This is a genomic window from Mycobacterium sp. OTB74, from assembly GCF_029892685.1.
GTDB lineage: Bacteria > Actinomycetota > Actinomycetes > Mycobacteriales > Mycobacteriaceae > Mycobacterium.
On record NZ_JARXVD010000001.1, the window covers coordinates 572086 to 629533 of the forward strand.

The following is a 57448-nucleotide window of genomic DNA, read 5'->3' on the forward strand; positions in this document are numbered from 1 at the left end:
CATCAGGTCAGCGCGGCGGCGTTGATCCCGCCGACTGCCAGCAGGACTACCGCAGTGGCCAGGGCTGCAGGATGGAATTCCTCGGCATTGATTTCGCCGCGAAAGTGCCCGGGCACCAACAACTCCAGTGTCATGAGGGCCAGGCCTTGCAGCGCGACGCCGATCAGCCCGTACACCAATGTGTCGATCAGGCCTTGGCCGAGATGGTCCGAGCTGGTGCGGATTGCGCAGATGATGATCGCGGCCAGCGAGATGTCCATAGCGGCGGTGACGGCCACTGCGTTGGGGCGCCGTTCGACGAACACCTGGCGCCGCAGCTTGCCTGGCGTCAGCACGTCCACCATGGCGAAGCCGGCGGTCAGTACCAGCACGCCGATCAGGAAGTACAGCACCGAACTGACCACGTTCTGGATGATCACGTCAACGTTGACAGTGCCGAAATCGATGGCGGCCAAGTACATGAATGTCTCCTAGGGTTCGATCTGGTTACTTCACGCCGCCCGGTCCACCCGAGCTGCCGCCGGAACTGTGTGATGGCGAACCCGGGCTGAAGCCCGGGCCCAGAAAGATGTAATGCCCATGGCTGTAGCCGGAATTCAGGCTCTCCAGCCGTACTGTGCAGGGGTGCCCGGACGACGGGCCGACGATGACGATGGCATCGCTGTAACGCAGGTAGTAGGTGCCCTGATAGTCCGCCTGGGCCTGCGGCGTCTGTGCGTCGGCGATGTCGTCGGCGACCGTGCTCGGTGAGCCGCTGCACAGAAACTCGTTGTGCCCCAAGCTCTGGTAATGGTGCTTGATGTATGAGTTGTATGTCTGGCCCATGATGATGCCGACAGTCAGGCAGATCGCGCCGGCCACACCGAGAATCGCGGCGATCAGTAGCAGTTTCTTCGGGGTCACGGGTGCCACCTGCTCGACGTACGCACCACCGTGCGGTCGTCGGGGTACAAATGCCAAGTGCGCCAATACCATCCGGCGCCGTTCGGTTCGGCTGCCAGCGCGGTGAGGGCAGCGTCATCTCCCGGGAAGGTGCCACCGAGCCAGCCGTCGTCGTGGGCGCAGCGCTGCCGCAGTGCGGTGGCAAGCGCGTGGAAACGAGCGTGCTCGTGCGTTTCGGTGTGCGATTCCAGGTGGTACCCCGCTGCATCAGCGGTACTCGGCAGCGCCGCGCCCTGCCCGCGTGCGGTACACGAAATCTCTTCGGAGAAAAGCGAATCCGGATGTGCGACGGTGATCACGTGGGACGCCCCGAGGACGCCCAGGACCAACCGGCCACCGTCCGGGTGAGCCAGCTCCAGCGTCGCCAGTGGACGCGGCGCCGGTGCGTTGAGCGCCAGGCGCAGACCCGCTCCGGACACGTCGGCGGGTGCTACCGATAGTCGATGCAGTGGCACTAGGACCCGGCCGGGGGCGCGGGGTATACGGTCAGCTCGCCCGGTGACATGACCCGCCCGGTTGACACTTCCCACGGCGTATTCGGCCCCCATTGCTCGAAACTGAGCAAAGCAGTACGTCCGGCACTCGCGTAGTCCACGAACTGCATCTGGCCGGCAGGCGCCAGGCCCGTGGTGCCCTCGCAGGTGTACGCCGCCTGGCCTCGCTCGACTTCGGTGAACGCAGTGCCGTCGACGGTGTGCGGACCGCCAGGCTGCAATACGAGGTCGGCACGTTTGGTCCAGAACGCGAGCTCGAGGCGTCCTTCGTCCTCCTCGACGCTGAACCAGATCGGTTCGCCCGAACCACCTTCCAGCAGATGTTCCCACCAGACGAAGGGGCCTTCGTGGTAGGTCACCGAACCGCGCACCACGTAGTCGACGCCGCCGTAGCTCACGATGGCTCCGGGGCCAAGTTGCTTGGGTCCGAACACCGGCATCTCGCCGAATTTCAGCGGATCCTGCCGTGCAGCGTCGTGGGTTTCGCGGCGTCGCCGCACCAGCGCATACACCAGGAGGAAGACCGCGGCGGCGAGCAGTAGCGCGCCGAGGATGGTCAGGAATGTGCTCAAGGAGCCTCCGAGCAGGACGGGGCACGGGATCAGGACGGAGCAACGCTAGCAGCAAATACGCCGTTGGGAGCTGTTAAGCGGGCTACCGAACGATGGTCGCTACGATCCCGGCCAGATACCCCAGCCGGGCAACCTCCGACGGCCGGAACGCAGGACCGCCCGGCCGGCCCAGCATCACAGCGGTATTCGGATCACCCAGTGGTGCTGCGGCCAGCGTGGTGTCGATGTCGCGCCAGAACTGAGGCACCCAGTCGCCGGTGGCGTCCAGCGCGGCAGCGTGGGTCAGCGGCAGCCAGGGCGCGGAATCAGCAAGGGTTTCAGGCGCTCCGGCGCTGCCGGCGATCCGATGCGGCCCGGCTCCGTCAACGCGAACCACCACGCACCAACCCACCCGCAGCACCCGCGGCGCTTCGTCGGCCAGCATCTGCAGCCGGGCGGTCTTACCGTCGGCGGCGGCCACATGGTCGATCAGTTCCAGCTCGCGGTGAGCTTCCAACAACCCGGTGTGGGGCCGGATGCTGTCGACGTAGACACCACTGAGGTTTTCGGCGGCGGTGATCAGCGAATCAGGCATGGATCCGGCGGGCAGTTCGACCACCAGATCGTCGATGGCGTAACCCGGTCCGCGCTCCACAACGTCCAGCGACAGGATGTCGGCGCCCACTGAACCCAGCGCAACTGCCAGCGAGCCAAGGCTGCCTGGGCGGTCTTCAAGCTGGACCCGCAACAGATAAGAAGGCACGTGCACACCTTTGCACAGTGACCTGTACCCGGCATGGCTTGCATGTGCCGTGCGCGGCTCGTACCCCGGCTGTATTCGGCGAGCCTGGCGGCTCGCACTAGGCTGTTTCGACGTGTCGCAGATTTCTCGGGACGATGTCGCCCACCTCGCGAATCTGGCCCGGCTCGCCTTGACCGATGGTGAGTTGGACAGCTTCGCCGGCCAACTCGATGCCATCTTGGAACACGTCGGCCAGATTCAGGCCGTCGATTGCACGGGGATCGAGGCCACCGGCAATCCACTCAAAGAGGTCAATATCACTCGGCCGGACGCCGTGGTGACCAGCTTGACGCAGGATCAGGCGCTGGCCGCCGCGCCGCGAGCCGAGGATGGTCGGTTCGCGGTTCCGCGCATATTGGGGGAGGCAGAATGAGCGACCTGATTCGTTTGGACGCGGCCACCCTCGGCGCCAAGATCGCGGCCAAGGAACTGTCCGCCACTGAGGTCACCCAGGCGCATCTGGATCAGATCGCCGCGACCGATGAGCGCTACGGCGCATTCCTGCACGTCGGTGCCGACGAGGCGCTGACCGCTGCGGCAGCCGTCGACAAGCAGGTCGCCGCCGGAGACGCGCTGCCGTCACCGCTTGCCGGAGTTCCGTTGGCGCTCAAGGACGTTTTCGCCACGACCGACGCGCCCACCACGTGTGGATCAAAGATTCTCGAAGGTTGGCGCTCGCCCTACGACGCCACGGTCACCGCCAAGCTGCGCGCCGCAGGCATCCCGATCCTGGGCAAGACCAACATGGACGAATTCGCCATGGGCAGCTCCACCGAGAACTCGGCTTATGGGCCAACCCGCAACCCCTGGGACGTCACCAAGGTGCCGGGTGGTTCCGGCGGCGGCAGCGCCGCCGCACTGGCCGCGTTCCAGGCGCCACTGGCGATCGGTACCGACACCGGCGGTTCGATCCGCCAGCCGGCCGCACTCACCTCGACCGTCGGCGTCAAACCCACCTACGGCACGGTCTCGCGCTACGGATTGATCGCATGCGCGTCGTCGCTCGATCAGGGTGGTCCCTGCGCCCGCACCGTGCTCGACACCGCGCTGCTGCACCAGGTCATCGCCGGCCACGACCCGTGCGACTCCACCTCGGTCGATGCCCCTGTGCCCGACGTGGTTGCCGCGGCTCGAGAGGGCGCCAGGGGCGACCTGAAGGGCGTCAAGATCGGTGTGGTCAAACAGCTGCACAGTGGAGAGGGCTACCAGCAGGGCGTGCTGGAGTCCTTTAACGCCGCGGTGGACCAGCTGACCGAACTCGGAGCCGAGATCACCGAGGTGGACTGCCCGAACTTCGACCACTCGTTGGCGGCCTACTACCTGATCCTGCCGTCGGAGGTGTCATCCAACCTCGCCCGGTTCGACGCCATGCGTTACGGCCTGCGGGTGGGCGACGACGGTACGCGCAGCGCCGAAGAAGTCATGGCCATGACGCGGGCTGCCGGATTCGGTCCAGAAGTCAAGCGCCGCATCATGATTGGTACGTATGCGCTGTCGTCCGGCTACTACGACGCCTACTACAACCAGGCCCAGAGGGTGCGCACGCTGATTGCCCGCGACCTGGACCGCGCTTATGAGAAGGTCGACGTCCTGGTGTCGCCGGCGACCCCGACCACCGCGTTCGGGCTGGGGGAGAAGGTCGACGACCCATTGGCCATGTACCTGTTCGACCTGTGCACGCTGCCGCTCAACCTGGCCGGCCACTGCGGCATGTCCGTGCCGTCCGGCCTGGCAGCGGACACCGGCCTGCCGGTCGGTCTGCAGATCATGGCGCCTGCGCTGGCCGATGATCGGCTGTACCGGGTCGGTGCAGCCTACGAAGCTGCGCGGGGTTCGCTGCCAACTGCGCTGTAAGCGGGTTAGATGGTTCAGCATGCGGATAGGTGTGCTGACCGGTGGTGGTGACTGTCCTGGGCTGAACGCGGTGATCCGCGCGATCGTACGCACCTGCGACGTCCGGTACGGCTCGTCGGTGGTGGGCTTTCAGGACGGCTGGCGGGGTCTGTTGGAGAACCGTCGGGTCCAGTTGTCCAACGACGACCGCAACGATCGGTTGTTGACCAAGGGCGGCACCATGTTGGGTACTGCACGGGTGAACCCGGATCGGCTACACGCCGGGCTGGAGCAGATCAAGCAGACGCTTGAGGACAACGGCATCGACGTGCTGATCCCGATCGGTGGCGAGGGCACGCTGACGGCCGCGCACTGGCTGTCCGAGGAGAACGTGCCCGTGGTCGGGGTGCCCAAGACCATCGACAACGACATCGATTGCACCGACGTGACATTCGGCCACGACACCGCGCTGCAGATCGCGACCGACGCGATCGACCGACTGCATTCCACCGCCGAGTCGCATCAGAGAGTGATGCTGGTCGAGGTGATGGGCAGGCACGCGGGCTGGATCGCGCTGAACGCCGGAATGGCTTCGGGTGCGCACATGACGCTGATCCCCGAGCAGCCGTTCGATGTCGCCGAGGTGTGCCGATTGGTCAAACAGCGCTTCGTGCGCGGTGATTCGCACTTCATCTGTGTGGTGGCCGAGGGTGCGACTCCGTCCGAGGGTTCAATGCAGTTGCGCGACGGCGGAATTGACGAGTTCGGACACGTCCGGTTCACAGGGGTGGCGCAGCAGCTCGGAATGGAGATCGAGAAGCGCATCAAAAAAGAGGTGCGCACCACGGTGCTCGGCCACGTCCAGCGCGGCGGCACCCCCACCGCATATGACCGGGTGCTGGCAACACGTTTCGGGGTCAACGCCGCCGACGCCGCACACAGCGGCGAGTTCGGGATGATGGTGTCGCTGCGGGGCCAACACATCGATCGGGTGCCACTGGCCGATGCGGTGCGCCAACTCAAGCTCGTCCCGCAGGGTCGATACGACGACGCCGCCGAGTTCTTCGGCTGAGCGGGCGGTCACTAGGATTGCGGGCATGGCTGCCGCTGACCTTCTCGACTACGACGATGTCATCGCGACGTACGACCCCGTCATGGGCATGGAAGTACACGTCGAACTGTCCACCGCGACCAAGATGTTCTGTGGCTGCGCCAACCAGTTCGGCGCCGAGCCCAACACGCTGGTGTGCCCGGTCTGCCTGGGGCTCCCGGGAGCGCTGCCGGTGCTCAACGAGGCCGCCGTCGAGTCGGCCATCCGGATCGGTTTGGCGCTGAACTGCGATATCGCGCCATGGGGACGGTTCGCCCGCAAGAACTACTTCTACCCCGACCAGCCCAAGAACTACCAGATCAGCCAGTACGACGAGCCCATCGCGGTGAACGGCTACCTGGATGTGCCGCTGGACGACGGCGCTACGTGGCGGGTGGAGATCGAGCGCGCCCACATGGAGGAGGACACCGGCAAGCTGACCCACCTGGGCAGCGACACCGGCCGTATCTCCGGCGCCACCGCGTCGCTCGCCGACTTCAACCGGGCCGGCGTTCCGCTGATCGAGATCGTCACCAAGCCGATCGAAGGGACCGGCGAGCGCGCTCCCGAGATCGCCCGGGCCTATGTCACTGCGCTGCGGGACCTCCTTCGTGCCTTGGACGTCTCCGATGTGCGGATGGATCAGGGCTCGATGCGCTGTGACTCCAATGTTTCGCTGAAACTGAAGGGCGCGGAAGAGTTCGGTACGCGAACCGAAACCAAGAACGTCAACTCGCTCAAGAGCGTCGAGGTGGCGGTGCGTTATGAGATGCGCCGGCAGGCTGCCGTCCTGCAGTCCGGGGGCACCATCACCCAGGAGACCCGGCACTTCCACGAGGACGGGCACACAACCTCGGGCCGGAGCAAGGAAACCGCCGAGGACTACCGGTACTTCCCGGAGCCGGACCTGGAGCCCATCGCCCCGCCGGCTGAGCTGGTGGAGCGACTGCGAGACACCATTCCGGAGCTGCCGTGGTTGGCGCGCAAGCGAATTCAGGAAGACTGGGGAATCTCCGACGAGGTGATGCGCGACCTGGTGAACGCCGGCGCCGTTGAGTTGGTGGCGGCCACCGTGCAGCACGGGGCTTCCAGCGAAGCCGCTCGCGCGTGGTGGGGCAACTTCCTGGTGCAGAAGGCCAACGAAGCCGAGGTGACGTTGGACGACTTGGCCATCACCCCGGCGCAGGTGGCCGCAGTGGTCAAGCTGGTCGACGATGGCAAGCTTTCCAACAAGCTGGCCCGCCAGGTTGTCGAGGGTGTGCTGGCCGGCGAGGGCGAGCCCGAGCAGGTGATGACCGACCGCGGACTTGTTGTGGTGCGCGACGATTCGCTGATCCAGGCCGCGATCGATGAGGCGCTGGCCGCTCAACCGGACATCGCCGAGAAAATCCGGGGTGGCAAGGTGCAGGCCGCCGGCGCCATCGTCGGTGCGGTGATGAAGGCCACCAAGGGTCAGGCCGACGCCGCACGGGTGCGCGAACTGGTGATTGCCGCCTGTAGCTGACCCTTAGAGGGGCGTTGCAGTATCCGGTGTGTGCAGCGCGGTCAGCGATGAGACGCCCGCGACGCAGTACCCCGCGATTACGAAACACAGTGCGGCCCAAGGGAGGCTGGCGGTAGGGGTGCCCGCGCCGGTGACACCGTCGATGGCACCCGCGAAATCCGGTAATACGGCAACCCACAACACGGTGAAGGTGAGCAGGTACAGCACACCGAACACCCGGACGTAGGGGCTTGGGTACTGGGTGCCGACGCGGCGAGTGATGCGCCATTGCTGAATCAGGGTGGGCATCGCCACCACGGCGAACATGACGATCTCGAGGGTGAGCACCACCGACTGCGCGACGATGTGCGGGGCCGCCAGCCACGCCGGCAGGCTCAGCACCCCGGTGAGAGTCGGCGCCAGCACGCAGATTGCCGGAATCCGCCAGATCATCGACCGTCGGCGTGCCCCGGCTTCGGCCGGGTGTGTGACCAGCACGTACACGAGCAGTCCGATGACCGCCGGTCCCAGCAGGGCTAGGCTGACCATGCTGCTGACCGGCACGCAGCCGAGCATCGGGTGATTCAGCGGATTGCCGGAATTCCAGACCCACCAACGCAATTGCGGCCCCAGATGGTCAAACACGCCGTAGATGCAGCCGTGGACGGATCCCACGCAGACCGAGGCGACCAGCGCACCCCTACGCTCGAAAACCCCGACCGCGCGAACCACGTCGAACGCCAAGGTGACTGTGGCCGGGTAGAGGGCCAGCACGTACAACGGCAATCGGTCGTCGAGGATGTCGACGGTGAAGACGTTGTGTACCAGCACGATGCCGAACCGTTGGGAGCTGAACATCTCGGGCGAATACCGCGGCAACTCGATCACCAGGGCATAGACCGCCGACGCCAGCCACAGCGCGACCCCGGTCAGGTCGCCCTCACGGCGCCAGCGACGCACGGCGAAGATCAGCGCGAGTACCGCGCCCGTCACCATTAACACCTCGACCACCGGCAGCGTCCAGTCGGTCAGCGTCAATGGGTTGCGCAGTCGCACCAACGAGCTGTCGTCGCAAGAGAAGCCGAGGTAGCCGGCCAGCCGAGCGAAGTCGGCTGGGCATGACCTCATCACACGAGTGCACCTGACATCGGACTACGTCTTGTCGTCGGTACTGCGCGGGAACCCGCCCTGCGGGAACAACGGGAACACCACGTCGTCGAATTTCTCGGCGTCGCCGGCCGTCTTGTTCACCGTGGCGCCCCATACGTTGCCGTCGGGGGAGAGCTTCAAGGCGAAGGCGTGGCCGTGGGTGTCCTGCCGCATCACCTCAGGATTACCCGTCACGGCACCGGTGTCCTTGGACATCCGGACAGCCACTGTCTGTTTGGTGTTGACCAGGTTGACCAGGACGGTGCCGTCGGTTGCCGCGCATCCGGCGACGCCCGGCCGGTTCGGCCAGGTCCACACCGTCGATACCTTCGAGTCCTTGGTGATGCGTTGCAGTCGATCGGCGGCCGGGGTGCGGTCGGTGACATAGAGCGAGCCGTTGGACGCATCGATGCACATCGCGCCGCCGGCGCCCATCCCGGACAGCGCGGTAGTCGGCGGTGCCTGGCCCACGGTGGTCGGCTGCTCGATGCGCAGCAGTTTGCCCGCCAGCGAAGTCGGATCGGCCGCAGCCGCAGGGTTGCCTGCGTCGCCCGTGAGCACCATCAGGGTGGTCGGGCTGGTGAAGATGAGCGCCCCGGTGTTACCCACGGCGCCCTTCGGGATGCCGGTCAGGATCGGCTTGGGCACATCGCCGTCGGCGATCCGGACCACGCGGTTGTCGGCCGGCGTGCTGACGTAGGCGTACATCAGCCGGTCCTGCTGGTAGGTGGGCGACAGCACGATGTCCATCAGGCCGCCATCACCCGAGCCATCGACGGGGATCACGACCTTGACCTTCGGTTCTGCGGTCGTGGAGATGTTCTTGACCGCACCGGTCACCCGCTCGGCCACCAGTGCCGAATGACTGTCGCCGCCCATGATCAGGCCGCTTGTGGACTCCAGGCAGCCCTGCAGCACGGCAGGTGCCGGGCATGCCTTGGGGAACGGGTTGGGTGGCAGCGGCGGTGGCGGCGGAGGTGGGGAGCTGGGCGGTGCGCCCATCTGAGGCTCAAGGGTGAACGGAGCTGACTCAGCTGAGTCGAAGCGGGCGCACCCGGGAACCACCAGCAAAACCGCGCCGAGCACCACGGCGACCCGGGACAGGTGACCTGCCAGCACACCCCGTGTGGACCGGCCTGGTCTCATGGTCGCCGTCATGCCCGCCAGGTTACGGACCGGTTGATGGTGCGCGCCACGCCGGGCGGTGCGCAGGGCGCCGCTAATCCCGTGAACAAGCGGGTCAAAGTTCCGCGCCAATGCACGACCAGCGCGGCGATTGCACTTACCCTGGCAATCATGACCAGTCCCCCCAACGACCCGCGCGCATGGCGACGGCCGGAACAGTCGGCCGCCAAGCCCGCGTCGGCGCGCCTGGTCGAGTCCGAAGACGACCTGCCCATCACGACCTACATCGCCGGCACCACTGACGGCGGCGAGATGGCCACCACAGCAATCCCGCGGTATGACACTCCGGCCGATGACGATGCATCATCATCGGCCGGATCTGCGAAGGGGTTCAGTCTGCTGAACGAACCCGAACCACTGCCTTACGTACAACCCAGCGGCCGTTCATCCGCGCAGGGCGCCGAGCCCGCCGAGATCGAACCTGATCCCGAGGTCGAAGCGCGGGTACGCGCTGCCAGCCGACGCGGCACCCAGGACCTGGGTCTGCTGCTGTTGCGGGCAGGCCTGGGTGCCTGGTTGGTGGCGCACGGCCTGCAGAAGGCGTTCGGCTGGTGGGGTGGTCCGGGCCTGAATGGGTTCCAGCATTCGCTGGCCACCGCGGGCTACCAGCACGCGGGCGTGCTGTCCTACCTGGGCACGGGCGTTCAGATCGGGGCCGGAGTGCTGCTGGTGCTGGGTCTGTTCACCCCGTTGGCCGCGGCGGTCGCGCTCGCCTACCTGCTCAACGCCCTGGCGGTGGCCGTGGGCGGACAGTTGATCCACGGCTATTTCCCGTATTTCCTGCCGGACGGGCATGAATACCAGGTGACCATGGTCGTGATCGCCGCGGCGCTCACCCTGACCGGACCCGGCCGCTACGGATTCGACGCGGGCCGCGGGTGGGCACGCCGGCCATTCATCGGTTCGGCCCTGTCGCTGGTGCTCGGTATCGGGCTGGGCGTCGGCGTGTGGGTGTTGCTGAACGGCTCCAACCCGCTGAGTTAGCGGTTATTCGTTGTAGGGATTGGGCACCACGCCGCCGCTGGCCGCAGTCAGCACCGGTAGCGATCCGAACGTCACCGCGGGCAGTCGCAACAATGACCCGTCGGTCAGTTCGGCCTTGGCCCAGGACGACCTGTCGAACCGCAGTCCCTTGACCTCCGGCCAGCGCACCGTGCGGCTGGTCAGCAGTGACCGCGCGGTGACGCCCTGCCGGTCCGCGACAGTTCGGTATCGAATCACCATGGCCGACAACGCGATTGGGATGATGAGCAGGACAGCGCACCAGGACGGCCCGGAGAACACCAGCGCCAGCAGCCCGAGGGCGAAGAAGGCCACCGCAATGTGGGCGACCGCCGGAATTCTGATGACGACGGGCTTGGTTGCGGCCGAAGCGCTTCGGGGACTCACAAGAGACATCTTCCCAGGCGCCGGGAGCGGCGAGTATGCGGCCTGGAGCCAATTTGACCTGTGGACGCTGCGGGGACTACCGTCAGATGTTATGCGAACCCCGGCAATGCTCGTAGTAATCGGTTGGCGCGTTGATGCGTAGCCAGGCTTAGCAGCCGACACCGACGAGCATCGACGCGCAACCCTCGTACAGCAGCAGACGCTGGCGGGGGTTTTTTGTTGCCCGAGAACATAACCGCTGAGAACACTGACAAGAGGACATAGTGAGCGCACCTACTACGCGACCGCCCGAGTCGGCGCAGAAGACCAACGGGGTTGCCAGCCCGCAACCGAGAACCGTTGCCCCGCAACAGATGACCGGTGCCCAGGCGGTCGTGCGCTCGCTCGAGGAACTGGATGTCGACACCATCTTCGGCATTCCTGGCGGCGCGGTGCTGCCCGTCTATGACCCGCTGTACGACTCCAAGAAGGTCCGCCACGTCCTGGTCCGGCACGAGCAGGGCGCAGGCCACGCGGCGTCGGGCTACGCGCACGCCACCGGCAAGGTCGGCGTGATGATGGCCACGTCGGGTCCCGGCGCCACCAACCTGGTGACCCCGCTGGCCGACGCCCAGATGGACTCCATCCCGGTGGTCGCCATCACAGGCCAGGTCGGCCGTGGCCTGATCGGCACCGACGCCTTCCAGGAAGCCGACATCACCGGCATGACCATGCCGATTACCAAGCACAACTTCCTGGTGCGCAATGGTGACGACATCGCCAAGGTCATCGCCGAGGCATTCCACATCGCGTCCTCTGGCCGCCCCGGCGCGGTTCTGGTGGACATCCCCAAGGACATCCTGCAGGGCCAGTGCACCTTCAGTTGGCCACCGGAGATCGACCTGCCGGGCTACAAGCCCAACACCAAGCCGCACAGCCGCCAGGTGCGCGAGGCGGCCAAGCTGATCGCCGCCGCCCACAAGCCCGTGCTGTACGTCGGTGGCGGTGTCATCCGCGGTGATGCCAGCGCCGAACTGCTGGAACTGGCCGAACTGACCGGCATCCCGGTCGTCACCACCCTGATGGCGCGCGGCGCATTCCCGGACAGCCATGCCCAGCACATGGGCATGCCGGGCATGCACGGCACCGTTTCAGCGGTCGCGGCGCTGCAGAAGAGCGACCTGCTGATCGCACTGGGCACGCGCTTCGATGACCGCGTCACCGGCCAGCTGTCAACATTCGCGCCCGAGGCGAAGGTGATCCACGCCGACATCGACCCGGCCGAGATCGGCAAGAACCGGCACGCCGATGTGCCCATCGTCGGTGACATAAAGAACGTCATCGTCGACCTGCTGGCGGCGCTTCGCCGGGACGGGGTCTCCGCCGATACGCTGGACCTTGCCGACTGGTGGGAGTACCTGAACGGCATCAAGGCCACCTACCCGCTGAGCTACGGCCCGCAGAGCGACGGCAGCCTCTCGCCCGAGTACGTCATCGAGAAGCTGGGTCAGATGGCCGGCCCGGACGCGCTGTATGTGGCTGGCGTCGGCCAGCACCAGATGTGGGCCGCGCAATTCATCAAGTACGAGAACCCCAAGACCTGGCTGAACTCCGGGGGCCTGGGCACCATGGGTTACTCGATCCCGGCCGCCATGGGCGCCAAGTTCGCCCGCCCGGAGGCCGAGGTGTGGGCCATCGATGGTGACGGCTGCTTCCAGATGACCAACCAGGAGCTGGCCACCTGTGCAGTGGAGGGCGCCCCGATCAAGGTCGCGCTGATCAACAACGGCAACTTGGGCATGGTGCGGCAGTGGCAGACGCTCTTCTACGAGGAGCGCTACAGCCAGACCGATCTTTCCACCCACTCGCGCCGGATTCCGGACTTCGTGAAGCTGGCCGAGGCGCTGGGCTGCGTCGGCCTGCGTTGCGAGCGTGAGGAGGACGTCGAGGACGTAATCCGGCAGGCCCGCGAGATCAATGACCGCCCCGTGGTCATCGACTTCATCGTGGGTGCCGACGCCCAGGTGTGGCCGATGGTCGCCGCGGGCACCAGCAACGACGAGATCATGGCGGCGCGCGATATCCGTCCGCTGTTCGACAACGAGGATCAGGTGCAAGCCCGATGACGACTACTCACACTCTGTCGGTCCTGGTCGAGGACACTCCCGGTGTGCTGGCTCGGGTGGCGGCGCTGTTCTCGCGGCGCGGCTTCAACATCCAGTCGCTGGCGGTCGGTGGCACCGACCAGAAGAACATGTCCCGGATGACCATCGTGGTCGCCGTCGAGGACCTGCCGTTGGAGCAGATGACCAAGCAGCTCAACAAGCTGATCAACGTCATCAAGATCGTCGAGCAGGAACCGGACAACTCGGTGTCTCGCGAGCTGGCGCTGATCAAAGTGCGTGCTGACGCAAGCGTCCGTGGGCAGGTCATTGAGGCCGTCAACCTGTTCCGGGCCAAGGTGGTCGACGTGTCCAACGAGTCGCTGACCATCGAGGCCACCGGCACCCAGGAGAAGCTCGAAGCATTGCTTCGAGTGCTGGAGCCGTACGGTATCCGTGAGCTGGTGCAGTCCGGTGTGGTGTCCCTGGCCCGCGGTCCGCGCGCTATCGGCGCGGCCAAATAACCCGGGTCCGCGTGGTATCAGCGCGGCGGAATAGTCTTCGACAACACAATCAAGGTAAGGAATAAGTAAGTGGCAGTTGAGATGTTCTACGACGACGACGCCGACCTGTCGATCATTCAGGGTCGCAAGGTTGGTGTCATCGGCTACGGCAGCCAGGGGCACGCGCATTCGCTTTCGCTCCGTGACTCGGGCGTGCAGGTCAAGGTCGGCCTGAAGGAGGGCTCGAAGTCCCGCGAGAAGGTCACCGAGCAGGGTCTCGAGGTCGACACCCCGGCCGAGGTCGCCAAGTGGGCCGACGTGATCATGCTGCTGGCGCCCGACACCGCGCAGGCCGAGATCTTCAAGAACGACATCGAGCCCAACCTCAAGGATGGCGACGCGCTGTTTTTCGGCCACGGCCTGAACATCCACTTCGGCCTGATCAAGCCCCCGGCCAATGTCACCATCGGCATGGTTGCCCCCAAGGGTCCGGGCCACCTGGTGCGTCGTCAGTTCGTTGACGGTAAGGGCGTCCCGGCTCTGATCGCCATCGACCAGGACCCCAAGGGTGAGGGCCAGGCGCTGGCGCTGTCCTACGCCAAGGGCATCGGCGGCACCCGCGCCGGCGTCATCAAAACCACCTTCAAGGAAGAGACCGAGACCGACCTGTTCGGCGAGCAGGCCGTGCTGTGCGGTGGCACCGAGGAACTGGTCAAGACCGGTTTCGAGGTCATGGTCGAGGCCGGCTACGCCCCGGAGATGGCCTACTTCGAGGTGCTGCACGAGCTCAAGCTGATCGTCGACCTGATGTACGAGGGTGGCATCGCCCGCATGAACTACTCGGTGTCCGACACCGCTGAGTTCGGTGGCTACCTGTCCGGTCCGCGTGTCATCGACGCCGACACCAAGGAGCGCATGCGCGCCATCCTGAAGGACATCCAGGACGGCACCTTCGTCAAGCGTCTGGTCGCCAACGTCGAGGGCGGCAACAAGGAGCTCGAGGGTCTGCGCAAGGAGAACGCCGAGCACCCCATCGAGGTCACCGGCAAGAAGCTGCGCGACCTGATGAGCTGGGTCGACCGGCCGATCACCGAGACTGCCTAGCTCCCAACGCGATTTGTGCACGTTTACCGGCCGAGATCGCCGGTAAACGTGCACAAGTCGTTACTCGGCGACGGCGATGTCGTCGCGGAGCTGCCGCTCGATGAGCAGGTCGCCGACGTACGGTAGCGACAGCAGGCGGCTCAGCTTGTTGCGGGCCCACACGCCCGGCCATGTCCGTGGGGCAAAAGTCGCGGCGAACCGCCGGGCTGAGCGTTGCTTGCCGGCGATCAGCGGCTGCAGCAGCCGCTGGTATTCATGAAAAGCCTTGCGGTATTCGCCCTTTGCGCGATGCAGTTCATCGGCGAGCACATAGGCCTCCACCATGGCCAGGCCGGTACCCTCGCCAGCCAGCAGCGATACCGCGGCCGCCGCATCACCGATGAGCATGACCCGATCCTTGAACCAGGTGTCCATCGCGATCTGACTTACCCGATCGAAATAGATGTCGTCGCAGCCCTGCATCGTGTCCAAGATGTGCCGGCATTCCCAACCCATCCCACCGAACACCGCACCGAGGGATTCTTTGATCTCATCAGGCCCGTGCGGATCTGCGCTGCGAAATCGGTCGCTGGTGCCGATCAGCAGAAACATGGTGCGGTCATCGCGCATCGCGAACCGGCTCACCATGCGCCCCGGAGCCCCGTACGACACATAGACCAACTCATCGCGGGGGCGATAGCCCCGCGCCTCGAATGCGGCGACGCGGTAGCCGAGGTCCCGCTCGAAATCCGCGTCGGGCCCAAATACCAACCGCCGCACCGGTGAATGCAGGCCTCCGGCCCCGATCAGGAGATCGAACTCACGGGCACCCCCGTTGTGGAAGCCGACTTGAACACCTGCCTCGTCCTGTTCGACAGTGGCGATACTGTCACCGAAGATGCTCTCGACATCCTCTGAGAGGGTGCCGTAGATCATGGCTGCCATGTCGCCGCGTGCCAGACTGGTAAACCGTCCCCCGGCCATCCGCTGGAACCCGTCCGTGCGGAATCCGCCCGCCCTGTGACCGCGCCGGTCGACGAGCCGCACCTCGCCCACCGTATACCCGGCCGTGCCTAACTGCGGTCCGAGCCCCATCCGCTCGGCGATCCGATAGCCCGCTCCCCAGAAGTCGACGACATAGCCGCCGGTCCGGAGGGCCGGAGCCTGCTCGACCAGGGTGATCTGATGGCCGTCGCGGTGCAGCCAGTACGCCAGGGTCGGCCCCGCGATCCCGGTCCCGCTGATGGCGATTCTCATCACGCCCAGCCAACCCGAATACTTACCTCGTCAGCCGGTCAGCGACCTGCACGACCCGGCGGGCCAGGTGTTCCAACGCATTCTCGGTGGCTTCGTCGAACTCGGAGATGTTGTCGTGGTTGGCCAGCAGGCTTACGCCGTACGGGTTGCCGTCGACGTACTTGAGCGGGTCGGTGTAGCCCGGTGCCACGATGATCCCGCCCCAATGCATCAGCGTGATGTACAGCGACAGCAGTGTGGTTTCCTGCCCGCCGTGTGCCGTGTTGGTCGAGGTGAATCCCGCGTATACCTTGTCGGCCAACGCGCCCTGCGACCACAGCCCACCGAGCGAATCCAGAAAACCCCGCAACTGCGAAGCCACCGACCCGAACCGGGTCGGGGAGCCGAAGATCACGGCATCGGCCCACTCGATGTCATCGCCGGTGGCGGTCGGAAGATCTTTTGTGGCTTCGTAATTCGCAGTCCACGCCGGATTGTGCGCGAACGACGCAGGATCCGCGGTCTCAGCGACGGGCCGCACCCGGACCTCGGCGCCTGCTGCTTCTGCAGCGGCGGCGACGCGATGCGCCATCGTGGTGCCGTGACCGGTTGCGGAGTAGTAGATGACAGAGAGCTTGGCCATGAGCCAAGCCAACACTATGGCGCCAGCGACGGCAGAGTCTTTATCCCGAATTCACGCTTCAACACCGTCCGTGCGGCGTAGAAGCCGCACATCCCGTGCACGCCGGTGCCCGGCGGGGCGGCCGACGAACACAAGTAGGCGCCGGGGATGGGCGTGGTGAATGGGTTGGCCCGCACGGTCGGCCCGACCATCGCGGCTTTCAGTGTCGCGCCGCCGACGATGATGTCGCCACCCACATAGTTGGCGTTGTGCTGCGACATCTCGGCGGCCGGCACAACTCGCGCTGCCAGCACCAAATCGCGGAATCCCGGCGCGGCCTGCTCGAACAATCGCGTCACCGTCTCGGTCAGGTCAGCGGTCGAACCCGCCGGCACATGGACGTAGGTCCATAGCGGTCGTCGGCCTTGAGAATCGATCCGGGACGGATCGGCCAGGTGTGGCAGAGCGGCCAGGGTCATCGGATGTTCGGCATGTCGACCGTGCGCGATTTCGCGCTCGGACGCGGCCATCTGAGCCCGGGTGCCACCGAGATGAATGGTCGGGGACGCTGCCATCCGCGGGTCGCGCCACGGGATTTCGCCGCTGAGTACGAAATCGACCTTGCACACACCCGGCCCAAACTTATAACGGCGCAACGCTTTTGCGTATCGATCAGGCACGGCAGCGCCGTAGATGTCCAGAAGTGCGGTGGGTGCGGTGTCGTAGATGGCTACGCCTTCCGGCGGGCTGGTCACTGGCGATCCGGTGATCAGCTCACCGCCATGGGCGCGAAGATCGGCGATCAGTGCATCGGTGATCACCTGGGTGCCGCCGACCGGAACAGGCCAGCCTTCGGTATGTGCGACAGTGCCCAGCATCAACCCGGCGCCACTGTTGATGGGCGACGGCACGGGGTGGATGGCATGGGTGCCGACACCCGTGAACAGGGCTCGGGCGTCCTCACCGCGCAGCACACTCCAGGCCGGGCTGCCCTGTCCCAGCACCCGCAACCCGGTGCGCACGGTGGTCAGCAGGTCCGGCGGCAGCGAGCGTTTGTCACCGAGGAAGAACCCGATGACGCCGTCGGCATGGTCGACCAGCGGACCGAACAGGCGCCGCCACGACGAGCCGTGCTCCAGCTCGGCGCAGGTGCGCTCCAGCGAGCGGTACCCGATGGCCGCGCGGCCGGACGGCAGCGGATTGGCATACGAAATCTCCGGAGCCACCAGTTCGACCCCGCGGACCGCCAGATCGAACTCGGCGAAGAACTGTGAGGCGATGCCCAGCGGGTGCACCGCCGAGCAGACGTCGTGCAGGACGTCGGGGTATTCGGGGTCCGGGGCGCTGCGCGCGCCGCCGCCCGGGGTGGGTTGGGCCTCGATGACCCGGACCGAGAGGCCGGCGCGGGCGCAGATGACGGCGGCGGCCAATCCGTTGGGCCCGCTACCGACGACGGTGACATCCACCACTAGATGGTACGAAGGGCTTTGATCAAACGAGCTCAAGCGGGGAAGCGGTTGGGAGGTCAGTACCTCGGACCACTATCCTTGCCGCGTGAGCCTTCCTGTCGTACTCATTGCTGACAAACTCGCCGAATCGACCGTCGCCGCGCTGGGCGACCAGGTAGAGGTCCGTTGGGTCGACGGACCCGACCGCGAAAAGCTGCTGGCCGCCGTGCCCGATGCCGACGCCCTGCTGGTGCGCTCGGCCACCACGGTCGACGCCGAGGTGCTGGCCGCAGCCCCCAAGCTCAAGATCGTCGCCCGCGCCGGCGTCGGCCTGGACAACGTGGACGTCGACGCCGCCACCGCCCGTGGCGTGCTGGTGGTCAACGCTCCGACCTCCAACATCCATAGCGCCGCCGAGCATGCGCTGGCGCTGCTGTTGTCCGCGGCCCGGCAGATTCCGGCCGCCGACGCAACCCTGCGTGAGCGCACCTGGAAGCGTTCGAAGTTCTCCGGCACCGAAATCTTCGACAAGACCGTCGGCGTGGTCGGCCTGGGCCGCATCGGCCAGCTGGTGGCCCAGCGTCTGGCCGCCTTCGGCGCGCACATCGTCGCGTACGACCCCTACGTCTCGCACGCTCGCGCCGCGCAACTGGGCATCGAGCTGCTGCCCCTAGATCAGCTTTTGGGTCGTGCTGATTTCATCTCGGTGCACCTACCCAAGACCAAGGAAACCGCCGGCCTGATCGGCAAGGAGAACCTGGCCAAGACCAAACCGGGCGTCATCATCGTCAACGCCGCCCGCGGTGGCCTGATCGATGAGCAGGCCCTGGCCGACGCCATCAACAGCGGCCACGTCCGTGCCGCCGGCCTTGACGTGTTCTCCACCGAGCCGTGCACCGACAGCCCGCTGTTCGAGCTGCCGCAGGTCGTCGTCACCCCGCACTTGGGCGCGTCTACCGAAGAGGCTCAGGACCGGGCCGGCACCGATGTCGCGGCCAGTGTGAAGCTGGCGCTGGCCGGCGAGTTCGTGCCGGACGCGGTGAACGTCGGTGGCGGCGTCGTGGGCGAGGAGGTCGCCCCGTGGCTCGACCTGGTCCGCAAGCTGGGCCTGCTGGTCGGTGCCCTGACGCCACAGTTGCCAGCCTCGCTGGATGTGCAGGTACTCGGCGAGCTCGCCGCGGAAGACGTTGAGATTCTCAAACTTTCGGCGATGCGTGGCCTGTTCTCGGCGGTCATCGAAGACCAGGTCACCTTCGTCAACGCACCGGCTCTGGCCGCTGAGCGTGGTGTGCAGGCCACTATCGCCACCGAATCGGAAAGCCCCAATCACCGCAGCGTCGTCGACGTGCGCGCGGTGCTGGCCGACGGTTCGGTCGTCAACGTGGCCGGCACCTTGACCGGTCCGCAGCTGGTCGAGAAGGTCGTCCAGATCAACGGACGCAACCTGGAATTGCGTGCCGAGGGTGTGAACCTGATCCTCAACTACGCCGACCAGCCCGGTGCCCTGGGCAAGATCGGCACCCTGCTGGGCGGCGCCAACGTCAACATCCTGGCGGCGCAGATGTCGCAGGACGCCGACGGTGGTGGTGCGACGGTGATGCTGCGGCTGGACCAGCAGGTGCCTGCCGATGTGCTCAGTGCCATCGAATCGGCTGTTGGCGCAACGACTCTGGAATTGGTGGACCTGTCGTGAAGCTTGCAGTCATCGCCGGTGACGGCATCGGACCCGAGGTCATCGCCGAGGGTCTGAAGGTGCTCGACGTGGTGGTGCCCGGGGTTGACCGCACCGAATACGACCTGGGTGCCCGGCGCTATCACGCTACGGGTGAGACGTTGCCCGAGGGCTTCGTCGACGAGCTCAAGGGTTACGACGCAATCCTGTTGGGCGCCATCGGCGATCCGTCGGTGCCCAGCGGTGTGCTGGAGCGTGGCCTGCTGCTGAACATGCGCTTCGCTCTGGACCATCACGTGAACCTGCGGCCGTCGAAGTTGTTCGCAGGCGTCGACAGCCCGCTGGCCGGCAACCCGGATATCGACTTCGTCGTGGTGCGTGAAGGCACCGAGGGGCCGTACACCGGCACCGGCGGCGCGATCCGCGTCGACACCCCGCACGAGGTGGCCACCGAGGTGTCCACCAACACCCGCTTCGGCGTCGAGCGCGTGGTGCGCTACGCCTTTGATAAGGCGAGGGAAAGGCGTCATCACCTGACCTTGGTGCACAAGAACAACGTGCTGGCCTTCGCCGGGTCGCTGTGGAAGCGCACCGTCGACGAGGTTGGTGTGGAGTACCCGGACGTCGAGACCGCTTACCAGCACATCGACGCCGCGACCATCCACATGGTCACCGACCCGGGCCGCTTCGACGTGATCGTCACCGACAACCTGTTCGGCGACATCATCACCGACCTGGCGGCGGCGGTGTCCGGCGGTATCGGCCTGGCCGCGTCGGGCAACATAGACGCCACCGGCACCAACCCCTCGATGTTCGAGCCCGTGCACGGCAGCGCGCCCGACATCGCGGGCCAGGGTCTGGCCGACCCGACCGCGGCGGTCATGAGCGTGGCTCTGCTGCTGACGCACCTCGGTGAGACCGAGGCTGCCGAGCGGGTGGACAAGGCTGTGGCACAGCACCTTTCGACGCGGGGCTCGGCGAAGTTGTCGACATCGGAGACCGGCGACCGGATTGTCGGTCTGCTCTAGCGGGTTTCTCGCCCAAACGGACGAACGGACGGCAAAGTCTGAGTAGATCCGGCCATTTCGTCGATCTGGGCGTAGCAGCGAGTCGTGGTTCTTGACCACGGCCGGATGGGTGCGGCATGTAATGGTGCTGCGCTGTCTCCAATGGTCTTCGGCCGCAATCCAATTCTTGGGCGCCATCCTGTTCGACGTGAGCACGCGCGTCCGCGGTGTCGGCGTATGCCGTGCTCATCGAGCGTCGTTACGCCTGTGACGTATGTGCTGAAAGCAACTGGGCTCCAGTGCTTCCTGTGCGTGGCTATGTAGGAGCTATGGGTTGATGAGAATCGCGCTTGGATACTGGCGGGCGCGGCAGGTCTGCGTAGCCTTTAGTTGTGCTTATTAGTCGTGCAGGCATGGAATCTGGCCAGCACCAGTAGGCGCCTAAACACCCGTAATTTGCGCGGTCGGGAGCGACTCGACCTGCGGTCACGGGGCGTGAGGAGGTCGATATGACGACTGTCAGTCCGCCACCCGTCCACTACGACATTGTGCCGCGCCTGAAACCAGAGTCGCGCTGGCGCAGGCTCATGCAGGGGACTCGCCGGCACAAGGCGGCCACGGCTGCTGGGGTGGCCGTGCTGCTCGTGGCGGGCCTGCTGGGTGGTTCCTATGAGTCTTCACCCGGGGGCGCGCTGTGGGGTATCGACAAGACGCTATTTCCCGGGCATGCGCAAGACGTCGCCCTGACGGCCGTCGTCAGCGAACTGAAGACCGCGCAGGACATCCTGGGCAGCGGACAGCAGCCGTCGTCCGATCAGCTGACTGACGCCCGCACCGCGCTCAATCACGCCAAGCAGGACCTGGACTACTTGTCGCCGTCACCTCAGCGGACCAGTCTGCAGAACCTCTATATGCAACTGACACAACAACTTCTGCAGTACACGCCCGATTCGGCGCAGCAACTGCCGGCGCTGCCCGCACCTCCGCAGGCCGCCGCCCCGGGCGACCCGGCGCAGCTGCCCGACGTGGCGCTGATGAATGCGACTGCGCCAACCTGGGGGTACGCATCCCCCGGTGACGACGGGAACGTGGCCACCGTCGACCAGATGTCCGGTGACTTCGTCCCACCGCCGCCTGACGTGCCGGCCGACCCCGAGGCTTACTGGCCGCAGCCCGTTGACCCGCCATTGACGCCGGACCTGCAAGACCTGGGCTACTACGACCCGTCCTGGGGACAGCTCTACGGCTACAACCCCACCGACTGGTACAACTACGACCTCAGCGGCTACAACCAATACGGCTACGACTTCCTCGGCTTCGACCGGTGGGGCTATGACCGCTGGGGATACGACCGGTGGGGCTACGACCACTGGGGCTACAACTGGGCCGGCTACAACTGGGCGGGCTACGACCGCGGCGGCTGGGACCGCGATGGCCGCAACGAATGGGGCCAACACCGCGGCCGCCCGGGTGACCCGCGCGATCAGGACTGGTACAACAGCCACCACCCGTACCAGCAGTACTACCAATGGAAGTTCCAGAACTGCGATCCGGTGTACCACCGCGCGCAGTGGGACCACGCCCACGGATTCGACCCGGATCTTTACCAAAACTGGAACATGAACCGGGATTGGCATAATCCGCGCAACCGCGACTGGGCACCACCGGCCGCTGCGGTGAGCACCGCCCGGTCAGTCACGAACGTCATCACACACACCTCGGCTCCGGTGGTGAACCTGAATGTCTCACTGGCACAGTTCATCTCCAACGACAAGGCGGCCAGCACCACTGGGCCGCTGATGAAGGACCTCTCGGGCGAATCAGCCCGCGACTTCGCCAAGCACCTCGCCACGGGGGCCGCCGCGCCAGTCGGTACGCCCTCGGCTTCGACGTCGAGACAGCGGCCTGGCGCGCCGATCGCAAACGACCAGATCTCTTTGGCACCACCGGCATTGACGGCGCCTGCACCGACTACCCCGCCGTCGAAGGTGTCGCCCGGGTTTACCGTACCCAAGCTTGCGCCGGTGCCTGCCTCCACACCGGCTAAGCCGCAAGGAAAGTCGGCTCCGGCCAATATCGCGCCGGGAGCGGATCCACATTCTGCTCCGGGGTTGCCGGCAATCGTTCCGAAGGCTGGCTCAGAGAACCCTGTGGCGGCCCCACCTGTCGACCAGAAACCGGCGACCCCGCGGGGCCCCGAGTCCGCGCCTCCGGGCGGGCCTTCGGCGCCAGACGGGAGCAATTTCCTTTCACGGGCGCCGGAATCGAATCCGCCGGCGCGGCAGGCACAACCGGACCGACAGGATCCACCGCAGCAGCGGATCGAAACAGAGCGGCCGCCACAACACGCCCCGGCGCCTGAAGCTCCAGCCCGAGAGGCACCAGCTCCTGCTCAGCAGGTCCCGGTTCGACAAGAGCCTCCTCGACAGGCTCCGGCACCTGAGGCCCCGGTCCGCCAGGCGCCCGCCCGGCAGGCACCGCCCGTACACGAGGCGCCGCGTCCGGCCCCGGCACCGCGTCCTGCTCCGGCACCGGCACCGCATAACGCTCCCCAGTGTTCAGCTCCGAAATGTCAGTTCTGACCATCCGGGGTTATCGGCACCTAGCTGTTCAACTGCTTGGTGGCAGCCGGGATGCCGAGGAGCTTCAACCGCTCGGCTGTCGGGAGTGCGTGCCACGTGGTCGAGCACCTGCTGACCCAGCCGAATTCTGTTGGTGGCCGGGGCCGCTGATGTGTCGGATGCAGTGCGTCAGCAGGATCTGAATCCTGCCCCTCTTTGAGCGCAGAGTGCTAAATTCCCGGCATTGACAGCTACTTTTCAGCTTCAGAGGTGCGCCGTGGGATTCCTCAGTCCTGATTTGCCTCAGGTCGACATCGCCGAATGGCGCCGAGGCGACCGTGCCGAACGACTACGACCGATGGCGCGGCACATCGCCGAGCGGGGCATGGGGTATCCGGATGTTTTCTACGTCCTTTACGCCATCAAGATTGCATTGTTCGTCTTGGCGGCCATCGGGTTCGCGCTGGCGACCCGGGGTGTCGACGGTTGGGCCAACATCGGCACCTGGTGGCGCGAGCCGATCGTGTTCCAGAAGGCCGTGGTGTGGTCACTGCTGTACGAGGTGCTGGGGCTGGGATGTGGTTTCGGTCCGCTGACCGGAAAGGTCATGCCTCCGTTGGGCTCTCCGCTGTACTGGATGCGGACCGGGACCATCCGTTTGCCACCGTGGCCGCGGCGGGTTCCGTTCACCGCTGGTAATCGTCGCTCGATTGTCGACGTGTTGTTGTACGCCGCACTGATTGTCGCGGCGCTGTGGATCCTATTCTCGGATGGAACAGGCCCCATACCCGCGCTGGATACGACAGTCGGGGTGCTTGCCGTCTGGAAACCGTTGCTGGTGGTCGCGATTCTGGTGCTGATCGGATTGCGCGACAAGACAATATTTCTCGCCGCGCGTGGCGAGGTATACGGCACTCTCACGCTGACGTTCGTGTTCGTCGGCCCGACGATGATTGTGGCGGCCAAGTTGGTGATGCTGGCGATTTGGCTCGGCGCCGCGGTGTCCAAGCTCAATCGGCACTTCCCATACGTCGTGGCGACAATGATGGCCAACAATCCATTGTTGCGGTCGAAGTGGTTGCGGCGCAAAATGTTCCGTCGATTCCCTGACGACCTTCAACCCAGCTGGATACCTGGTCTGCTGGCTCACGGTGGCACCGTCATCGAGTTCGGGGTGCCGCTGGTGCTGTTCTTCTCCCGCGGTGGCGTGGTCAGCTATGCCGCTGCAGGGTTGATGGTGTTGTTCCACTTGGTGATCCTGACCTCAATTCCGCTGGGGGTGCCGCTGGAGTGGAACGTCTACATGATCTTCGCTATCGCAACGCTTTTCGTAGACAAGGCGCGATTCGGCCTGCAGGACTTACAATTTCCTCAGGCGTGGGGCGTCATCGCATTGATGGCGGTCGTGGGGACCACGATCGTGATCGGCAATCTGTATCCGCGTCGGGTGTCGTTTCTGCCCGGGATGCGCTACTACGCGGGCAATTGGGATGTGTCGGTGTGGTGCTTGACCGAATCGGCGTGTCGGAAGATCGAGGCACAGCGAATCGGGCTGGGCATGTTGCCGCACAAGCAGATCGAGAAGTTCTACGGTGCCGACGACGCGGAAGTACCCAAGGAGTTGGCACTGGCATTCCGGGTGATGTTCGCCAATGGCCGCGCTCTTCTGACACTGTTGAACCGCGTCGTTCCACCCGGAATCGAATACGCGATTCTTGAAGGCGAGCAGTTCTGCGCGTACGCGGTGGGGTGGAATTTTGGTGACGGTCATCTGCACAACGAGCAGCTCATTGCCGCCCTGCAGGCCCGCTGCCACTTTGATCCGGGTGAAGTGCGCGTGATTGTGGTTGATGGACAACCGATTCAGCGGCAATCACAGGACTACCGGTTGGTCGATGCCGCTACCGGAGAGTTCGAGCGGGGGCGTTTCAGGGTGGCGGATACGTGCGCGCGCCAGCCCTGGCAAGACGATGTGCTGGTGCAGGTGTTGGAGCATGAGCGCTAGGCGCATGGCGCCCTGAATTCCGGCCGCGCCCCTCGGCAACCCGTGAGCCGGCGGAGCCGGAACGCCGGCGAGGCTAATCGTGCGTGGATCGGGCAGCCGCCCCTCTATCGCGCAGCACCTCGACAAACCGCTGTGGGTCTACCGGCGTCACGCAGGGCTTCACCGAACCGGCGGTGTGAATCACCACGACGACCGATTTCTGCGGACGTCTGCAATCCAGCGGGAACCAGTGGCTCAGGCTCGCGGTGCCCCAAATCCGGCCTCGGCCGGTCAACAGCCCGAGCCGCCGGACCTCGACACCTCGGATTGCCTTGTACGGCAGTCTTTTTGCGGTGGCGAGCGGAAAGTAGTAGTGGCGGATGGTCAGTCCGTCCTCGTCGAGCATCATCAGGCCGTCGTCGTAGAGCGCATTGCCCATGGCAATCAGTTTGCCACTTTGTGGCTGGCAATGTGAGTCGGGAACTCGACGACTAATGCCGAGATCGACGAAACGGCCGCCGCTACTCGACTTTTGCGGCCCGTTCGTCCGTTCGGGAGCGAAGGGGGTCAGCGGCCACTGGGACCAACGGGGCCGCCACGATCGGGAACAGTGCGCACATGGCAAAGGCGAAGGGGAATCCGAAGACACCGATCAGGGCACCGAACACCGGCGGCACGATGCCGGTCGTCAACAACTGGGACGTGTTCTGGGTACCCAGGGCCCGGCCGCTCCAGAACGGGCCTGCGATTTCGGCAATTGCGGTGAACGACAAGCCGTTATCGGTCACTGTGACCACCGAGGCCACCACCATGACAAACACCGCGACAGGCCAGTGCAGGTAATCGGTCAGGGCCAGCAATCCCATGGTGAACGCCGCCGCCCAGGCAATCGTCCGCACCGGACGCAGCCGCGAGCCCGCCATGTCCGACCACCGTCCCGCCGCAATTCGCCCTGCGGCACCGCACAATTGGGCCACCAGCACCATGGTTCCGGCTGCACCAGCGGACCAACCGTGCGACGTCATCAACCACGTCAGCGCGAACGTCCACACCAGACATTGCGGCACGACCAGCAGCACCGACACCGCATGAATGCGCCACAGCACCGACGATCCGCGGTACGGGTTGGCCAAATGTGAAGCAGGAGCTTCGGATCGGGGTGGCCGAGGCGGATCCAGCACACCGAGAGCAGTCACCACCGCGGCAACCAAACACGCCAGAGCCGGGAACAACAGGGCAGTGGACACTCCGGAGGACTCAGCCAATCTTGGAATCACCAAGGCGCCCAAGCCAACCCCCAGGGGCTGTGCGGTCTGCCGGATACCCATCACCAGCCCGCGCTGTTCCGGCGGGAACCAGCCCACGACCAATCGCCCACTCGCCGAGTTGGAACTCGCGGCCGCCATGCCACCCAGCAACAGGAACGCGCCGACCACCACCAACGAATGCGCCCACGCAGCGGCGAAGGCCGCCAACGCCGTCAACAGCGAGCCGACGGCCAGCACGAATCGCTCGCCCACCCGGTCCACGACGTAACCCCACGCGATCAAAGTCAGCACCATGCCGAAGCTCGGCATGGCCGAGACCAGTCCGGCCTGCGACAGATCCAGGCCGCGTTCGCGATGCAGGGTGGGGATAAGGAACGCCGCACCGTTGATGAACACATTGGCGCACATGGTCGACCCGAGTGCGATAACCAGCATCAACCAGCGTCGGGCGGCGGAGATGGTGGTTGTCATGACTCGATGGTGGCACCGGAATCTCAAAATATCGAACTGATATCTCAAAATATGAGATTCAGTACCTATCGCGTCAGGTGCGGAGCGTGGTCGCGAAAAGATGTGACGCGAACTAGCCGGCGACGTTGGTCCGCAGGTCGAAGATGAAATGCTGGCCGTCATCGAGGGTTCCGTCAGGGCGTTGTCTGCGGTACAGCAGATCGACTTTCGAGAACCGCAGACTCACAGTCTCGGTGTATGGCGCAACTGCTTCGCCGTTCTGGGTGACGGCGGCGATAGTTACCTCACCGAGCTTGATTGTCAGATAGTCCTGCTGGTTGTCGCCCGCTCTGCGATGGCTGATGGTCGCCTCGTTGAGGTGCCGCCCGGTAGCGCATGCCAGCATTAGCACGGGTGTGGCTCTGTCGACCGTATGAACGATCACCAGTTCCTGAAACGCTGCCTTGCCCACGCCGGCACCACCCCCGCCTGCCGGCCCGGACGCAGCGTGCGCGACGCCCCACGAGAACGACACCACGTCGATCTCGTCCACATGCCCGGCGTGGACCGATTCACCTTTGATGTCACCGATTTTCGCGAAGATCTGTGTGGACATGGGCCTACTTTCTGGGAGGACGGCGATTCTCATCGCCATTTCAATCAGATCGACACCGGGACAAATAGAGTAGTGACCTACTCTATTCAGCTGATTCACAGACATCGCACACTTCCAGCGTCCTATAAGTCCAGCCCAGCAGGGGTGTGCCATGGCGAAGCTCGGCGATCACGCGTTGGTCCTCGGCGGGAGTATCGGCGGTCTATTGGCGGCCAGAGTGCTCTCCGACTTCTACGGCTCGGTCACGGTCGTTGAACGCGACCAGCTGTCGGACGATTCCGCCAATCGCCGAGGTGTCCCACAGGGCCGGCATCCCCACGCCCTGCTGGCTCGCGGTGCGCAGACCATCAAGGCACTGTTTCCTGGGCTTCTCGATGACCTGGTCGCCGATGGCGTTCCGATGGGCGACGACGGCGACCTGTCGCGGTTCTACCTCGGTTACAGCGGACACGTGATGGTGCACTCGGGTACGGCGACTGGCGATCTCAATGAGATTGCGGTGTACCAGCCGAGCCGGCCGTTGCTGGAGTGTCACATCCGGCGACGGCTGCGGGCTCTGGAGAACGTGACGATCATCGACGGTCATGACGTCACCGACCTGACCGCGACGCCGGATCGGAGTCGTGTCACGGGTGCGTGGATTGTCGGACATGGCGGCGGCGTTGAGCGGGAATTGACGGCGGACCTCGTAGTGGATGCCATGGGCCGAGCGGCACATACCCCGGCAACCCTGGAGAAACTCGGCTACGGACGGCCGACCGAGGATCGAATCGTCATGCAGACCACGTATGTGAGCCAAGCACTGCGGATTCCAGCGGGCACGGTCAAGTCGATGATGACCCTGATCACTCCGGCCCCCGGCCGGCCGACCGGGCTGGCTCTGTTCCGTTGCGAAAATGACGAATGGATTTTCACCGCGTACGGAATGGCAGGTCATGAACCGCCTCGCGACCTGCCCGGCATGCTGGCGTTCGTCCAGAAGTTCGCACCACCGGACGTGCTACCAGCCGTTCAGGCCGGTGAGCCGATAGGGCCAGTGATGCAACACCGGATGCCGTGCAGCCAGTGGCGAAGGTACGACAAGATGCGCCGATTCCCGGCGGGACTACTTGTCTGCGGCGACGCAATGTGCAGCTTCAACCCGATCTACGGGCAGGGCATGTCCGTGGCTGCGATGGATGCGATGGCGCTGCAGCACGCGTTGCGCAGCGGCACCACAAATCTGTCTCGACGTTACTTCCGGGCTGCCGCCAAAGCGATCGGTGTGGCGTGGGGCATGGGCGCGGGGTCTGACCTGGTGTTCCCGGAGGTCGAAGGACGCCGGACGCCGGCGATGCAACTCACGAACCGATTTATGCACCAGGTGTTGACGGCGGCCGAAACTGATCCCGCGGTGTTTACCCAGTTCGCCAGGGTCACCGGCCTCCTGGACGCGCCTACCAGGTTATTTCACCCGGCGTTCCTCTACCGGGTTGCTGCCACGAATCGCCATCGCCGCCAACATGATTCGAGGTTGAAGCAAGCTGCTTTGACACCTTCGGTCGGATAACCCGTGACAGGACATCGACCATGACAGTTGTTCTGGTGCATGGCAATCCGGAGAGTGCGGCAATCTGGGGGCCACTTATCGGCGAGCTCGGACGCGACGATGTCATAACGCTGTCGCCACCGGGATTCGGTGCGCCACTACCCGACGATTTCCCGGCGACTTTCCATGCCTACCGAGACTGGCTTGAAGCGCAATTGGAAGCGCTCGGCGAGCCGGTCGATCTGGTCGGGCACGACTGGGGCGGCGGCCATGTGTTGAACCTGGTGATGCATCGCCCGGAGCTCGTCCGCAGCTGGGTCAGCGACATCGTCGGCGTACTCGACCAGGATTACGTCTGGCACGACCTCGCGCAGGTGTGGCAGACACCCGGCGAGGGTGAGCAGATGGTGGAGGACTTCCTGGGCGGCACACCCGAAGAGCGCGCCGCCTTGTATGCCACGGCCGGAATGCCGACGGATGTTGGACTGTTGATCGCCGAGGCTCAGGGACCGGATATGGGCCGCGCCATCTTGGCTCTGTACCGCTCGGCGCGTCAGCCCGCGATGGCCGAAGCCGGCCAGGCACTGGAGAACGCCCGGGCAAGGCCGGGCCTGTCTATCCTTGCCACTGACGATCCATATGTAGGTTCCGAAGAGATTCGGCGCCGCGCTGCCGAGCGTGCCGGTGCCCGCACCGAAGTGCTCGACGGGCTCGGGCATTGGTGGATGGTTCAAGACCCGGCTCGCGGTGCTGAGGTCCTGACCCGATTCTGGGGCAGCCTGCACTAGGTCCAGAGCTGACGCGAGCCCGTACTAGGGCCGCCACTAGGCTTTATCTATGCGTCTAGGTCGAATTGCCAGTCCAGACGGTGTCGCTTTCGTGGTGATCGAGGGCGACCCGAACTCCGATGCGGTCTGCAAAGAGATCGCCGAGCAGTACTTGTCCCGCAACCCCACCTTCACCGGCCGGTCCTGGCCGCTGGCCGGCGTCCGGCTACTGGCACCGGTCCTGGCCAGCAAGGTCATCTGCATGGGTAAGAACTACGCGGCGCATGCACGCGAGATGGGCAGCGAACCGCCGGAGGACCCGGTGATCTTCCTCAAGCCGAACACGGCAATCATCGGGCCGAACGTGCCGATCCAGCTCCCGGCCAATGCCAACCCGGTGCACCACGAGGGCGAACTGGCGGTCGTCATCGAGCGTCCGGGCAAGGACATCCCCGCCGCCAAGGCCAAGGACTACATCCTCGGCTACACCATCGCCAACGATGTGTCGGCGCGCGATCAGCAGAAGAAGGACGGCCAGTGGATGCGGGCCAAGGGGCACGACACCTTCTGCCCGGTCGGCCCCTGGATCGAGACTGCTGTCGATCCTTCGGATTTGGATATCCGCACCGAGGTCAATGGGCAGAAGCGGCAGGACAGCAACACCGCGCTGCTGCTGCATGACGTCGGCGCAATCATCGAGTGGGCCTCGGCCGTCATGACGCTGCTGCCGGGCGACCTCATTCTCACCGGAACCCCCGAGGGGGTCGGCCCGATCGAAGACGGCGACACTGTCGCCATCACCGTTGAGGGCATCGGCACTCTCTCCAATCCTGTTGTACGCAAAGGGAAATAACGTGACTACACCTGTCCGGGTTCGCTTCTGCCCGTCGCCGACCGGCACCCCGCACGTCGGCCTGGTCCGCACCGCGCTGTTCAACTGGGCCTACGCCCGCCACACCGGCGGCGACTTCGTCTTCCGCATCGAGGACACCGACGCGGCCCGCGACAGCGAAGAGAGCTACAACGCCATTCTGGACGCGCTGCGCTGGCTCGGCCTGAATTGGGATGAGGGCCCTGAGGTCGGCGGTCCTTACGAGCCGTACCGGCAGTCGCAGCGTAGTGACCTGTACCGCGACGTCATCGCCAAACTGCTTGCTGCGGGCGAGGTTTACCCGGCCTACTCCACTCCTGAAGAGGTTGAGGCGCGGCACATCGCGGCGGGCCGCAATCCCAAACTCGGCTACGACAACTACGACCGCGACCTCACCGACGAGCAGCAGGCGGCATTCGAGGCCGGGGGCCGAAAGCCGGTGCTGCGCGTGCGGATGCCTGACGAAGACATCAGCTGGACCGACCTGGTACGGGGCGAGACCACCTTCGCCGCCGGGGTGGTCCCGGACTTCGCGATCACCCGCGCCAGCGGAGATCCGTTGTACACCTTGGTCAATCCGGTCGATGATGCGTTGATGAAGATCACGCATGTGCTGCGCGGCGAGGACCTGCTGCCCTCGACGCCTCGGCAGATTGCGTTGTACCAGGCCCTGATTCGCATCGGCGTGGCAGATGCGGTGCCCCAATTCGCCCATCTGCCCAGTGTTCTGGGCGACGGCAACAAGAAGCTGTCCAAGCGCGATCCACAGTCCAACCTGTTCCTGCACCGCGACCGCGGCTTCATCCCAGAGGGTCTACTGAACTACCTGGCACTGCTGGGCTGGGGTATCGCCGAAGACAACGACATCTTCAGCCTCGACGAGATGGTGGCTACCTTCGATGTAGCCAACGTCAACTCGAATCCGGCGCGCTTTGACCAGAAGAAGGCCGATGCCATCAACGCCGAGCACATCCGACGGCTGGCCTCTGAGGATTTCGCCGCCCGGCTGCGGGCGTACCTGGATCAGCATGGCCACGACACCACATTGGACGACAAGGGGTTCGCGGAGGCGGCCGCGCTGATCCAGACCCGCATTGTGGTGCTCGGCGACGCCTGGGACTTGCTGAAGTTCTTCAACGACGACGCCTACGTCATCGACGAGAAGTCCGCGGCCAAGGAACTCAAGGAGGACGCGGCGCCGGTGCTGGACGCCGCGCTGAGCGCCCTGGAAGCAGTCGGGGAGTGGAACACCGCCAACATCGAAGCTGCGCTCAAGGCGTCGCTGCTGGACGGTTTGGAGCTCAAGCCCCGCAAGGCCTTCGGACCCATCCGTGTCGCGGTCACCGGCGCGGCCATCAGTCCGCCACTGTTCGAGTCGATGGAACTGCTCGGCGCACAGCGCAGTCTGGACCGGCTGCGCGCTGCGCGGGCGGTGCTGTGACGGGGCGGTTGGTAAAAGCACCCCGAAATGTTTGGTAGTCTTCTCGTCGGCCCGAAAAGCGAAGCGCGGTTCTTCCCCGCCGAGCGGATCAGGTCAAAGAATGCCCCTGACCTGCGGTGATCGGCATTCAATGGGGTATGGTGTAATTGGCAACACTAGGGATTCTGATTCCCTCATTCTAGGTTCGAGTCCTGGTACCCCAGCTGCCGGAGCGATTAGGTCGGCAAAGCTCACCTGAGCTATGCTGACGCTCCGGAAGTTCTAGCCCCCGTCGTCTAGCGGCCTAGGACGCCGCCCTCTCACGGCGGTAGCGTGGGTTCGAATCCCATCGGGGGTACAGAAATTGGTAACGGGGTCCCAGTACGGGGTCCCGTTATTTATTCTTTTCAGGTGAAATTCTCCAAGCATTCGATGGTGCGCGGTGCGTTGCTGGGGGTTGTCGGTTTTGCGGCCGGGATGGCTATTTCGTGGCCGGCAGATGCCGATACCTATGCTGTGGGGGATTTCGCATCCCCGTCAGGCAACATCGCCTGCGCAATTTCCAACAACTGGCCCACTCCGTCGGTCCGGTGCGATGTGAAAGACATCACCTTCGCCCCGCCGCCGCGGCCCGCCGACTGCAACGGAGCCTGGGCCCATAGCGCAGACTTGAGCCTCGGGGGTATGCCCCATTTCCGGTGCATCTCCGATTCGGAGGATTACACCGCCTTCACGCTGCCGTATGGCAGTCACACCGCCGTCGGGCCGTTCGACTGTGCCAGTGGCCAAGACGGGGTCCGGTGCGTTGACACCACGACCAATCGCGGGTTCCGGCTGTCCCGCGATTCGTACGACTTCTTCTGAGAGTTACAACCGCTTCGTCAGAGCCTCGGCGGCAGCGAGTAGGTCGCTGGCCCACCGTACGCCGGGACGTCGGCCCATGCGGTCGATGGGCCCGGATACCGACACCGCTGCGACCACCGCGCCACGGCTGTCGCGCACCGGCGCCGAGACGCTGGCGACCCCGGGCTCGCGTTCGGCGGCGCTCTGCGCCCAGCCGCGTCGGCGCACCTCGGCCAGCGTTCGGTCGGTGAACTTCGCGTTGGGCAGCGCGGCCTCCTGGGTTGCGTTGTCGCTGAACGCCAGCAGCACCTTGGCCCCTGAACCCGCGGTCATCGGCAGCCGCGTCCCGACCGGCACGGTGTCCCGCAGTCCGGCGGGCGGCTCAAGCGCCATCACGCACACCCGCGACATGCCTTCGCGACGATAGAGCTGCACGCTTTCTCCGGTGATCTCACGCAACCGGGGCAGCACTGCTGCAGCTGCGATCAGCAGTGGATCGTTGACCTGGCCGGCTAGTTCGGTCAGCGCGGGTCCCAGTCGCCACCGGCCTTCGTTGTCGCGGGCCAATAGCCGGTGCACCTCCAGGCCTGCGGCCAGTCGGTGTGCGGTGGCCCGCGGGAGCCCGGTGCGTTCACAGAGTTCGGCCAGCCCGCACGGTGACTCAGCCACTGAATGCAGCACACCCACCGCTTTGTCGAGGACGCCGATGCCGCTATCCTGTCTCACAAGGAGATACTAACGTCTCGAATAGTGAGATGCGAAAAGAAACCCCGCGGACAGCCCCGGCGCGGAGAATCGGTGATATCTCCCAGCGAAACGTGCGAAAGCTCGTGGAAGGAAAACCTGAGCGTCATGACAAACAAGCCACGCACTGCGCCCGATGGTGCGGCCCGCACGATGGCCGAAAAGGTCTGGGCCGACCACGTTGTGGTCCAAGGCGCCGGTGAGGGCGCGGCCCGCGAACCCGACTTGATCTACATCGACCTGCATCTGGTGCACGAGGTCACCAGCCCGCAGGCGTTCGACGGTCTGCGGATGGCCGGGCGGCCGGTTCGCCGCCCAGACCTGACCATCGCCACTGAGGACCACAACGTCCCGACAATCGACATCGACAAACCGATCGCAGATCCGGTGTCGCGCACTCAGGTTGAGACGCTCCGGCGCAACTGCGAGGAATTCGGGGTACGACTGTTCCCGATGGGCGACTCCCAGCAGGGCATCGTGCACATCATCGGCCCGCAGCTGGGCCTGACCCAGCCCGGCATGACGGTGGTGTGCGGCGACAGCCACACGTCCACCCACGGCGCGTTCGGCGCCATTGCGATGGGTATCGGCACCTCGGAGGTCGAGCACGTGCTGGCCACCCAGACGCTGCCGCTCAAGCCGTTCAAGACCATGGCGGTCAACGTCGACGGTGTGCTGCCCGCAGGCGTCAGCGCCAAGGACATCATCTTGGCCGTCATCGCCAAGATCGGCACCGGCGGCGGACAGGGTCACGTCATCGAATACCGCGGCAGTGTCATCGAATCGCTGTCGATGGAAGGCCGGATGACCATCTGCAACATGAGCATCGAAGCCGGCGCCCGGGCCGGCATGGTGGCTCCCGACCAGACCACGTTCGACTACCTGAAGGGCCGTCCGCACGCCCCGCAGGGCGCGGAATGGGATGCGGCCGTGGCGGCCTGGAGCGCGCTGCGCACCGACGAGGGCGCCGAATTCGACACCGAGGTGTTCCTCGATGCGGCCGATTTGAGCCCGTTCGTCACGTGGGGCACCAACCCCGGCCAGGGTGTGCCGCTGGGCGGCAACGTGCCTGACCCCGAACTGATCTTCGATGAGGGCGAGCGCCAGGCGGCCGAAAAGGCGTTGGCCTACATGGACCTTCGGGCCGGAACACCGATGCGTGAGATCGCCGTCGACACCGTCTTCGTGGGCTCGTGCACCAACGGCCGCATCGAAGATCTGCGTGTGGTGGCCGACGTGCTGCGCGGCCGCAAGGTCGCGGAGGGCCTCCGGATGCTGATCGTGCCCGGCTCCATGGCGGTGCGTGCCCAGGCCGAATCAGAAGGGCTGGGCGAGGTTTTCACCGCTGCCGGCGCGGAGTGGCGTCAGGCCGGTTGCTCGATGTGTCTGGGGATGAACCCCGATCAACTGGCGCCGGGCGAACGCAGCGCCTCGACGTCCAACCGTAATTTCGAGGGCCGCCAAGGCAAGGGCAGTCGTACCCACCTGGTCTCGCCCGCCGTCGCCGCCGCCACCGCGGTGCGCGGAACCCTGTCCTCACCCTCCGACTTGAGCCCTGTTCTGAGCTAGGAGCGCATCATCATGGATTCTTTCCACACCCACACCGGGATCGGCGTTCCGCTGCGTCGGTCCAATGTCGACACCGACCAGATCATCCCGGCGGTGTACCTGAAGCGCGTCACCCGAACGGGTTTCGAGGACGGTCTGTTCGCGTCCTGGCGAACCGATCCGTCGTTCATTCTCAATCTGCCGCCGTTCGACAAAGGCTCGGTATTGGTCGCCGGACCCGATTTCGGCACCGGCTCATCTCGCGAGCACGCGGTCTGGGCATTGATGGATTACGGCTTCCGGGTCGTGATCTCGTCGCGTTTCGCCGATATTTTTCGCGGCAATGCGGGCAAGGCGGGACTTCTCGCCGCAGAAGTTTCTCAGGACGATGTCGAACTGCTTTGGAAGCTGATCGAGCAGCATCCGGGACTGGAAATCACTGTGAATCTTCAAGATCGGAATTTGACCGCGGGAACCACGGTGTTGCCGTTCAGGATTGACGATTACACCGCGTGGCGGTTGCTCGAGGGACTCGACGATATAGGCCTTACGCTGCGGAAACTCTCGGAAATTGAAGCATTCGAGGCGACCCGTCCGGCCTTCAAACCGCGGACGCTGCCAGCCTGACAAAGCTGTTCTGCAGCTCATTTGAGCCCAGTTGGGGCCCGAATCCCTACCCCCGCAACCGGGTTCTAGAACCTACGAACCAGCTCCCAAGTGGGCCAACCGGATTGCCGCGGCAGGGCCTAGCTATGCCCGAAATTGGGCGTGGTTCTTGGAAATTGCGGGGTGGTGGGATTACCGTGTGCATTAGTCGGTCCACCCAGGGCCACTGAATTCGGAGGTTTTGGATGAACAAAGCAGAACTCATCGACGCCCTCACGGACAAGTTGGGCACCGATCGTCGACAGGCCACCGCCGCCGTCGAGCACATCGTGGACACCATCGTTCGTGCCGTGCACAAGGGCGAGAGCGTCACCATCACAGGCTTCGGCGTCTTCGAACAGCGCCGCCGTGCCGCCCGCGTGGCGCGCAACCCGCGTACCGGGGAGACCGTCAAGGTGAAGCCGACGTCGGTTCCGGCGTTCCGCCCGGGTGCTCAGTTCAAGGCCGTTGTCTCTGGTGCGCAGCGCCTTTCGGCTGATGGGCCCGCGGTGAAGCGTGGCGCGACCGCCGCCCCGGTCAAGCGCGCCGCCGTCAAGAAGGCTGTGGTCAAGAAGGCCGCCACCAAGGCTGTGGTCAAGAAGGCCGCCACCAAGGCTGCGGTCAAGAAGGCCGTGGTCAAGAAGGCCGCCACCAAGGCTGTGGTCAAGAAGGCCGCCACCAAGGCTGCGGTCAAGAAGGCCGTGGTCAAGAAGGCCGCCACCAAGGCTGTGGTCAAGAAGGCTGCTGTGAAGGCTGCGGTCAAGAAGGCTGCGGTCAAGAAGGCAGCTCCCGCAAAGAAGGCTCCGGCCAAGAAGGCTCCCGCCCAGCGGGGCCGCAAGTAAGCCGTAACCAATAGGTCCGACTCGGGCACGCCGTGGATCAGTGATCCACGGCGTGCCTGCGTGTGGACCGCCTGCGGTCTAGTGCTTGACCGGCAGCGGGCTGCCGATGTGATCGGCAGCCACCAGGGTCCCGCCGGCCAGTGACAGAACCCACATGCTGCCCTTGCGATTACGCGACTTGTCGGGGCGGACCCGGTCACGTTCGCACCACCACGCGATCAGATCGGGGATCACCTTCCCCTGAGTGCAGATCACCGGTGACACCGCGTCTGATGTCGTGGCAATCTCCAGCACCCGCTGCCGGGCGGCATCTCGATCGAGGGCGTGGGCTTCCTCGGTCAGCGTCGGCTCGTCATGGATCAGCACTCCGAGTTCCTCGGCGAGTGGCTCGATGGTCTGATGGCAGCGCACCCGCGGGGCGGCGTACACCGCGTCGGCGCCGAAGGCCAGTAACGGGCCGACGAGCGACTCCGCCTGGGCCCGACCGCGTTTGTCGAGCGGCCGGAGCCGGTCGTCACCCTTGTAACGGGCCTTACGGCCGGCCGAGGCGTGCCGGACCACCAACACGGTGTGGGTTGCGGCGGGGCGACGGGTGAAGCGCCGCAGAACTTTCCGGTCGTGCGGGTACTGCAGTCGTTTCATGGCCTTGGCCACCGGTAGCCACTGCAGCTCGTCGACCTCGGAATTCGGCGTGAATTCGCCACCGGTGCTGCGGGCCGCCCAGTAGCGGACCTGCTTGGTCGCTTGTTCCAGCGGATAGCTGACCGTGGCCAGGCGCCGACCCAGCACCGCGGTTTGGCCCGTCTCCTCGAGAAGTTCGCGCACGGCCGTAACCGGTTCGGTCTCACCGGGATCCACCTTGCCCTTGGGTAGCGACCAGTCGTCGTACCGAGGCCGGTGCACCACCGCTATCAGCGGCTCGTCGGCATTCGATTGGTCGGTGCACCACAGCACCGCACCGGCGGCCAGCACCGGAGTCGCGCGTGCGTTGCCGGACGTCTTCTTCGACACCTGTGCTCCTGGATGTGGTTGTGCCCGTGAATGTTGCGGCCGGGTGTCAGGGCGTGCGGTGCCGTTCCATCATCGACACCTGGTGATCTCGCACGGTTTCGCCTGCTCGCGGTCGGGCGGCCCAGTGCCCATCGGGGCGGAGCTCCCAGCACCGAGTCGCCGGATCCAGCGCTGACTCGAAGACGTCGTTGAGTTGGTCGGTCAGCCTGGGATCCTTCACCTGTGCCATCACCTCGACTCGACGGTCGAGATTACGATGCATCATGTCGGCGCTGCCGATCCAGAATTCATTGATGGCGTTGAAGTGAATGATCCGTGAATGCTCAAGGAAGCGGCCGAGAATCGAGCGCACCACGATGTTCTCGGAGAAGCCTTCGACGCCGGGTTTCAGCGCGCAGATGCCGCGCACCACAACCTCTACGCGCACGCCGGCTTGCGATGCGCGGTACAAGGCGTCGATGACCTGCTCGTCTACCAGCGCGTTCATCTTCATGCGGATGCGGGCATCGGCACCACTGCGCTTGGCCTCGATCTCGCGCTCGATGCGCTCGATGATGCCGCGTCGCACGCTGTGCGGGGCCACCAGCAGATTGCGGTAGGCCACCTTGCGCGAGTAACCGGTGAGTGAGTTGAACAGGTCAGTCAGGTCTGCACCGATGTCGGGTGACGCGGTCAGCAGGCCCACATCCTCGTAGAGCCGTGCGGTTTTCGGGTTGTAGTTGCCGGTCCCGATGTGGCAGTAGCGACGGATGGCGGAGCCTTCGCGGCGAACCACCAGCGCGGTCTTGCAGTGCGTCTTGAGACCAATCAGTCCGTACACCACGTGCACGCCGGCCTGCTCCAGCTTGCGGGCCCACTTGATGTTGGCCTGCTCGTCGAAGCGGGCCTTGATCTCCACCAGCGCCACCACCTGCTTGCCGGCCTCGGCGGCGTCGATCAGCGCGTTGACGATCGGCGAATCACCCGAGGTGCGGTACAGGGTCTGCTTGATGGCCAACACATTCGGATCGGCGGCAGCCTGTTCGATGAAGCGCTGCACTGTCGTCGAGAACGCGTCGTAAGGGTGGTGCACCAGGACGTCGCCGTCGTGCAGCGTCGAGAAGATGCTCTTGGGAGTCTCGCGCTCACCGAACGCCGGGGGAGTGGCCGGTACGAACGGACGGTCCTTCAGGTCCGGTCGGTCCACGCCGTAGATCTGCCACAGTGACGAAAGGTCGAGCAGTCCTGGCACCTGGATCACGTCACCGGGATTGACGTCCAACTCGCGCAACAACAACTCGAGCATGTTCTCGGTCATGTCGGTGGCGACTTCCAGGCGCACCGGTGAACCGAATCTGCGGCGCGCCAACTCGCGTTCGAGGGCCTGCAGCAGATCCTCGTCGCGGTCCTCCTCGACCTCGAAATCGGCGTTGCGGGTGATCCGGAACGCGTGATGCTCGACGATCTCCAGACCCGGGAACAGCACCGGCAGGAACGCCGCGATCAGTTCCTCCATGGGCAGGAACCGGACCCGGCGCTTGGCGCCGTCGACGCCGGAGTCGGGTTCGTCCAGTTCGACGTAGCGGTCGACGTTGTCGGGCACCTTGATTCGGGCGAAGTGCCGGGTGCCGTCCTCGGGGTTGCGGACTGTGATGGCGAGGTTGAGGCTCAGTCCGCTGACGAACGGGAACGGGTGCGCCGGGTCGACCGCCAGCGGCGTCAGTACCGGGAACACCTGATCATGGAAGTAGATGGACAGTCTGGCCTGTTCGGCTTCACCCAGCTCGTGCCAGTTCACGATGGTGATGCCTTCTTCGGCCAGCGCCGGGCGCACCACGTCGTCGAACAGCGTCGCCTGTCGGGTGGCGATCTGCTGGGTGAGCTCTCCAATGCGACGCAGCTGCTCGCGCGGCGACAGGCCGTCGGCCGACCGCACAGACAGACCGGTCTCGTCACGCCGCTTCAGCCCGGCCACGCGAACCATGTAGAACTCATCGAGATTCGATGCGAAGATCGCCAGGAACTTTGCCTGCTCGAGCAGCGGCAGCGACCGGTCGGCCGCGAGCGCGAGCACCCGGGCATTGAAGTCCAGCCAGCTCAGTTCGCGATTGAGGTAGCGGTCCTCGGGCAGTGCGCCATCTGTCGGATCCGCGGTCGCTGCGGGTAGAGCTTCCGGCTCGGTGTCACCGGTAGTCCGTTCGTTGTCTGCGAGGCGGGTGTCGGATTCGGTCACCGGAACGATCTTTCCTTATCGACAGGGTGCAATCCAGCGCCGCGGCAATCCGGTCACGGCGTCCGGCCGATGATCTGGGTAGTCGCGGCGCCCATTCCCAACCGGCGCGCGGTCGCCAGGTCATCGGGTGTGTCGATGTCGCACCGAAGTCCCGGCCAATCCCCGGTGAGCTCGACCGCTCCTGAATCGGCGTGGCGGCGTGCGGAACCGGAACCGAACAGTGGGCCCAAGGCGGTTCCGAACGCCAACAGTGCCGCGGTGCCGGTGCGATGCCGGTCGGCGATGAAGCTGCGCGGGTATTGGCGGGCTGCTCCGATCGCCGCCGTCAGCTCTTCGGTTCGTAATGCGGGCAAATCGCCTTGCAGCACAGCGATATTCGACACCCGATCGGCGATCGCGCGCTCGGCACTGCCGATCGCGTGGTTCAGCGGGTCGGGGTGCCCCGCGGGCGTCGGGTCGAACAACACATCCGCGCCTAGCGCTCGCACGGCTTCGGCAGCTCCCTCGTCGGGGGTCACCACTGTGACCGAACGCACTGCCGTAACCGACAGTGCGGCGGTGATGGTGTCGATCAGCATGGCCAGTACCACCTGTTCCCGGACTCCGTCTGCGAACTCCGGCGCCAGTCGCGTCTTGGCCGCTGCCAACCGCTTTACCGCGATGATCAACCCGACATCCGAGGTGTCGGCCGGCACGGGACCCGGGCCGGGATAGCGGCTCATGACCGCCATACTGCCAAAAGCCACGTCGGGCGAGCCCAAATGGCCTGCGCTCCACTCCGCTTGATCGTCGCCCCGGCTAGGGTGATGTGCGTGGTGGACGCAGCGGTGATGGGGGCTGGCGCCTGGGGTACGGCGCTGGCGAAAGTACTGGCAGATGCGGGCAATAACGTGACTTTGTGGGCCCGCAGTTCTGATGTGGCGAAGGAGATCAACCACACCCACCGCAATTCGCGGTACCTGGGGGCCCGGTCATTGCCTGCTTCGATCCGCGCCACCTCGGACCCGACAGAGGCGCTGGCTGGTGCATGCACCGTGCTGCTGGCCGTGCCGTCGCAGACGCTGCGCACCAACCTTTCGCAATGGACCGGTCTGCTCGGTTCGGACACCACGCTGGTCAGCGTCGCCAAAGGCATCGAACTCGACACGCTGCTGCGCATGAGCCAGGTGATCATCCAGGTGACCGGCGCCGATCCGTCCCGCGTCGCGGTGCTCAGCGGGCCCAACCTGGCCAGTGAAGTGGTCGATGAACAGCCGGCGGCCACCGTTGTGGCGTGCAGCGATTCGGGCCGTGCGGTGGCGTTGCAGCGGGCGTTGGCCACCGGCTACTTCCGGCCGTACACCAACTCTGACGTCATAGGCGCCGAAATCGGCGGTGCCTGCAAGAACGTCATCGCGCTGGCCTGTGGCATGGCCAGCGGGGTGGGCTTCGGTGAGAACACCGCCGCGGCGATCATCACGCGCGGCCTGGCCGAGATCATGCGCCTCGGCATCGCCCTGGGCGCCAAAGGGGTGACGCTGTCCGGGCTGGCCGGCGTCGGTGACCTGGTCGCCACCTGCACCTCGGGACATTCGCGCAACCGGACGTTCGGCGAGCGCCTGGCGCGCGGCGGCACCATGGAATCGGCGTTGGCCGCGGCCGGTGGCCACGTCGCCGAGGGCGTAACCTCGTGCCAGTCGGTGCTGGCACTGGCCGAGAGCTACGACGTCGAGATGCCGTTGACCGATGCGGTGTATCAGGTGTGCCACAAGGGATTATCGGTCGACCAGGCCTTCGCCCTGCTGTTCGGTCGCAGCACCAAGCCGGAATAGCCGGGACGGCACATCATGGACGGAACCTTCGGAGATTCCACTCGCAGTGTCAAAGCCACTGCAACACAAAACATCCCGGGCGAACCCGTGGCGCCGCCGCCGGTTCCGGTGGCGGCCTACCACCTGTCCGAGGACCACTCCGAGCCACTGGATTTCTACGGCCGAAACTCCAATCCCACGTGGCGCCAACTGGAGTCGGCGCTGGCCGAGTTGGAGGGTGCGACGTCTGCGTTGACCTTCTCCTCGGGGATGGCGGCGATCTCCTCGGTGCTGCGCATCCTGGCCAGACCCGGCACCACCCTGGTGATTCCGGCTGACGGCTACTACCAGGTGCGTCGGTATGCAGCGGAATACCTTGCCGTTCAAGGTGTCACGGTGATAGAGGCACCCGCCGCCGAAATCTGTGCCACCGCCGCCCACGCCGACGTCGTGCTCGCGGAATCCCCGGTGAACCCCACCCTGGATGTGGTCGATCTGCACCACTTGTCCACCGGGTGCCGGGCCCGCGGCGCCACGCTGGTAGTGGATAACACCGCTGCCACCCCGCTCGGACAGCGTCCGCTGTCTCTGGGCGCGGACCTGGTCGTCGCCAGCGCGACCAAGGCACTGTCCGGTCACAGTGACCTGCTGGCCGGTTACGTCGCCGGCTGTAATCCCGAACTGATGGCCGCAATCGAACGGGACCGACTGCTGGCCGGCGCGGTACTCGGACATTTCGAGGCCTGGCTGTCCCTGCGCAGCCTCGGCACCGCCGGTCTGCGTTTCGAACGGCAATGCCAGAACGCCATGGCGGTGGCTCTGATGCTCGCCGGGCATCCCGCTGTCCGGTCTGTCCGCTACCCGGGTTTGCCCACGGACCCGGCACACGACGTCGCTCGCGACCAGATGAAGCGGTTCGGCGGCCTGGTGTCGATCGAGCTGGCCGACGCTGCCGCGGTGCACAGCCTGGTTCGGGGCAGCCAACTGATGGTTGCTGCCACCAGTTTCGGCGGGATCCACACCTCGGTTGACCGCCGGGCCCGATGGGGCGATCCCGTTCCAGAAGGGTTCGCCCGCATCTCGCTGGGCATCGAGGACACCGACGATCTGCTGGCCGATATCGAAACCGCGCTCGGTTAGGACACACCGTCACCCGTGGCGCACTGGCCGGTAGCCTCTCTAGGTTGTGACAGCCCCTCATGCCCCTGCCGCCGCCGGCCGGACCCGCGTTGCCGTGGTCTACGGCGGACGCAGCTCGGAGCACGCCATCTCCTGCGTCTCGGCTGGAAGCATCCTGCGCAACCTGGATCCGGACCGCTACGAGGTCGTCGCCGTCGGCATCACACCTGAGGGTTCGTGGGTGCTCGGTGACGGCCGCCCCGATCAGCTGGCCATCACCGACGGGCAGCTGCCGCAGGTCACCGCCGATTCCGGGACCGTGCTGGCCCTGGCCGCCGACCCGAACCGCCGCGGCGAGTTGCTGTCGCTGCAGCAGGACGCCGCGCAGGTATTGACTGCCGTCGACGTGGTGTTCCCGGTGCTGCACGGACCGTACGGCGAGGACGGCACCATCCAGGGCCTGCTGGAGCTGGCCGGGGTGCCCTACGTCGGAGCCGGGGTGTTGGCCAGTGCGGCGGGCATGGACAAGGAGTTCACCAAGAAGCTGCTGGCTGCCGAGGGGCTGCCGATCGGCGATCAGGTGGTGCTGCGGCCGCGCGAGGCCACGCTGAGCCTTGACGGCCGGGAGCGCCTGGGCCTGCCGGTGTTCGTCAAACCTGCGCGCGGCGGCTCGTCCATCGGCGTCAGCCGCGTCGTCTCATGGGACGACCTGGACCAGGCCATCGCCTACGCCCGGCGCCACGACCCCAAAGTCATCGTGGAAGCCGCCATGCCTGGCCGTGAATTGGAGTGCGGCGTACTGGAATACCCGGACGGGCGGGTGGAGGCGAGCACGCTCGGCGAAATCCGGGTGGCCGGTGTCGGTGGTCGCGAAGACGGGTTCTACGACTTCGCCACCAAGTACTTGGAGGACGCCGCCGAGCTTGACGTGCCCGCCAAGGTCGACGACGAAACCGCCGACGAAATACGGCAATTGGCGATCCGGGCATTCAAGGCGCTGGACTGCCAGGGCTTGGCGCGGGTCGACTTCTTCCTGACCGACAACGGTCCGGTGATCAACGAGATCAACACCATGCCGGGGTTCACCACCATTTCGATGTACCCGCAGATGTGGGCAGCCAGCGGGATCGATTACTCGACGCTGCTCAGCGTCATGGTGGACACCGCGGTGGCCCGGGGGACCGGCCTGCGCTGAGTGCTCAGCGCGCGGGCGCCGGGTCCAGCGGGCGGGCCGGCATGAGCTTGGCGATCAGCTCGGACACCGTCTGGATCGGCGTTGGGCCGGAACCCTGCGGCAGGGTCAGTGCCACATAATTACCTGCAGCGCCATGATCGACCGCGTACCAGGTGCTGGCGCCGTCGCCGCGGGCTTCGAACCATGACACTTCGTCGACTACCTGAAGTGGCGTGCCCACCACGAAATCCGCCGGACGCTCGACGCCGCAGCGCAGGATCACCGGATCGGTGCCGGAGGCGCCGGTCCAGGCTGCGGTACCGGCCGGGGCTGGGGCGACCGGCGTGGCCCGGCGAAAATCGCCCATGCTGTCAGGCAGCGCGTTCACCAGGGTGTGGCACTGCTGGCTGTCGGCCAGCGGCGCAGGGGCCGCGGCGATCGCAACCTGCGCGACGGGTGGCTCGGCCTGCCGCATGGCCACGAAGATCAGCACTCCGACGATCACCACGACCGTCAACACCACGGCCGCGATGATCGCGGCGCGAGGCGGGCCGTCGGGTTCGGACATGGCAGAAACTTTAGACTTGCAGACTATGACGGACGCCGGGGAGACGTTGGCCGGGGTCGGTGAGTTCGCGGTGATCGAGCGGTTGGTGGCCGGGCGCAGCCGGCCCGCCGCTGTGATGCTCGGCCCCGGCGACGACGCGGCAGTAGTCGCCGCACCCGACGGTCGCGTCGTGGTGTCCACCGACATGCTGGTCGAACGTCGGCATTTCCGGCTCGACTGGTCGACACCAGATGACGTGGGTCGCAAGGCAATTGCACAGAACGCCGCCGATATCGAGGCGATGGGCGCCCGCCCGACCGCGTTCGTGGTGGGTTTCGGGGCTCCGGCCGGCACCTCAGCGGTCGCGGCGAGCGAGTTGTTCGACGGGATGTGGGCCGAGGCGTCGCGGTTCGGTGCCGGGATCGCCGGCGGCGACCTGGTGGCCGCCCCGCAGTGGGTGGTTTCGGTGACGGTGCTCGGCGATCTGTCCGGCCGTCCGCCGGTCCGGCTGTCCGGAGCCCGGCCGGGTGACACCGTCGCGGTCATCGGTTACCTGGGTCGGTCGGCAGCGGGATACAGCTTGTGGCACAAGGGTATTGGTGAGTTCGACGAGTTGCGTCGCCAGCATCTGGTACCTGAAGTGCCCTACGGTCAAGGGCTGGCCGCCGCGGTTGCGGGTGCCACCGCGATGACCGATGTTTCCGACGGCCTGCTCGCCGATCTTGGGCACCTGGCCCGGGCGTCCGAGGTGACCATCGACCTGTCGAGCGCGCTGCTCGCCGACGATGTGGCCGCGCTGTCTGCTGCCGCTGAGCGGGTGGGCGGTGACCCTCGCGGCTGGGTGCTGGGCGGTGGCGAAGACCATGCGTTGGTCGCGACGTTCGGCGGTGCCTTGCCGCCCGGTTGGCGAGCCATCGGAACGGTGGCTGAAGGAGAGTCCACGGTGACGGTCGACGGTGCGTCGTGGCATGGAGTCCGCGGCTGGGAATCATTCGGTCAGTAAGGTACTTGCGTGACTGCCCGACCCCTGCACGAATTGGTCGACCCCGACTGGGCGCGGGTGCTCGAGCCCGTCGCCGCCCAGGTGACCGCTATGGGCGAGTTCCTGCGAGCCGAGAACGCGGCCGGCCGCGGCTACCTGCCGGCCGGTGAGAATGTGTTGCGGGCCTTCACCTTCCCGTTCGATCAGGTGCGGGTGCTCATCGTCGGCCAGGATCCGTACCCGACGCCGGGGCACGCGGTGGGGCTGAGTTTCTCGGTGGCTCCCGATGTGCGCCCTCTGCCACGCAGCCTCGACAACATCTTCACCGAACTGTCTGCCGACCTGGGCTACGACAAGCCTGGTTGCGGGGACCTGAGCCCGTGGTCGAAGCAGGGCGTGATGATGCTCAACAGGGTGCTGACGGTTCGGCCGGGCAACCCGGCATCGCACCGGGGCAAGGGCTGGGAGGCCGTCACGGAATGTGCGATCCGGGCGCTCGTGGTGCGGCCGCAGCCACTTGTGGCGGTGTTGTGGGGTCGCGATGCGCAGACCCTCAAACCGATGCTGACCGGCGATCGGTGCCGGACCATCGAATCGGTGCATCCGTCTCCGTTGTCGGCATCCCGGGGCTTCTTCGGGTCGCGGCCGTTCAGTCGGGCCAACGAACTACTGGCCGAGTTGGGCGGCGACCCAGTCGACTGGCGCCTGCCCTGACATTCCCTGTCATCTCGTGACGCGCTGAGTCCCTGGTCGGCGGACCCGATCCTTGCGCGTAAACATGAATGACTTCTAGGCACAACGGCGTCGATACATCCACGCGTTATCGTGCCGCCAAGAATTCGTAAAAGTTGGGTCTGAGGTCGCCAACGAACCGTCTGGGAACCGTTGGAATGGCAGTAATGGTCTGCGAACGATTTCGACCAGACTCCCTCCGAGAAGGGCCATCTCTGCGCGTGAAGGTATGGCGGGCTCGAGCAGTGACCCAATGTGGCCTCGGTTGCTTTGCAGGGCGAAGCGACGAGCAGATCGTATGCGAATCAATCGCTGCACCAACTAGATTGCTGTTCACGCGAGCGTTCTCGTGGGTGCGGTCGGTCCGCGTCACAGTTGCCTACGCGCTGACGCTGGTAACTGTCGCGCTGACATTGAAAGCACTCGGCCCGCATGCGCAGGACGGGGCCGTAAATCTGCTGAGCACCAACCTGCACAACCTTGCGCGGGGTCGTCTGGACACGCTGGTTGACAGCGCCTTCGTCATCGACCTCGGCGACATCTACATGTGGTTGCCGGGGGTGGTGTGCCTATTGGGTTTGGGCGAACTGGCGTGGCGAGGCGCAAGACTGGTCGCCGCGTTCGCGTTGGGCCACATCGGTGCCACGTTGATCGTCGCGGTCTGGCTTGTCGTTTCGATCGATAAGGGATGGCTGCCCCATTCATTGGCGCAGGCAAGCGACGTCGGGATCAGTTACGGCGTCGCGGGCGTGCTCGGCTCGCTGACCGCATTGATGCCGGATCGCCGGCGCGCCGTGTGGGTGGGCTGGTGGTTCGGCATCGCGGCGTGGGAGGCGTCGAGCCTGGACTTCAGCGCTGTCGGGCATTTACTGGCTCTGATGTTGGGCGTCGCGGTATCCGCGCGGTGGCGTTCCGATACGCGCTGGACACCGGCTCGCGCGATAGTGCTCACTGTCGGCGTCGTGTTCAGTTACCTCACACTTGCCGGGGGATGGGTTTCTGCTGCACCGCTGGTGGGGTTCGCCGGTGTATGCGTGGCGATTGTTTACGTGCACGGCCTTCGAAGGGGCCACACTCGAACCGGGAGCACCGTGGCGGCGAACGGTGTGAACGTGGTCGCCGTGAGGCAGATCGAGCTGTCATCGCCGGGCTGGGGTTTGGTTACCCCGCCGAACATCGCATGACTGGACCGGCGGCCTCCTGAGGACACACGAAAGCGCTGCGTGCGATTCGCACGCAGCGCTCGGTGTCGCTATGAAATCGGACCGCCCGCTTGCGGGCAGTAGCCGAAACTAGCCGCGGGTGACCTTGCCGGCCTTCAGGCAGGACGTGCAGGCGTTGACGCGCTTGCGGTTGCCGCCCGGACGCTCAACGGCACGCACGGTCTGGATGTTCGGATCCCAGCGGCGGTTGGTCCGACGGTGGGAGTGCGAGACCGACTTGCCGAAGCCGGGTCCCTTTCCGCAGATGTCGCACACGGCGGCCATGAAGAACTCCTCGAAAATCAGTACTTGGGGTCTGAGTCCGACGGCCACGGGCAAGCGCGGCGCGACCAGACAACCTGACCAGGATACCGGGCGGACAGGGGATCACCAAAATGGGTGCTACCAGGCCTGCTGCTACCAGTGTGACACGAGCGGCGGGTCGGGAATCCACGACCGGAATGTGTCGGCCGCAATGGTTAGGCTGGCGCATTGACCGGTGGGCAGGCCGGGGGAGAACACTTGGGGAGGTCAGATGCCGGTTGGCGCGGTAGCCGCACCCCGTCCGCCGTACGTGCTGGATGGGGCCGCGCTGCGTGACTGGGCTCACAGCGGGGTGACCCAGCTGATTGCCCACACCGACGAGATCAACCGGCTCAACGTCTACCCGGTCGCCGATTCGGACACCGGCACCAACATGTTGTTCACCATGCGCGCCGCCGCTACCGGCGCTGATGAGGCCCTCTCCACGGCGGGCAACGACGTGGTCGCAGTTGCCGCCGGGTTGTCGGCTGCCGCGCTGACCGGGGCGCGTGGCAACTCGGGCGTCATCTTGTCCCAGATTCTGCGCGGCCTGGCTGACGTCACCGCCCAAGCCGGGCAGCAGCGCCACCACTTCAGCGAGATCGACGCCGCGGTCTTCGCCGCAGCCCTGCGGCATGCCATTGCCCTTGCCGTCGCGTCGGTGGGCGAGACGGTCCCGGGCACCATCGTCTCGGTGCTTCAGGCCGCGGCGACCGCGGCCGAAGGGTGCGTCGCAACCGGTGACCTCGCGGAGGCGGTGGCCGCTGCCGCCGATGCCGCAGCTACCGCTCTGGACCGCACCCCCCAACAACTTGATGTGCTGGCCGAAGCCGGCGTGGTTGACGCGGGCGGCCGGGGACTGTTGGTGCTGCTGGATGCCATGACCGCGACCATCACCGGCCAGAGCTCGGAGCGCCGCCCCTACCGGCCGGCCCCTGCGGTTGCCCCGTTGGAGCCCGAGCACGCCCACGCACACGGTGAATTTTCCGGAGCCACACCGCAATTCGAGGTGATGTACCTGTTGGCCGATTGTCGACCCGAAGGTGTCGAGGTGCTGCGTGCACGGCTGGAACTGCTCGGAGATTCGGTGGCCATCGCCGCCTCCGGTGAGGCCGACGCGGATATCAGGTACCGCGTCCATGTCCACTCAGACGATGCCGGTGCCGCCATCGAGGCCGCGCTGGACCTGGGCACTCTCAGCCGCGTCCAGGTGACCGCATTGATCGGCGCGGTCGGCGCTCGACAGGCCGGTGGCTGGAGCCGCGACCGTGCCGTGCTTGCCGTGGTCGACGGTGACGGGGCTGACGAATTATTCAGTGCCGAAGGCGCTTTCGTACTCCGGCCGGGTGCTGACCCGATCAGTGCTCAGCAGTTCCTGGCCGCTCTGGTCGGCACCGATGCTGCGCAGATCATGGTGCTGCCCAACGGTTATCTGGCCGCCGAAGAACTCGTGGCCGGTTGCACCACCGCGATCGGTTGGGGCATGGACGTGGTGCCGGTGCCCGCCGGATCCATGGTGCAGGGGTTGGCGGCGCTGGCTGTGCATGACGCCGGCCGCCAGGCTGTCGACGACGGCTACACCATGGCGCGGGCCGCGGCCAGTGCCCGGCACGGCTCGGTGCGGATCGCTACCGAGGAGGCTCTGACCTGGGCCGGCTCGTGCCGGCCGGGCGACGGGCTGGGCATCACCGGCGATGAGGTGCTGATCGTCGGGCACGATCTGGTCGGCGCGGCCACCGGACTGATCGACCTGCTGTTGTCCTCCGGCGGTGAGCTGGTGACGGTACTGACCGGGGCCGGCGTCGACGCGGAAATTGGGGTCGCACTGGCCGAACACGTCCGTCGTAAGCATCTGGCCGCGGAACTGGTCACGTACCACACCGGTCATCGCGGTGATGCGTTGCTGATCGGTGTGGAGTAATGGCGCGCCTCGGCGACCGCCTCGATTTCGTTCTGGGTAAGAAGACTGCCGACAAACTCGAGGAACATTTCGGCCTGCGCACCGTCAACGACCTGTTGCGGCACTACCCGCGCAAATACAGCGACAGCATGTCTGTGCGTAACCAGGGTGACGTGCTCGACGTCGAAGAGGGCGAACATGTCACGTTCATCGACTCGGTCTCCGACGTCAAGGTCGGTGACATGAAGCCCGTTATGCGCAAAAACCGGCGGATTACGCCGAAGTGGTTGCGGCTCACGCTCGGTCAGCACCGCCCACCTGTGACAGCGACGTTTTTCAATGCCGGCTGGATGGTGGAAAAGCTGCCCGTCAAAACCAAGCTCATGATCTCCGGTGAGATCAAGTTCTTCGGCAGGACCATGCAGCTGAACCATCCGGCCTTCCTGGTGCTCGATCCGCCGGACGGTAAGGACATCGGGACCAAGTCGCTCAAGACCATCGCCGCTACTTCGGGGGCCACCGGCGATGATCTGCTGGCGTTCTTCGAGCGCGACTTCTTCCCGATCTACCCGGCCTCGGCCAAGGTGCAGAGCTGGGATCTGTACGCCTGTATCCGGCAGGTGCTCGACGTGCTCGACCCGATCGCCGATCCGCTGCCGGAATCCTTTGTGCGTCAACGTGACCTGATGTCCGAAGACCAGGCGCTGCGGGCCGTTCACCTGGCCGAGAATGCGGCGCAGCGCGACCGCGCCGCCGAACGCCTGACCTACGACGAAGCCGTTGGTCTGCAATGGGGGTTGGTGGCCCGCCGGCATGGCGAACTCAGCGAATCCGGCCCCGCGGCTGCGCGGCGCGACGACGGTCTGGTCGCCGCGATGGCGCACCAACTGCCGTTCGAACTGACTGCGGGCCAACGCGAAGTGCTCGAGGTGATCTCGGGCGAACTGGCTCGCACCCGGCCCATGAACCGCATGCTGCAGGGTGAGGTCGGCTCCGGCAAAACCATCGTCTCGGTGCTGGCCATGTTGCAGATGGTTGACGCCGGCTACCAGTGCGCGCTGCTGGCCCCGACGGAAGTTCTTGCCGCCCAACATGCCCGGTCGGTGCGCGATGTGCTGGGGCCGTTGGGTATGGCCGGTGAACTGGGTGGTGCGGAGCAAGCAACCAGCGTTGCGCTGCTCACCGGATCCATGACCGCACAACAGAAACGGCAGACGCGCGAGGCCGTCGTGTCCGGACGGGCCGGCATCGTCATCGGCACCCATGCACTGCTTCAGGACACCGTCGAGTTCCACGACCTCGGCCTGGTGGTGGTCGACGAGCAACACCGGTTTGGTGTCGAACAGCGAGATGCTTTGCGGGCCAAGGCAGTTGACGGCGTCACGCCGCACCTGCTGGTGATGACGGCCACACCGATCCCGCGCACCGTCGCACTGACAGTCTACGGCGACCTGGAGACCTCGACGCTGCGGGAACTGCCGCGCGGCCGTCAACCCATCACCACCAACACCATTTTCGTCTCGGAGAAGCCGACCTGGCTGGATCGGGCCTGGGCGCGGATTCGCGAGGAGGTCAGCAGCGGGCGGCAGGCCTACGTGGTGGCTTCCAGGATCGACGAATCCGACAAACCGGCGGGCCAGAATCAGTCGGGCCAACCTCCGGTCACTGTTATCGCACTCCTCGAGCAGCTGAGCGCCGGCCCACTGTCGGGGTTGCGGTTGGGGTTGATGCACGGTCGGCTCAGCGGCGACGAAAAAGACGCCGTGATGTCGGCGTTCCGCGCCGGCCAGATCGATGTGCTGGTGTGCACCACGGTGATCGAGGTCGGTGTCGATGTCCCGAACGCGACGGTGATGATGGTGATGGACGCCGACCGGTTCGGCATCAGCCAGCTCCATCAGCTACGTGGGCGCATCGGTCGTGGCCAACACCCGAGCCTGTGCCTGCTAGCCACTAACCTGCCGGAGAGCTCCAAAGCGGGCGAGCGGATCAAGGCCGTCGCGAGCACGCTGGACGGATTCGTACTCGCCGATCTGGATCTGGACGAGCGTCGTGAAGGGGATGTGCTGGGACTCAACCAGTCCGGACGCACCATCAATCTCCGGTTCCTGTCACTGCGGGAGCACCTCGAGGTCATCACGGACGCGCGGGCGTTCTGCGAGTCGATGTATGAGCAGGATCCGCACAACGCCGGAATGACTTTGCTGGCAGCACAATTCACCGAAACCGACCGCGTCGAATACCTGGACAAGGCGTGAAGCGCTGGGTCTGGCTGGTGGCGGCCGTGATATTGGCGGTCGTGGTGGCTGTTCAGGTCGGAAGTGACAAGGAACCCAGCGTCCGTGCGGACGTCGCCGCCCCACCGACCATCGCCCACGGTGCCGATGTGCTGGCCGGCATCGCGGTGATCCCGGAGCGGGTGCGTGACTACAACTACCGCCGCGCGGCCTTCGGGGAGGCGTGGACTGATGACAACTCGGCACCCGGCGGGCACAACGGCTGCGACACCCGTAACGACATCCTGGGCCGTGACCTGGTGGACAAGACCTTCGTGTCGATCAAGCGCTGTCCGCAAGCGGTGAAAACCGGTGTCCTGCACGACCCGTACACAAACCAGACCATTGGATTCTCGCGCGGCAACCAGGTCGGCGCCTCGGTGCAGATCGACCACATAGTGCCCTTGGCACTGGCCTGGGATCTGGGTGCCCGGGACTGGCCCGAAGACCAACGGGTGCGGTTCGCCAACGATCCGGCCAACCTGCTCGCGGTGTCGGGGCAGTCCAACCACGACAAGGGTGATCAGCAACCCGCCAGCTGGATGCCACCCAACCATGCGTTCTGGTGCCAGTACGCGATGCAGTTCATCGCGGTGCTGCGCGGCTACAACCTTCCCGTCGACCAGCCGTCGGTGCCGGTGCTGCGGGACGCCGCGGGTAGCTGCCCGACGGGGTAGTACCGACGGGGTAGTACCGAAAAAGCAGCGATGCCGAAAACAACAAACGGGCCGCTTCTTCTCGCAAGAAGCGGCCCGTTTGTCCGTTTGGGCGGGGCCTAGATACCGGTGTAGGTGGCCGGGTCCGGGCGGTAGCGGGTGCCGTCATCCAGACCGCTGAGCGCATCCATGTGCTCGGTCGCCAGTTCGAAGTCGAACACGTCCATGTTCTCGGCGATGCGCTCCGGCGACGAGGATCGCGGGATGACCGAGTTGCCCAGCTGCAGGCTCCACCGGATCAGTGCCTGGGCCGGGGTCTTGCCGTACTCGCCGGCGATCGAGGTTACGGCCGGGTTGGTCAGCAGGTTGCCGATACCCAGCGGGCTGTAGGCCTGGGTGACGATGCCGCGCTCGGCGTGCACCGTGCGCAGCGCCGACTGGTTCAGCAGCGGGTGCAGTTCGATCTGGTTGACCACCGGGCTGACGTAGCTCAGGTCGATGATGGTGGACAGGTCCTCGTCGGTGAAGTTGCACACGCCGATGGACTTGGCGGTGCCGTCGTTGTGCAGCTTGATCAGTGCACCCCAGCTGTCCACGTACTTGCTGACGTTGCCGGCGGGCCAGTGGATCAGGTACAGGTCCACGTACTCCATGCCGAGCTTCTCCAGGCTCACCTTGATGGCGTCCTGCGCAGCTTGAAAGCCCTGATCGGCGTTGGCCAGCTTGGTGGTAAGGAAGATCTCGGCGCGCGGAATACCCGACGCGGCGATCGCCCGGCCGACGGCTTCCTCGTTGCCGTAGACGGCGGCGGTGTCGATCAGGCGGATACCCATCTCGAGCGCGGCCGACACGGCCCGCTCGGTGTCGGCGTCCGACAGCTCAGCGACACCGAGACCGAGCGCCGGCATCGTGTTGTCATCGTGGAGCGCCACATTGGGAATCTCTGCGGAGGCCATGTCACCTACCCTGTGAAGTTGAATGTGCGGGGATCGGGGCCCAGTCGGGTGCCGCTGTCGAGGGTTGCGATGGACGCCATGTCCTGCTCGCTCAGCTCGAAGTCGAACACGTTGAAATTACTCGCTATCCGGTCCGGGTTCACCGACTTGGGGATGACGATATTACCCAGCTGCAGGTGCCACCTAATCAGCGCCTGCGCTGGTGTTTTGCCATGTCGGTCGGCAACCGCGACCACGGTCGGATCCTGCAGGAGTGAACCCTGTCCCAACGGGCTCCAGGCCTCGGTGGCGATGCCCAGTCGGGCATGCGTTTCGCGCAGCTCGGCCTGCGGCCAGAGTGGGTGCAGTTCAATCTGATTGACCGCAGGCACGATCCCGGTCCCGTCGATCAGTGCGGTGAGGTGTTCAGGCTCGAAGTTGCTGACCCCGATCGAGCGAATTCGCCCCTCATCGCGCAGCTGAGCAAAAGCCTTGAAAGTCTCGACGAAGAGGTTCTGTGCCGGCATCGGCCAGTGGATGAGATACAGATCGAGGTAATCGAGGCCCAGCCGCTTCATACTTGCGTCGAACGCGGCTAGCGTCTTGTCGTAGCCATGTTCGGAGTTCCACAGTTTGGTGACCACGAAGACGTCCGCGCGCGCGACGCCCGAGTTTTTCAGTCCCCGCCCTACCTCGGGTTCATTGCCGTATGCCGCAGCGGTGTCAATGTGTCGGTAGCCGGCGTGCAATGCTGCGGTCACAGCGCTTTCGGTGTCGTCGGCGGGTGTCTGCCATACCCCGAGACCGACCGCCGGGATGACAGCACCGTCATTGAGTGTCAGCGAGGGGCCTGATGCAGGTAAAGGATCAGCCATGACCAGTAGCATGCCAGCCGATTCTGTGCGAACCGACGTAATAGCGCGCGAGGCCGCTGCCCGCAAACATCGGTCGGCAGGCCGGCCCAGCCACCGTCGACTGGCCATCCTCACGAGGCTCAGCGGGGCCGCACTACGCGTGCTGCCGGTGATCCCAGATCGCATCAAGCGCGTGCTGTTGGGTGGTCGGCGGGTCACCGTCGACGGCAACACCTTGGACACCACGCTGCAATTGATGCTGACGGCACAGCGCTCGTCGGGGGTCGGCGGCCTGGTCGCCAGCTCCGATGTCGAGGTGGCGCGGAATCAATTGGACAAGTTGGCCGGCCACCTCGACTCAGGTGTCGTGGTGCGGACCGAGGAACGTGCCGTTCCCGGGCCGGCAGGTTCGATCCGCGTCCGGCACTACCTTCCAGAGGGCTCGCGGCAGGCGCCGCTGCTGGTGTTCTTCCACGGCGGTGGGTTCGTCATCGGCGACCTGGACACCCATGACGGGCTGTGCCGGCTGATCTGCCGGGACGCCGGAATTCACGTGATGTCCGTCGACTACCGACTGGCCCCCGAGCGCCCGGCTCCAGCCGGCCTCGACGACTGTTACGCGGTGTACCTATGGTGCGTGAAGCACGCGACCGAACTCGGCGCCGACCCGCGGCGGATCGCCGTCGGCGGTGACAGCGCGGGCGGCAATTTCGCTGCGGTGATCGCCCGGCAGACCCGGGACAACGGCGACCCGGCACCGGTGCTGCAACTTTTGATCTACCCGGTTACCGACATCGACTCCGACACCCGCTCCAAGGTGCTGTTCGCCGACGGATACTTCCTGACCAAGGCCGACATGGACTGGTTCCGCGACTCTTATCTCAGCGGGTCAACCCTGCCGGCCACCGACCCGCGGATCTCCCCGTTGCTGGCCGAGGACCTGTCCGGGCTGCCGCCGGCTCTGGTGGTGACCGCCGGGTTCGATCCGTTGCGAGATGAGGGCAACGCCTACGCCGAAGCACTCGCCGCCGCGGGCGTCGTTGTCGACCACCGCACCTACGGGTCAGTGGTGCACGCTTTCGCGAACTTCTTCCCGCTCGGTGGCGACTCCGCAGTCGCCACGGCGGACATGGTCTCGGCGCTGCGGGCCCACCTGAGCCGCTGACGGGCTGGCCCTGATCGACGGGTCCGACGATTTCCTTTCGGGTCGTCGGTACCCTTGACGCCGTGCCGTCGAAATCTGCCAAGAACGCCAGCTACGACCTGAAGTCCGCGGACCGTAAACGCGACTGGATCGTCAAGGGCGGGCTGACCGCTCTCGTCATCGTGTTCGCGGTGGGGCTGGTGTTCTACATCGTGACAAACGGCAAGGTCAAGCCGAAATCCGATGAGGTGCGCTCCATCCACATCGCCGCCGCCAACGTGGTGACCAAGCCGGGTACCAGCGACCCCAAAGTGCAGATATCGCTGTATGAGGACTTCCTGTGCCCCATGTGCGGCCAGTTCGAGCAGTTCTACGGCCCGACGGTGAACAAGCTGATCGATTCGGGTGCGGTTTCGGTCGACTACTACATGACCGCGCTGTTGTGGCGGCAGAACCCCAACTCGTACTCGTCGCGCTCGGCCGCGATGGCGTACTGCGTGGCCGACGAGAACAAGGACGCCTTCCGGCGTTTCCACGCCGCGCTGTACGCCCAGCAGCCCTCGGAAACTGCGTCGACCTTCCCGGACAACGCCAAGCTGCTTGAAGTCGCCCGGCAGTCCGGTGTCGGTGTCGGCCCCAACGACCCGGTGGGCAAGTGCGTGAACAACGGCACCTACCTGGACATGGTCAACGCCCTGGTGGCCAACACCAAGATCCAGGGCACGCCCACCATCAAGATCAATGGTCAAGAGGTTGGCAACGACCTGATGGGCGGGGCCACCAAGCCAGATCCGCAACTGCTGGTCGACAAGATCAAGGCCATCGCCGGTGACGTGCCCGGGCTCGGTACCGCTCCACCGGCGATGCGTCCCGGAGGCGCCCCCGGCGCTCCGCAGCCGCCGGCAGTTCCGGCCCCGCCGGCCGCGCCCGCACCTGAGGCTCCCGCCCAGCCGTGACAGAAGCCGTCACACCCGGGGTGACCGTCAGCCGAGCCAGCGCCATCTGGGTGCTGATCGCCGGTGTCATCGGTGAGATTGCATCGTTCGTGCTGTCGGTCGAGAAGATCCGGCAGCTGGAGAACCCGGCCTATGTGCCGTCCTGCAGCATCGACCCGGTGCTGTCCTGCGGCTCGGTGATGCTTACCAAGCAGGCCTCGCTGTTCGGATTCCCCAACCCGCTGCTGGGTATCGCGGCCTTCAGCGTGGTCATCGTCACCGGTGTACTGGCAGTCGTCGGTATCCGGCTGCCGCGGTGGTACTGGGCCGGGTTCGCCGTTGGGACGGTACTCGGCGCAGTATTCGTGCACTGGCTGATCTTCCAGAGTCTGTACCGGATCGGCGCCCTGTGCCCGTACTGCATGGTGGTGTGGGTGACCACCATGGCTCTGCTGGTGGTGGTCGTATCAATCGCCTTGCGGCCCTTGGCCGGCAATGCGGTGCTGCGAGTGCTGTATCAGTGGCGCTGGCCGCTTTATGCGTTGTGGGTCACAGCAATCGCACTATTGATCCTGGACCGGTTCTGGAATTATTGGTCGACTCTGATCTAGTCGGAGCTGTCGCATCAACTGACGCCATCAAATATGGGGGTCGATCGTGTTTTCTAAGCTGTTGGTGGCCAATCGCGGCGAGATTGCCGTCCGTGCCTTCCGTGCTGCGTGCGAACTGGGCATCACGACCGTGGCGGTGTACCCGTTCGAGGACCGCAACTCGGTACACCGACTGAAGGCCGACGAGTCCTACCAGATCGGCGCCGTCGGCCATCCGGTCCGTGCCTACCTGAACGTCGACGAGATCGTCGCCACTGCGGTGGCATGCGGCGCCGACGCCATCTACCCGGGCTACGGATTCCTTTCGGAGAACCCGCATCTCGCGGCGGCATGTGCGGCGGCTGGCATCACTTTCGTCGGGCCCAGCGCCGAGGTGCTCGAATTGACCGGCAACAAGGCGCGGGCCAT

Annotated in this window: 56 protein-coding genes and 2 tRNA genes (2 of these 58 running past the window's edge); 35 read left to right on the top strand and 23 right to left on the bottom strand. The window is 65.5% G+C overall.

What is annotated here, in order from left to right:
- The 6 genes from M2432_RS02760 to M2432_RS02785 all read right to left on the bottom strand — a co-directional run.
- A protein-coding gene (locus tag M2432_RS02760; RefSeq protein ID WP_280825195.1) for a polyamine aminopropyltransferase crosses the window boundary here: on the bottom strand, window positions 1-3 show its start. Its footprint begins 1554 nt before the window's first position; the window shows 3 of its 1557 coding nt (coding positions 1-3); its start codon is at window positions 1-3; its stop codon lies off the left edge, out of view.
- On the bottom strand, window positions 3-461 hold the full coding sequence (locus M2432_RS02765; protein WP_280825196.1) for a DUF350 domain-containing protein: 459 nt from the start codon (window positions 459-461) through the stop codon (window positions 3-5). The genes M2432_RS02760 and M2432_RS02765 overlap by 1 nt, the downstream gene beginning before the upstream one ends.
- A 25-nt stretch (window positions 462-486) precedes the next feature.
- Complete coding sequence (locus M2432_RS02770; RefSeq protein ID WP_280825197.1) at window positions 487-903, bottom strand: DUF4247 domain-containing protein; 417 nt, start codon at window positions 901-903, stop codon at window positions 487-489.
- Window positions 900-1397, bottom strand: coding sequence for a DUF2617 family protein (locus tag M2432_RS02775; RefSeq protein WP_280825198.1), 498 nt, complete (start codon window positions 1395-1397; stop codon window positions 900-902). Before M2432_RS02775 ends, M2432_RS02770 begins: the two co-directional genes overlap by 4 nt.
- Window positions 1397-2008, bottom strand: a complete 612-nt coding sequence (locus M2432_RS02780) for a DUF4178 domain-containing protein (RefSeq protein ID WP_280825199.1) — start codon at window positions 2006-2008, stop codon at window positions 1397-1399. Before M2432_RS02780 ends, M2432_RS02775 begins: the two co-directional genes overlap by 1 nt.
- A gap of 82 nt (window positions 2009-2090) precedes the next feature.
- Complete coding sequence (locus M2432_RS02785; protein WP_280825200.1) at window positions 2091-2750, bottom strand: amino acid-binding protein; 660 nt, start codon at window positions 2748-2750, stop codon at window positions 2091-2093.
- A gap of 112 nt (window positions 2751-2862) precedes the next feature.
- Between M2432_RS02785 and gatC the strand changes: the two genes are divergently transcribed.
- From gatC to gatB, 4 genes are read left to right on the top strand one after another with little or no spacing between them, the layout of a single operon-like run.
- Entirely contained in the window at window positions 2863-3162 is a 300-nt protein-coding gene (gene gatC, locus M2432_RS02790; RefSeq protein ID WP_280825201.1) for an Asp-tRNA(Asn)/Glu-tRNA(Gln) amidotransferase subunit GatC, read from the top strand.
- Window positions 3159-4643, top strand: a complete 1485-nt coding sequence (gene gatA / locus M2432_RS02795; RefSeq protein ID WP_280825202.1) for an Asp-tRNA(Asn)/Glu-tRNA(Gln) amidotransferase subunit GatA — start codon at window positions 3159-3161, stop codon at window positions 4641-4643. Before gatC ends, gatA begins: the two co-directional genes overlap by 4 nt.
- 19 nt (window positions 4644-4662) lie before the next feature.
- Entirely contained in the window at window positions 4663-5694 is a 1032-nt protein-coding gene (locus M2432_RS02800) for an ATP-dependent 6-phosphofructokinase (RefSeq protein ID WP_280825203.1), read from the top strand.
- A gap of 25 nt (window positions 5695-5719) precedes the next feature.
- A complete protein-coding gene (gene gatB, locus M2432_RS02805) occupies window positions 5720-7216 on the top strand; it encodes an Asp-tRNA(Asn)/Glu-tRNA(Gln) amidotransferase subunit GatB (protein ID WP_280825204.1) in 1497 nt (498 codons plus the stop codon).
- Between the two features lie 3 nt (window positions 7217-7219).
- Here the strand turns inward: gatB and M2432_RS02810 are convergent, their stop codons facing one another.
- Together M2432_RS02810 and M2432_RS02815 are read right to left on the bottom strand one after the other, a co-directional pair.
- Complete coding sequence (locus M2432_RS02810) at window positions 7220-8323, bottom strand: hypothetical protein (RefSeq protein WP_280825205.1); 1104 nt, start codon at window positions 8321-8323, stop codon at window positions 7220-7222.
- A gap of 24 nt (window positions 8324-8347) precedes the next feature.
- Window positions 8348-9490 carry a PQQ-dependent sugar dehydrogenase gene (locus M2432_RS02815; RefSeq protein WP_280825302.1) on the bottom strand — a complete coding sequence of 381 codons (1143 nt, stop codon included), beginning with the start codon at window positions 9488-9490 and terminating at the stop codon, window positions 8348-8350.
- Window positions 9491-9640: 150 nt separating this feature from the next.
- On the opposite strand from M2432_RS02815, the gene M2432_RS02820 reads away from it, so the two are divergent.
- Window positions 9641-10513: a DoxX family protein gene (locus M2432_RS02820; protein ID WP_280825206.1), complete on the top strand. Its 873-nt coding sequence runs from the start codon at window positions 9641-9643 to the stop codon at window positions 10511-10513.
- A 3-nt stretch (window positions 10514-10516) separates the two neighbouring features.
- Here the strand turns inward: M2432_RS02820 and M2432_RS02825 are convergent, their stop codons facing one another.
- Window positions 10517-10927: a PH domain-containing protein gene (locus M2432_RS02825; protein ID WP_280825207.1), complete on the bottom strand. Its 411-nt coding sequence runs from the start codon at window positions 10925-10927 to the stop codon at window positions 10517-10519.
- A 254-nt stretch (window positions 10928-11181) separates the two neighbouring features.
- Here M2432_RS02825 and M2432_RS02830 point away from each other — a divergent pair, with 254 nt between their 5' ends.
- The 3 genes from M2432_RS02830 to ilvC all read left to right on the top strand — a co-directional run bounded on the left by M2432_RS02830 (window position 11182) and on the right by ilvC (window position 14606).
- Entirely contained in the window at window positions 11182-13023 is a 1842-nt protein-coding gene (locus M2432_RS02830; RefSeq protein WP_280825208.1) for an acetolactate synthase large subunit, read from the top strand.
- The gene (gene ilvN / locus M2432_RS02835; RefSeq protein WP_280825209.1) at window positions 13020-13523 is read left to right on the top strand and encodes an acetolactate synthase small subunit; all 504 of its coding nucleotides are present in this window, start codon (window positions 13020-13022) and stop codon (window positions 13521-13523) included. Before M2432_RS02830 ends, ilvN begins: the two co-directional genes overlap by 4 nt.
- Window positions 13524-13604: 81 nt before the next feature.
- Window positions 13605-14606, top strand: coding sequence for a ketol-acid reductoisomerase (ilvC, locus tag M2432_RS02840; RefSeq protein WP_280825303.1), 1002 nt, complete (start codon window positions 13605-13607; stop codon window positions 14604-14606).
- A 60-nt stretch (window positions 14607-14666) separates the two neighbouring features.
- Here the strand turns inward: ilvC and M2432_RS02845 are convergent, their stop codons facing one another.
- From M2432_RS02845 to M2432_RS02855, 3 genes are read right to left on the bottom strand one after another with little or no spacing between them, the layout of a single operon-like run.
- Window positions 14667-15842, bottom strand: coding sequence for an FAD-binding domain (locus tag M2432_RS02845; protein WP_280825210.1), 1176 nt, complete (start codon window positions 15840-15842; stop codon window positions 14667-14669).
- 22 nt (window positions 15843-15864) lie between these two features.
- Window positions 15865-16464, bottom strand: a complete 600-nt coding sequence (gene wrbA / locus M2432_RS02850) for an NAD(P)H:quinone oxidoreductase (protein WP_280825211.1) — start codon at window positions 16462-16464, stop codon at window positions 15865-15867.
- Window positions 16465-16478: 14 nt separating this feature from the next.
- Window positions 16479-17909 carry an NAD(P)/FAD-dependent oxidoreductase gene (locus tag M2432_RS02855; protein ID WP_280825212.1) on the bottom strand — a complete coding sequence of 477 codons (1431 nt, stop codon included), beginning with the start codon at window positions 17907-17909 and terminating at the stop codon, window positions 16479-16481.
- 88 nt (window positions 17910-17997) lie between these two features.
- On the opposite strand from M2432_RS02855, the gene serA reads away from it, so the two are divergent.
- The 4 genes from serA (at window position 17998) to M2432_RS02875 (ending at window position 25136) form a co-directional block, all read left to right on the top strand.
- Complete coding sequence (serA, locus tag M2432_RS02860; protein WP_280825213.1) at window positions 17998-19584, top strand: phosphoglycerate dehydrogenase; 1587 nt, start codon at window positions 17998-18000, stop codon at window positions 19582-19584.
- Window positions 19581-20591: a 3-isopropylmalate dehydrogenase gene (locus tag M2432_RS02865; RefSeq protein WP_280825214.1), complete on the top strand. Its 1011-nt coding sequence runs from the start codon at window positions 19581-19583 to the stop codon at window positions 20589-20591. The genes serA and M2432_RS02865 overlap by 4 nt, the downstream gene beginning before the upstream one ends.
- Window positions 20592-21079: 488 nt before the next feature.
- Window positions 21080-23152 (top strand): hypothetical protein, encoded by a 2073-nt coding sequence (locus tag M2432_RS02870; protein WP_280825215.1) that lies wholly within the window; start codon window positions 21080-21082, stop codon window positions 23150-23152.
- Window positions 23153-23408: 256 nt separating this feature from the next.
- Window positions 23409-25136: a DUF3556 domain-containing protein gene (locus M2432_RS02875; protein ID WP_280825216.1), complete on the top strand. Its 1728-nt coding sequence runs from the start codon at window positions 23409-23411 to the stop codon at window positions 25134-25136.
- A 73-nt stretch (window positions 25137-25209) separates the two neighbouring features.
- Here the strand turns inward: M2432_RS02875 and M2432_RS02880 are convergent, their stop codons facing one another.
- The 3 genes from M2432_RS02880 to M2432_RS02890 form a co-directional block, all read right to left on the bottom strand.
- Complete coding sequence (locus M2432_RS02880; RefSeq protein ID WP_280825217.1) at window positions 25210-25554, bottom strand: hypothetical protein; 345 nt, start codon at window positions 25552-25554, stop codon at window positions 25210-25212.
- A gap of 82 nt (window positions 25555-25636) precedes the next feature.
- The gene (locus tag M2432_RS02885) at window positions 25637-26854 is read right to left on the bottom strand and encodes an MFS transporter (protein ID WP_280825218.1); all 1218 of its coding nucleotides are present in this window, start codon (window positions 26852-26854) and stop codon (window positions 25637-25639) included.
- A gap of 112 nt (window positions 26855-26966) precedes the next feature.
- Window positions 26967-27449, bottom strand: a complete 483-nt coding sequence (locus M2432_RS02890; RefSeq protein ID WP_280825219.1) for a type VI secretion system tube protein Hcp — start codon at window positions 27447-27449, stop codon at window positions 26967-26969.
- A 151-nt stretch (window positions 27450-27600) separates the two neighbouring features.
- Between M2432_RS02890 and M2432_RS02895 the strand changes: the two genes are divergently transcribed.
- The 7 genes from M2432_RS02895 (at window position 27601) to M2432_RS02925 (ending at window position 32899) form a co-directional block, all read left to right on the top strand.
- On the top strand, window positions 27601-28998 hold the full coding sequence (locus M2432_RS02895) for a 2-polyprenyl-6-methoxyphenol hydroxylase-like oxidoreductase (RefSeq protein WP_280825220.1): 1398 nt from the start codon (window positions 27601-27603) through the stop codon (window positions 28996-28998).
- 20 nt (window positions 28999-29018) lie between these two features.
- Window positions 29019-29765, top strand: coding sequence for an alpha/beta fold hydrolase (locus tag M2432_RS02900; RefSeq protein WP_280825221.1), 747 nt, complete (start codon window positions 29019-29021; stop codon window positions 29763-29765).
- A 49-nt stretch (window positions 29766-29814) separates the two neighbouring features.
- Window positions 29815-30597, top strand: coding sequence for a fumarylacetoacetate hydrolase family protein (locus M2432_RS02905; RefSeq protein WP_280825222.1), 783 nt, complete (start codon window positions 29815-29817; stop codon window positions 30595-30597).
- A gap of 1 nt (window position 30598) precedes the next feature.
- The gene (gene gltX / locus M2432_RS02910) at window positions 30599-32056 is read left to right on the top strand and encodes a glutamate--tRNA ligase (RefSeq protein WP_280825223.1); all 1458 of its coding nucleotides are present in this window, start codon (window positions 30599-30601) and stop codon (window positions 32054-32056) included.
- Between the two features lie 131 nt (window positions 32057-32187).
- Window positions 32188-32259 (top strand) — tRNA-Gln (locus M2432_RS02915).
- Between the two features lie 61 nt (window positions 32260-32320).
- Window positions 32321-32393, top strand: a tRNA-Glu gene (locus M2432_RS02920).
- A gap of 53 nt (window positions 32394-32446) precedes the next feature.
- On the top strand, window positions 32447-32899 hold the full coding sequence (locus tag M2432_RS02925; RefSeq protein WP_280825224.1) for a DUF6636 domain-containing protein: 453 nt from the start codon (window positions 32447-32449) through the stop codon (window positions 32897-32899).
- 3 nt (window positions 32900-32902) lie between these two features.
- Here M2432_RS02925 and M2432_RS02930 read toward each other — a convergent pair whose 3' ends face one another.
- Complete coding sequence (locus M2432_RS02930; RefSeq protein ID WP_280825225.1) at window positions 32903-33604, bottom strand: IclR family transcriptional regulator; 702 nt, start codon at window positions 33602-33604, stop codon at window positions 32903-32905.
- A 126-nt stretch (window positions 33605-33730) separates the two neighbouring features.
- On the opposite strand from M2432_RS02930, the gene leuC reads away from it, so the two are divergent.
- The 3 genes from leuC to M2432_RS02945 all read left to right on the top strand — a co-directional run bounded on the left by leuC (window position 33731) and on the right by M2432_RS02945 (window position 36657).
- A complete protein-coding gene (gene leuC / locus M2432_RS02935; RefSeq protein WP_280825226.1) occupies window positions 33731-35191 on the top strand; it encodes a 3-isopropylmalate dehydratase large subunit in 1461 nt (486 codons plus the stop codon).
- A 12-nt stretch (window positions 35192-35203) separates the two neighbouring features.
- Window positions 35204-35797: a 3-isopropylmalate dehydratase small subunit gene (gene leuD, locus M2432_RS02940; protein WP_280825227.1), complete on the top strand. Its 594-nt coding sequence runs from the start codon at window positions 35204-35206 to the stop codon at window positions 35795-35797.
- 224 nt (window positions 35798-36021) lie between these two features.
- Window positions 36022-36657, top strand: a complete 636-nt coding sequence (locus M2432_RS02945) for an HU family DNA-binding protein (RefSeq protein WP_280825228.1) — start codon at window positions 36022-36024, stop codon at window positions 36655-36657.
- Between the two features lie 78 nt (window positions 36658-36735).
- Here M2432_RS02945 and M2432_RS02950 read toward each other — a convergent pair whose 3' ends face one another.
- From M2432_RS02950 to cofC, 3 genes are read right to left on the bottom strand one after another with little or no spacing between them, the layout of a single operon-like run.
- Complete coding sequence (locus M2432_RS02950) at window positions 36736-37668, bottom strand: NUDIX hydrolase (protein WP_280825229.1); 933 nt, start codon at window positions 37666-37668, stop codon at window positions 36736-36738.
- 46 nt (window positions 37669-37714) lie between these two features.
- Entirely contained in the window at window positions 37715-39880 is a 2166-nt protein-coding gene (locus M2432_RS02955; RefSeq protein ID WP_280825230.1) for an RNA degradosome polyphosphate kinase, read from the bottom strand.
- Between the two features lie 53 nt (window positions 39881-39933).
- Window positions 39934-40602, bottom strand: coding sequence for a 2-phospho-L-lactate guanylyltransferase (cofC, locus tag M2432_RS02960; RefSeq protein WP_280825231.1), 669 nt, complete (start codon window positions 40600-40602; stop codon window positions 39934-39936).
- A gap of 90 nt (window positions 40603-40692) precedes the next feature.
- Between cofC and M2432_RS02965 the strand changes: the two genes are divergently transcribed.
- Genes M2432_RS02965 through M2432_RS02975 form a run of 3 tightly spaced genes read left to right on the top strand, consistent with a single transcriptional unit; the run spans window position 40693 to window position 43984 of the window.
- Entirely contained in the window at window positions 40693-41691 is a 999-nt protein-coding gene (locus M2432_RS02965) for an NAD(P)H-dependent glycerol-3-phosphate dehydrogenase (protein ID WP_280825232.1), read from the top strand.
- 15 nt (window positions 41692-41706) lie between these two features.
- Complete coding sequence (locus M2432_RS02970; protein ID WP_280825233.1) at window positions 41707-42810, top strand: cystathionine gamma-lyase; 1104 nt, start codon at window positions 41707-41709, stop codon at window positions 42808-42810.
- Window positions 42811-42856: 46 nt separating this feature from the next.
- Window positions 42857-43984 (top strand): D-alanine--D-alanine ligase family protein, encoded by a 1128-nt coding sequence (locus M2432_RS02975; RefSeq protein WP_280825234.1) that lies wholly within the window; start codon window positions 42857-42859, stop codon window positions 43982-43984.
- A gap of 4 nt (window positions 43985-43988) precedes the next feature.
- Here M2432_RS02975 and M2432_RS02980 read toward each other — a convergent pair whose 3' ends face one another.
- Window positions 43989-44531, bottom strand: coding sequence for a DUF3515 domain-containing protein (locus tag M2432_RS02980; RefSeq protein WP_280825235.1), 543 nt, complete (start codon window positions 44529-44531; stop codon window positions 43989-43991).
- Window positions 44532-44556: 25 nt separating this feature from the next.
- Here M2432_RS02980 and M2432_RS02985 point away from each other — a divergent pair, with 25 nt between their 5' ends.
- From M2432_RS02985 to M2432_RS02995, 3 genes are all read left to right on the top strand, one after another.
- On the top strand, window positions 44557-45513 hold the full coding sequence (locus M2432_RS02985; protein WP_280825236.1) for a thiamine-phosphate kinase: 957 nt from the start codon (window positions 44557-44559) through the stop codon (window positions 45511-45513).
- Between the two features lie 9 nt (window positions 45514-45522).
- Window positions 45523-46206: a uracil-DNA glycosylase gene (locus tag M2432_RS02990; RefSeq protein ID WP_280825237.1), complete on the top strand. Its 684-nt coding sequence runs from the start codon at window positions 45523-45525 to the stop codon at window positions 46204-46206.
- 371 nt (window positions 46207-46577) lie between these two features.
- On the top strand, window positions 46578-47408 hold the full coding sequence (locus M2432_RS02995; protein WP_280825238.1) for a rhomboid-like protein: 831 nt from the start codon (window positions 46578-46580) through the stop codon (window positions 47406-47408).
- A gap of 108 nt (window positions 47409-47516) precedes the next feature.
- Here M2432_RS02995 and rpmB read toward each other — a convergent pair whose 3' ends face one another.
- A complete protein-coding gene (gene rpmB / locus M2432_RS03000) occupies window positions 47517-47711 on the bottom strand; it encodes a 50S ribosomal protein L28 (protein ID WP_280825239.1) in 195 nt (64 codons plus the stop codon).
- A gap of 250 nt (window positions 47712-47961) precedes the next feature.
- On the opposite strand from rpmB, the gene M2432_RS03005 reads away from it, so the two are divergent.
- The 3 genes from M2432_RS03005 to M2432_RS03015 are packed head-to-tail and all read left to right on the top strand — an operon-like array spanning window position 47962 to window position 52582.
- Window positions 47962-49650, top strand: coding sequence for a DAK2 domain-containing protein (locus tag M2432_RS03005; protein ID WP_280825240.1), 1689 nt, complete (start codon window positions 47962-47964; stop codon window positions 49648-49650).
- Entirely contained in the window at window positions 49650-51887 is a 2238-nt protein-coding gene (gene recG / locus M2432_RS03010) for an ATP-dependent DNA helicase RecG (protein ID WP_280825241.1), read from the top strand. Before M2432_RS03005 ends, recG begins: the two co-directional genes overlap by 1 nt.
- A complete protein-coding gene (locus tag M2432_RS03015) occupies window positions 51884-52582 on the top strand; it encodes an HNH endonuclease family protein (RefSeq protein WP_280825242.1) in 699 nt (232 codons plus the stop codon). The genes recG and M2432_RS03015 overlap by 4 nt, the downstream gene beginning before the upstream one ends.
- Before the next feature lie 98 nt (window positions 52583-52680).
- On the opposite strand, the gene M2432_RS03020 is transcribed toward M2432_RS03015, so the two are convergent.
- A complete protein-coding gene (locus M2432_RS03020) occupies window positions 52681-53517 on the bottom strand; it encodes an aldo/keto reductase (RefSeq protein WP_280825243.1) in 837 nt (278 codons plus the stop codon).
- A gap of 5 nt (window positions 53518-53522) precedes the next feature.
- Window positions 53523-54371 (bottom strand): aldo/keto reductase, encoded by an 849-nt coding sequence (locus M2432_RS03025; RefSeq protein ID WP_280825244.1) that lies wholly within the window; start codon window positions 54369-54371, stop codon window positions 53523-53525.
- On the opposite strand from M2432_RS03025, the gene M2432_RS03030 reads away from it, so the two are divergent.
- From M2432_RS03030 to M2432_RS03045, 4 genes are all read left to right on the top strand, one after another.
- Window positions 54370-55515 (top strand): alpha/beta hydrolase, encoded by a 1146-nt coding sequence (locus tag M2432_RS03030; RefSeq protein WP_280825245.1) that lies wholly within the window; start codon window positions 54370-54372, stop codon window positions 55513-55515. The two genes, M2432_RS03025 and M2432_RS03030, sit on opposite strands and share 2 nt — an antisense overlap.
- Before the next feature lie 62 nt (window positions 55516-55577).
- Window positions 55578-56450: a thioredoxin domain-containing protein gene (locus tag M2432_RS03035; RefSeq protein WP_280825246.1), complete on the top strand. Its 873-nt coding sequence runs from the start codon at window positions 55578-55580 to the stop codon at window positions 56448-56450.
- Window positions 56447-57040, top strand: coding sequence for a vitamin K epoxide reductase family protein (locus M2432_RS03040; RefSeq protein ID WP_280825247.1), 594 nt, complete (start codon window positions 56447-56449; stop codon window positions 57038-57040). The genes M2432_RS03035 and M2432_RS03040 overlap by 4 nt, the downstream gene beginning before the upstream one ends.
- Window positions 57041-57086: 46 nt before the next feature.
- Window positions 57087-57448: the start of a pyruvate carboxylase gene (locus M2432_RS03045; RefSeq protein WP_280825248.1), read on the top strand. 3022 nt of this gene lie beyond the right edge of the window; 362 of the gene's 3384 nt are visible here — the first part of the coding sequence; it begins with the start codon at window positions 57087-57089; the stop codon falls past the right edge of the window.

Coding starts and splice junctions, on each gene's coding strand:
- M2432_RS02765 (WP_280825196.1), bottom strand. CDS start 461: ATGTACTTGGCCGCCATCGATTTCGGCACTGTCAACGTTGACGTGATC.
- gatA (WP_280825202.1), top strand. CDS start 3,159: ATGAGCGACCTGATTCGTTTGGACGCGGCCACCCTCGGCGCCAAGATC.
- M2432_RS02800 (WP_280825203.1), top strand. CDS start 4,663: ATGCGGATAGGTGTGCTGACCGGTGGTGGTGACTGTCCTGGGCTGAAC.
- gatB (WP_280825204.1), top strand. CDS start 5,720: ATGGCTGCCGCTGACCTTCTCGACTACGACGATGTCATCGCGACGTAC.
- M2432_RS02810 (WP_280825205.1), bottom strand. CDS start 8,323: ATGAGGTCATGCCCAGCCGACTTCGCTCGGCTGGCCGGCTACCTCGGC.
- M2432_RS02815 (WP_280825302.1), bottom strand. CDS start 9,490: ATGAGACCAGGCCGGTCCACACGGGGTGTGCTGGCAGGTCACCTGTCC.
- M2432_RS02820 (WP_280825206.1), top strand. CDS start 9,641: ATGACCAGTCCCCCCAACGACCCGCGCGCATGGCGACGGCCGGAACAG.
- M2432_RS02825 (WP_280825207.1), bottom strand. CDS start 10,927: ATGTCTCTTGTGAGTCCCCGAAGCGCTTCGGCCGCAACCAAGCCCGTC.
- ilvN (WP_280825209.1), top strand. CDS start 13,020: ATGACGACTACTCACACTCTGTCGGTCCTGGTCGAGGACACTCCCGGT.
- ilvC (WP_280825303.1), top strand. CDS start 13,605: ATGTTCTACGACGACGACGCCGACCTGTCGATCATTCAGGGTCGCAAG.
- M2432_RS02845 (WP_280825210.1), bottom strand. CDS start 15,842: ATGAGAATCGCCATCAGCGGGACCGGGATCGCGGGGCCGACCCTGGCG.
- wrbA (WP_280825211.1), bottom strand. CDS start 16,464: ATGGCCAAGCTCTCTGTCATCTACTACTCCGCAACCGGTCACGGCACC.
- M2432_RS02870 (WP_280825215.1), top strand. CDS start 21,080: ATGACGACTGTCAGTCCGCCACCCGTCCACTACGACATTGTGCCGCGC.
- M2432_RS02880 (WP_280825217.1), bottom strand. CDS start 25,554: ATGGGCAATGCGCTCTACGACGACGGCCTGATGATGCTCGACGAGGAC.
- M2432_RS02885 (WP_280825218.1), bottom strand. CDS start 26,854: ATGACAACCACCATCTCCGCCGCCCGACGCTGGTTGATGCTGGTTATC.
- M2432_RS02890 (WP_280825219.1), bottom strand. CDS start 27,449: ATGTCCACACAGATCTTCGCGAAAATCGGTGACATCAAAGGTGAATCG.
- M2432_RS02895 (WP_280825220.1), top strand. CDS start 27,601: ATGGCGAAGCTCGGCGATCACGCGTTGGTCCTCGGCGGGAGTATCGGC.
- M2432_RS02900 (WP_280825221.1), top strand. CDS start 29,019: ATGACAGTTGTTCTGGTGCATGGCAATCCGGAGAGTGCGGCAATCTGG.
- M2432_RS02905 (WP_280825222.1), top strand. CDS start 29,815: ATGCGTCTAGGTCGAATTGCCAGTCCAGACGGTGTCGCTTTCGTGGTG.
- leuC (WP_280825226.1), top strand. CDS start 33,731: ATGACAAACAAGCCACGCACTGCGCCCGATGGTGCGGCCCGCACGATG.
- leuD (WP_280825227.1), top strand. CDS start 35,204: ATGGATTCTTTCCACACCCACACCGGGATCGGCGTTCCGCTGCGTCGG.
- M2432_RS02945 (WP_280825228.1), top strand. CDS start 36,022: ATGAACAAAGCAGAACTCATCGACGCCCTCACGGACAAGTTGGGCACC.
- cofC (WP_280825231.1), bottom strand. CDS start 40,602: ATGAGCCGCTATCCCGGCCCGGGTCCCGTGCCGGCCGACACCTCGGAT.
- M2432_RS02970 (WP_280825233.1), top strand. CDS start 41,707: ATGGACGGAACCTTCGGAGATTCCACTCGCAGTGTCAAAGCCACTGCA.
- M2432_RS02980 (WP_280825235.1), bottom strand. CDS start 44,531: ATGTCCGAACCCGACGGCCCGCCTCGCGCCGCGATCATCGCGGCCGTG.
- M2432_RS02985 (WP_280825236.1), top strand. CDS start 44,557: ATGACGGACGCCGGGGAGACGTTGGCCGGGGTCGGTGAGTTCGCGGTG.
- rpmB (WP_280825239.1), bottom strand. CDS start 47,711: ATGGCCGCCGTGTGCGACATCTGCGGAAAGGGACCCGGCTTCGGCAAG.
- M2432_RS03005 (WP_280825240.1), top strand. CDS start 47,962: ATGCCGGTTGGCGCGGTAGCCGCACCCCGTCCGCCGTACGTGCTGGAT.
- recG (WP_280825241.1), top strand. CDS start 49,650: ATGGCGCGCCTCGGCGACCGCCTCGATTTCGTTCTGGGTAAGAAGACT.
- M2432_RS03020 (WP_280825243.1), bottom strand. CDS start 53,517: ATGGCCTCCGCAGAGATTCCCAATGTGGCGCTCCACGATGACAACACG.
- M2432_RS03030 (WP_280825245.1), top strand. CDS start 54,370: ATGACCAGTAGCATGCCAGCCGATTCTGTGCGAACCGACGTAATAGCG.
- M2432_RS03025 (WP_280825244.1), bottom strand. CDS start 54,371: ATGGCTGATCCTTTACCTGCATCAGGCCCCTCGCTGACACTCAATGAC.